A 53,004-nucleotide genomic window follows, 5' to 3' on the forward strand; every position below is an offset into this window, starting at 1 on the left:
CGTAGCCCACCAGCCGGTCCCCCGCCCACGCGCCGATGGAGCCGGACGGCAGGTCGATGTTCGGCGCGTCGAGTTCCTCGCGCAGGTCTTCGGCGCTGTAGTGCTCGCCGGTGCGGTCGACGTCCTGGGCCGCGGCGAACAGTCCCGCGAGCTGCTCGGAGTCGTCAAGCGTCAGCGGGCGCCAGGTGAGGTCCATGCCGGGCAGCGTAAGCCGGGGGAAGCGGCCGCCGCACCCGGATTGCGCCGCGGTTACGCTGCCTTTCGTGCTGGTGCTGCTTCCCCCTTCCGAGACCAAGGCCGACGGCGGTGACGGGCCGCCGCTCGATCACGGCGCGCTGTCCTTCCCCGAGCTGAACCCCGTGCGGGCCAAGCTCGCCGACGCGCTCGTCGAGCTGGCCCGGGACGTTCCGGCGAGCCTCGCCACCCTCGGCATCTCCGAACGCCAGCGCGACGAGGTCACGCGCAACGCACAGCTGTGGACTTCCCCGACGCTGCCCGCGCTGCGCCGCTACACCGGCGTGCTCTACGACGCGCTCGACATGAAGAGCTTCACCCGCGCGGGCCTGGAAAAGGCGCACCGCCGCCTGGCCGTGACGTCGGCGCTGTTCGGCGTGGTCTCCGCGACCGACCCGATTCCCGCGTACCGGCTTTCGGGCGGCAACTCCGTGCCTGCGCTGGGCACCGTGCGCGGGCTGTGGAAACCCGTGCTGGAGCCGGTGCTGCAGGGCATCGACGGCCTGGTGGTGGACCTGCGCTCTGGCACGTACGCGGCGTTCGCGCGGCTGCGCCCGGACGCGGTGACCGTCCGCGTCGTGACCGAGGACGCCGACGGCAACCGCACCACGGTCAGCCACTTCAACAAGGCCTATAAGGGCCGGCTGGCCGCGGTGCTGGCCACCACCCGCGCCGAACCGTCCACTGTGGACCAGCTGGTGAAGGTGATCGCCAAGGCGGGCCTGACCGTCGAGCGCACCGGCGACCACAGCCTGGAACTGCTCACCGGCTGACGGCCGGGCTCAGCCGAAGCGGGCGGGCGAGCACGGTGCGAGCAGGTCCGCCGGGACGTCGCCGCCGAGCACCAGGTCCGCCATCAGCTTCCCGGCGTACGGCGCGAGGGTGAGCCCCGCCGGGCCGAAGCCGGTCGCGAGCCACAGGCCGGGGTTCCCGTCGACGGCGCCGAGCAGGGGCAGCGTGTCGGGTGTCGCGGGGCGGAAGCCGATGCGGGTCTCCGCGAGGGTGCTGTCGGCGAGGCCCGGCGCGACGGCGAGGGCGTGGTCGAGCACTTCACGCTGCCCGGCCGCCGTCACCCGGTGGTCGAAGCCGGAGCCGGTTTCGCGGGTGGCCCCGGCGACGACGTGGCCGCCCGGGAACGCCAGCAGGTAGTGGCTCGACCGCGGCAGCACGACCGGCCACGCGGCCGTGTCGGTGCCCGGCAGCTCGAAGTGGGTGATCTGCCCCCGCTGCGGCGCCACCGGGACGACCAGCCCCAGCCGCTCGGCCACCGCGGCCGACCAGGCGCCCGCCGAGAGCACCACGGCGTCGGCGGCCAGTTCCTCGCCGCCGGCGGTGACGCGCCATCGGCCGTTGGCGGTGGTGAGCGGAGCACCCGAGCCCGGGCCGCCGATCGGTCCGGCCGCGCTCGTTCCCTTGGTGGCGGGCACGTTCGGCCGCACCGACGCCGTCGCCCGCGCGAACCGGGCGCCGCGCTGTTTCGCGGCGGCGATCAGGGCCCGGCGGATCCGGCGGCCGTCCACGCGGCCCGCGCCGGAGAGGTGGACGGCGCCGAGGCCCGGGGCGAGCGGCGGGAACAGCGAGCGCGCCTGGGCCGGGTCGAGGCGGCTGGCCGCACCCGCGCCGGGGGCGTCCGCGACGCGCGTGCGCACCAGCGCCTCCGCCTCGTCCAGCTCGTTCGCCGACTCCGACACCACCATGCCGCCGACGACCTCGTACGACGTGTGCTGCCCCTGCTCCGCCAATGCCGCGGCCAGCTCCGGGTAGTACGCCCCCGCGGCGGCCGCCAGCGGATAGATCCGATTGTCCCAGCGGGAGGTCCACGGGCTGACGATCCCGGCGCCCGCCTCGGTGGCGACGCCCGGCCGGGGCGCGTCCACCGACACGACTTCCGCTCCCCGCTCCGCAAGGTGGTACGCCGTCGCCGCTCCGCCGATCCCACTGCCGATCACGATCACGCGCATGTCTCCACATTGCCCGCTCCGCACCGCGCCGTCGACCTCTGCCCGATCCGGCCCGGCACCACCGGCCCGCGTTCAGCCGGCCAGCACCGCCATCGCCGCGTTGTGGCCGGGGATTCCGCTCACCCCGCCGCCCCGGACGGCGCCCGCGCCGCACAGCAGCACCCGCGGGTGCGCCGTCTCGACACCCCAGGTCCCGGCCGCCGAGTCGGAGAACGGCCACGACAGGTCCCGGTGGAAGATGTGCCCGCGCGGCAGCCCCAGTTCCGCCTCCAGGTCCAGCGGCGTCTTCGCCTCGACGCACGGGCGCCCGGCCGGGTCCCGCAGCAGGCAGCCCTCGATCGGCTCGGCCAGCACGCTGTTCAGCGACGCCAGCGTCGCGCGCAGTGCTTCGGCCCGCGCCGCGTCGTTGTCCGTCTCGAACAGCCGCGCCGGCATGTGCAGCCCGAAGAGCGTCAGCGTCTGGACGCCCGCCGCACGCTCCGCCGGGCCGAGGATCGACGGGTCCGTGAGCGAGTGGCAGTAGATCTCGCACGGCGGCAGCGCTGGGATCCGCCCCGCGGCCGCCTCGGCGTACGCGGTCTCCAGCTGCGAGAACGTCTCGTTGACGTGGAAGGTGCCGCCGAACGCGTCGCGCGGGTCGACACTCGCGTCACGCAGCCGGGGCAGCCGCGAAAGCACCATGTTGACCTTCAGCTGCGCGCCCTCCGGCGCCTCGCCCGGCTCCTCACCGAGCAGCCGCGCGAGGGTGCGCGGCGCGACGTTCGCTAGCACGTGCCCGGCGGAGACGACCCGTGAAGCGCCCTCCAGCGTGTAGCGCACCTCGCCGTCCGGCGTCACCGACTGCACCTCGGCGCCGGTGACGAGCGTGGCGCCGGCCCGTCGCGCCGCGTCCGCCAGCGCGCCGGTGACCGCGCCCATCCCGCCGACCGGCACGTCCCAGTCGCCCGTGCCGTTGCCGATCAGGTGGTACAGCAGGCAGCGGTTCTGCCGCAGGTCTCGGTCGGACGCCGGGGCGAAAGTCCCGATCAGCGCGTCGGTGAGCACGACGCCGCGCACGGTGTCGTCGCCGAAGAGCCCGGTGAGCGTCTCCCCGATCGGCCGCTCGAAGAACATCGACCACGCCTCGTCGTCGCCGATCCGCTCCCTCAACTCGTCTCGGCTGGGCAGCGGTGAGGTGAGCGTGTCGAACGTCCGCGCCGCGACCTTCCCCGCCAGCGCGTAGAAGCGGCGCCAGGCGTCATAGTCCTTTGTGGACCACGTGACGGCGCGGAAGGCCGCCGCCGTCCGCGCCTCGTCACCCGTGTCGACAAGGAGACCCGTGTCGCCGGCCGGTGTGTAGGACGACATCCGGCGCCGCCGCAGCTCGACGTCGAGCCCCAGGTCCTCGACGATCTTCCGCGGCAGCAGGCTGACCAGGTACGAATACCGGGACAGCCGCACGTCCACCCCTTCGAAGGCCCGGAACGACACCGCCGCGCCGCCCGTCTCGTCCCGCCGCTCCAGCACGAGGACCGAGCGGCCCGCCCGTGCCAGGTAAGCGGCCGCCACCAGGCCGTTGTGCCCACCGCCCACGATCACCGCGTCGTAATCCATGGCCCGAAGGCTAGGGCGGGGTAATTCGGTTGCGCGAGTCCCCCGCGGCCCGGCAGGCTGTTCGGGACCGGCCAGGGAGCCGGCGGAGCCGAAGGCGAGGAGGTGCGTCGTGGAGAACGTCCGGGCGCTGTCCTGCCCACTTCCGCCCGCCCCTCGCGGCTAGAGCTTCGCGCTCGCCCGGTGGGGCAAACCCTGATCTAGGAGAACCCACCAGTGCGTGAGCACGACTACGAAGACTATTCCGACTTCGAAGATTCCTTCGACGAAGAACCGGCCCGTCGCGTCCGCCAGGTCTACGAAGGGCCCGCCCCGGACCGCAGCGGCCGCCTCACCGAGGGCGAGCGCGTCCGCCTGGCCCGGCTGCGCGACGACGCCTACACCGAAACCGAGTTGCCCGACGGCGCCGATCGCTGGACCACCTGGGACAGCGCCGAGCCGGGCCCGCACCCGACGCCGGACTGGGTCGTCACCGACCTCGGCGCGGTCGACACCGAGCTCGGCGTGCTCAAAACCGGCAAGGAGGCGGACGTCCACCTGCTGCGCCGGGGCCTGCCCGGCACGGACGGCGTGCTGCTCGCCGCCAAGCGCTACCGCAGCGACGAGCACAAGCTGTTCCACCGTGACGCCGGGTACCTCGAGGGCAGGCGGATGCGCCGCTCCCGCGAGATGCGCGCGATGGCCAACCGCAGCTCGTTCGGCCGCAACCTGATCGCGGAGCAGTGGGCGGTGGCCGAGTTCGCCGCGTTGAGTCGCTTGTGGACGATCGGCGCACCGGTGCCGTATCCGGTGCAGCGCAACGGGACCGAGCTGCTGCTCGAGTTCCTCGGCGACGCCGACGGCGCGGCGGCGCCCCGGCTCGCGCAGCTCCGCCCGGAGCCGGACGAGCTGGCCGACCTCTGGGCCCAGGCGACCGCCGCGCTGGAGCTGCTGGCCGTCCAGGGCGTCGCACACGGTGACCTCTCGGCGTACAACCTGCTGGTGCACGAGGGCCACCTGATGGTGATCGACCTGCCCCAGGTGGTGGACCTCGTGGCGAACCCCGGCGGGCACGAGTTCCTGACCCGCGACGTGCGCAACCTCGCCGGCTGGTTCCATGCCCGTGGCCTGCCGGAACACGTCACGGCGGCCGACGATCTGGTCGAAGCGCTGACCTTCGCCGCGGGGCTCGGCTGACCTGGGGGCGGCGTCGCGGGGACTGTGGCGCACAACACCCCTGCGACGCCGCCCACAACCGTGGACCTGGGTGCGAAGTCGAAGCCCCGGCTCCGGTACAGTATGTACAGACCGCAACCGGCGGCGTGGATGAGTTGGTGTCCGTCGCCTCCAAAGCCCACCTACGGGTTCGCGGTGAATCCGAAGCACTTCCATCGGCGCTCGATGTCGGTCACGACATGGTGTGCCGGGTCCGTCCCTGTGAAAGCCCATCGCACACCATCTTGCCCTGCCTGCGTGCGGGCAGCCCGGGCCTCCCTTGCGACGTACCACGTCCGAGAGGCATTTGTGACAGTCACGTTCAACTCCGGTCACTCATCGACGTCCGCCCACGCGGGCCGTCCCGACCGCAAGCCGCGTCAGCGCCCGGCCACCGGTGGTGGCGGCGAGGGCATGCTGCGCGACGACGCCGTCGAGACAGTGGCCACCAAGACCTTCGCCCAGCTGGGGCTCCCCGAGGAGCTGCTGCGCGCGTTGGCCGAGGCGGGCATCAACTCGCCGTTCCCGATCCAGTCGGCCACCATCCCGGACGCGCTCGCGGGCCGCGACGTGCTGGGCCGCGCCCAGACCGGTTCGGGCAAGACGCTGGCGTTCGGCCTGGCCATGCTGGCCCGGCTCAACGGCGGCCGGGCCCGGCCCAAGCGCCCCCGCGCGCTGGTGCTGGTGCCCACCCGTGAGCTCGCCATGCAGGTGGCGGACTCGCTGACCCCGCTGGCCAAGTCGCTCGGCCTGTGGTGCCGCACGGCCGTCGGCGGCATGGCCTTCACCCGCCAGGCCGACGCGCTTTCCCGCGGCGTCGACCTGCTCATCGCGACCCCGGGCCGCCTTTCGGACCACGTCCGGCAAGGCACCGCTTCGCTGGGCGACTGCAACTTCATCGCCCTCGACGAGGCCGACCAGATGGCGGACATGGGCTTCATGCCGCAGGTCCGGGAGATCCTCGACCTCACCCCGCCGGGCGGGCAGCGGCTGCTGTTCTCGGCGACGCTCGACGGTGACGTCAACCGGCTGGTCAAGCAGTACCTGACCGACCCGGTCACGCACTCGGTGGCGCCGTCCACCGCGAGCGTCGACACCATGGACCACCACGTGCTCCAGGTTTCGCACCAGGACAAGCAGGACATCATCACGCAGATCGGCGCCCGCGAGGGCCGCACGATCATGTTCGTGCGCACCAAGCACCACGTCGACCGCCTCACCGAGCGGCTGCGCGAGCAGGGTGTGCACGCGGCGGCGCTGCACGGCGGCAAGACGCAGGGTCAGCGCAACCGGGTGCTCGCGGACTTCAAGGAAGGCCACACCCCGGTGCTGGTCGCCACCGACGTCGCCGCGCGCGGTATCCACGTGGACAACATCTCGCTGGTGCTGCACGTCGACCCGGCCGCCGACCACAAGGACTACCTGCACCGCGCGGGCCGCACCGCGCGCGCCGGGGCGTCCGGTGTCGTGGTCACGCTGGTGACGCACGACCAGCGGCGCACCGTCCGCCGGATGACCGATCGGGCCGGCGTGCGCGCCGAGACCACGATGGTCCGCCCGGGCGACGACGAGCTGTCGCGCATCACCGGCGCCCAGGCGCCGAGCGGCGAGCCGGTCATCGAGCGTCGTCGTGAGTCGCCGCGCCGCAGCGGCGGCAGCGGCCGCGGTTACGGCGGCGGTCGGGAGCGTGGCGACCGCAGCTACGGCGAAAGCCGCGGCGGCGGTTACGGCCAGGGTTCGCGCGAAGGCGGCCGTCCCGGTTACGCCGGGCGCAGCCGCAACGGCGCGGGCGCGGGTCGTCCGCAGCGTCCGGCGGGCCGCGGCCCGCGTCGCAGCTACGACAGCTGAGTCCGAGCAGTCAGGAGAAGCCCCGTCCGGCACCCGCCGGACGGGGCTTCTCCCGTGACGGGGTGCACATCCGCGGCGCGGGCCAGGGTGGGAGACTGCGGGACGTGACCGAATCCCCCCAGCTGCCACCCGAAAACGTCTTCGACTGGCTCGACGCCGAGGCGGAGAAGCGGGCGGCCGCGGGGCTCGTGCGGCGGCTGCGGCCCCGGCCGGCGCAGCCGGAAGAACTCGACCTGGCGGGCAACGACTACCTCGGCCTGGCCCGGGACAAGCGGGTCGCCGGCGCCGCGGCGGCGGCCGCGCTGCGCTGGGGCTCGGGGTCCACCGGCTCCCGGCTCGTCACCGGTTCGCTGGAGCTGCACACCGAGCTGGAGCTGGAACTCGCGCGGTTCTGCGGCGCGCAGGCGGCGCTGGTGTTCTCCTCGGGCTTCGCCGCCAACCTCGGCGCGGTGACGGCCCTGTCCGGCACGGAATCCGCGATCGTCACGGACAAGTACATCCACGCGTCGCTGATCGAAGGCTGCCGGCTCTCGCGGGCCGACGTCGCGGCCGTCGCGCACAGCACGCCGTCGGCGATCCAGCACGCGCTGTCCACACGCCGCAAGCCCCGCGCGCTGGTGATCACGGACTCGGTCTTCTCGGTGGACGGCGACCTCGCCCCGCTCGGTGAACTCGCCGGGATCTGCCGCGAGAACGGCGCGGCCCTGCTGGTGGACGACGCGCACGGCTTCGGCGTCCTCGGTGAAGGCGGCCGCGGCGCGGTGCACGCGGCCGGGCTGTCCAGCGCCCCGGACGTCGTGACGACGGTGACACTCTCGAAGTCCCTCGGCGCCCAGGGCGGCGCCGTCATCGGCCCCCGGCGGGTGATCAAGCACCTCGTGGACACCGCGCGCAGCTTCATCTTCGACACCGCCCTCGCCCCGGCCAGCGCCGCCGCCGCGCTGTCCGCGCTGGGCGTGCTGAAGTCGGAGCCGGACCTGCCGGGCAAGGTCGTGGAGAACGCCGGGAACCTCGCGATGCAGCTCAAGGCCGCGGGCCTGCGGGCGAGCCTGCCGGACGCCGCCGTGATCTCGGTGCAGGCACCCTCGGCCGAAGCCGCCGTCGCCTGGGCGGAATCCTGTGCGGAGCACGGAATCCGCGTCGGCTGCTTCCGGCCGCCGTCGGTGCCGGACGGCATCTCGCGGCTGCGCCTGACCGCCCGCGCCGACCTCACCGAGGCCGACCTGGACCGCGCGGTGAAGGTGATCACGGCTTCCGCCCCGCGCGGCGCCACGGCCTGATTTTCCCGCCACCGCACGGAAATCCGGCGTGCTACCCGGCGATCGCGGGCCGGCGCATGGTGATGTGCGGGATGCCGTCGTCGAGGAATTCCCCGCCCTCGGCCACGAAGCCGTAGCGGGCGTACAGGCCTTGGGCGTACGTCTGGGCGTCCAGCACGAACTCGCCGGGAGCGCCGTCGAGCGCGGCGGCCATCAGCTCCCCCGCCAGGCCACGGCCGCGGGCGGACTTCGCCGTGACCACCCGCCCGATCCGGCCGACACCGCCGGGCTCGGCGAGGACCCGCAGGTACGCGTCCACGCCCTCTTCGCTGCCGATCCACAGGTGCCGGGTGCCCGGCAGCAGGTCGCGGCCGTCCACCTCGGGGTACGCGCATTCCTGCTCGACCACGAACACGTCGCAGCGCAGGCGGAGGACGGCGTACAACTGGGCGGCGGTGAGGTCGGGACCGGCCGCGGTAAACAGGGTGCTCACGGTCCCTGCATACCAGCGACCGGATCTCAGCCGAGGATGCGGCCCTGGGACTGCTGCGCGATGTCGTCCGAGAACGCCGAAACCCGCGTGTACACGCCCGGCTTGCCCGCCTTCGCGCAGCCGTCGCCGAAGGAGACGACGCCGATCAGCGTGTCGCCGACCACCAGCGGGCCGCCGGAGTCGCCCTGGCAGGCGTCCTTGCCGCCGTCCGGGTAGCCCGCGCAGACCATGCTCGCCGGGTCGTAGGTGTCGTAGGCCGTCTTGCACGCGGAATCGCTGACCACCGGGACGACCACGCTGCGCAGGGTGTCGGAGCGGGCGCCGCCGTCGGACAGCCGGCCCCAGCCGAGCACCGTGGCCTGCGTGCCGGTGTCGTAGGAGGAGCGGTCGCTCGCGTCCGCGACCTTCGCCGGGCGGTACGGCAGCTGGCCGCGCACGGTCAGCACCGCGATGTCGTCGCCCTTGGTCGGATCGGTGAAGTCCGGGTCGATCCACACCTTCGACACCGCGAGCACGATGCCGTCGTCGGTGCGCTTGTCCTGCCTTCCGGCGACCACGCGGGTGTCGGAAGCCGCGATGGCCTTCGCGCAGTGCGCCGCCGTCGCGACCGCCGAGGAGCTGACGATCACCGCGCCGCAGTACTGGTTGCCGCCGGAGTCGGTGAGGTACACCGCGTACGGGTGATCCGACAGCGAAGCCTCGTCGCCGCCGACGATCCGCGGCTGCGCGCCCGAAGCGGGGCCGCTGGGCTCGTCCTGCGCCGAGGCCGAGCCGACCGCGATCGGCACCACTGCCGCGGTCACGAGCAGCGCTCCCGCCACGAGCAGCAGGGGACGGCGATACTTGGCGGGCATGGGGTTCCCCTTCACGATCGGACAAGCGGCGCGGTGCGGTCCGCGCGCCCGGGAGCCAACCGGCTGAGACTGTTCGACTCCGGCGCGTGAACGGACGACCGTCGTTACCCTAAACGGAGCAGGCCCGAAATGGTGTCACTGGAACGGGTGGACTGCGTGCTCACCGAGCGCGTTTGTTTAGCTGAGCGCATGCGACGGACAGCGATGGCGGCGGCAGGCGCGCTGATGGCGTTCCTGCTGGTCGGTTGTACGACCCACACCCCGGCCACGCAGTCGGCGAGCCCGGTTCCGCCGTCACGAGGCGTGACAACCCCGGCATCTCCGACAACTCCGGCGCCGTCGAGCGCCCCCGCCGTCACCTGGCAGGTGGGTGCCCGGCCGCTCCCCCGGCGAGCGGACGGCTTCGGCGAGATCGAACCGACCCCACCCGAACTGGTGAACCGGTCCCTGCCGACCCACGATTTCCTGCCGCCGCCGGCCGGCACCGCGTTCGCGGCCCAGGTCGGCGCCGTACCCGCGGACGTCCTCGCCCGCAGCACCTGGCAGCCCGCCTGCCCGGTGCAGGCGTCCGACCTCCGCTACGTGACGGTGTCCTTCTGGGGCTTCGACAACCGCGCGCACACCGGCGAGCTGCTGGTGAACCGCACCGGCGCGCAGGCGATGACGCAGGTCTTCGGGCAGCTTTTCGCCGCCCGCTTCCCGATCGAGGAGATGCGGGTGACCGCGCCGGCCGAGCTGGACGCCCCGCCCACCGGCGACGGCAACGACACCAGCGCGTTCGTCTGCCGGCCGGTGCGCGGCCAGACGAACTGGTCCTCGCACGCGTACGGGCTGGCCATGGACGTGAACCCGTTCTGCAATCCGTACACCAAGGGCGACCTGGTACTGCCGGAGCTGGCGTCGGCGTACGTCGACCGTTCGCGGGTGCGACCGGGCATGGCGCTCGCGGGCAGCGAGGTGGTGCGCGACTTCGCCGCGGTGGGCTGGAGCTGGGGCGGCGCCTGGACCTCGCCGACGGACCGGATGCACTTCACCGCCACCGGGCAGTGACGGGCGTCGCCGCGGGAACACCCGGTCGGGCGAACCGGTTGGCTAGGGTGGGGAACACCCGTCTGACCGGCTTTCGGAGGAAGACTGTGCCGCACTACGACCTGGTGATCGTCGGGACCGGATCGGGGAACTCGATCCTCGGCCCGCAGTTCGCCGACTGGAAGACGGCGATCGTGGAGAAGGGCACCTTCGGCGGCACCTGCCTGAACGTCGGCTGCATCCCGACCAAGATGTTCGTCTACGCCGCCGACGTCGCCACGACGCCTTCGCACAGCTCGCGCTACGGCGTCGACGAAGAGCTGAAGGCCGTGCGCTGGCCGGAAATCCGGGACCGCATCTTCGGCCGGATCGACCCCATCGCCGCGGGCGGCGCCGAGTACCGGAAGCACCACGAGGACAACAAGAACGTCGACGTCTACACCGGCGAAGGCCGCTTCACCGGCATGAAGGAGCTGCGCGTCAGCTTCTCCGACGGGCGGCCCGACGAGGTGCTGACCGCCGACCGTTTCGTGCTCGCCGCCGGCGGGCGCCCGGTGATCCCGGACGTCCCGGGCCTCGAGGAGACCGGCTACCACACCTCAGACACCGTGATGCGGCTCGACGAGCTGCCGCGGCGCATCGTGATCATCGGCGGCGGCTACATCGCGGCCGAGTTCGCGCACGTCTTCGCGTCTTTCGGGGTCGAGGTGACGGTCGTCGGCCGGTCCGGCGCCCTGCTGCGCTCGGAGGACGAGGAGGTCAGCGCGCGGTTCACCGAGCTGGCCGCGGAACGCTACGACGTGCGGCTGGACCGCAAGACCACGCGGGCGCGCAAGACCGCCTCGGGCGTCGCGCTGGACCTCGAAGGCCCGCAGGGCGCGGAAACCGTCGAGGCCGACCTGATCCTGGTCGCCACCGGCCGCACGCCGAACTCCGACCGGCTCGACGTCGCCGCCACCGGAGTGACCACAATGGACAGTGGGCACGTGGTGGTGGACGGCTACCAGCAGACCGTGGTGGACGGCATCTACGCGCTCGGCGACCTGTCCTCGCCACACGAGCTGAAGCACGTCGCCAACCACGAGTCCCGGGTGGTCCAGCACAACCTGCTGCACCCGGACGAGCGGATCGAGGCCGACCACCGGTTCGTCCCGCACGCGGTGTTCACCGCGCCGCAGGTGGCTTCGGTGGGGCTGACCGAGCAGAAGGCGCGTGCCAAGGGTGTGTCCTATGTGGTCTCCAAGCAGGACTACGCGGGCATCGCGTACGGCTGGGCGATGGAGGACACCACCGGCTTCGCCAAGCTGCTCGCGGACCCGGCCACCGGGCAGCTGCTCGGCGCGCACATCATCGGCCCGCAGGCGTCTTCGGTGATCCAGCCGCTGATCCAGGCGATGAGCTTCGGCCTCGACGCGCGCTCCATGGCGCGCGGCCAGTACTGGATCCACCCGGCGATGCCGGAGCTGATCGAGAACGCGCTGCTGAACCTGCCGCTCGACTGACCCCGTTCGGGAGTCAGACGAAGCGGCGGCGTCCGGCCAGCACGCCGAAGGCCATCTGCGCGCACATCACCACGATCAGCACGATCAGCGACACCGTCCAGCCTCCGGTCGCGTCGTGCAGCAGCCCGAACACGAACGGTCCCACCGCCGCCAGCAGATAGCCGAACCCCTGCGCCATGCCCGAAAGCCGCGCGGTGTCGGCGCCGGTGCGCGCACGCAGCGCGATTACCGTCAATGCCAAGGAGAACACGCTCATCCCGATGCCGATCAGGATGCTCCACAGCAGCGGCGACGCGCCGGGCGCGAAGAGCAGGCCGAGCATCCCGGCGAAACCGCACACGCCCATGCCGAGGATCCACAGGCTCTGACTGCCCTGGCGCGCGGCGATCGGCGGGATCACCAGGCTGATCGGCACGGCGATCACGGACATCAGGCCGAGCAGCAGCCCGGCGTCGCCCTTGGACACCCCGGCGTCGATGAAGACCTGCGGCAGCCAGCCCATCACCACGTACGCGATGAATGCCTGCAGCCCGAAGAAGATCGTGACGATCCAGGCCAGCCGGTTGCGCATCAGCGAACGCCCGCCTTCGCCCCCGGTCGTCGTGCGGGCGGTCCGTCCGGTGCCGCGCGCGGCGAGCAGCCAGGCCACCAGCGCGATGGCGGCCAGCACGGCCCACCCGCCCAGCGCCGGGCGCCAACCGCCGAGCACCCCCTCGATCGGCGGGCTGACCGACGAGCCGAGCGCGCCGCCGCCTTGCAGCGCCGCGGTGTAGACCCCGGTCATCATGCCGACGCGGGCCGGGAAGGAGTCCCTGATGACCACCGGGATGAGGACGTTGACCAGTGCGATGCCGGCCGTCGCGACGAGCGTGCCGCCGAGCACCACCAGCGGGCCGTCGACCACGCGCAGCACGAGGCCCACGGTCAGCACCGCGAGCGCGAACGAGATGGCCGCGCCGATGCCGAACCGGCGCGAGAGCAGCGGCGCGGCGAGGCCGGCGCCCGCGAAGCACAGGCCGGGCAACGTGGTCAGCAGGCTCGCCCACAGCGCGGACGCGCCGAGGTCGGCCCGCATCTCCGCGAGCAGCGGGCCGACGCTGGTGATGGCGGGGCGCAGGTTCATCGCCGTGAGCACCACGGCGATGGCGAGCAGGACGCCGCCGGCGATCACCCCGGGACGACGGCCGCCGCCGGCCTCCTCTTCCAGGCTGCCCTCGAGTTCGAGCTCGAGACGGTCGGCGTACGAGGCGGCGGGGCGCGGGGTGGGATCCCAGGAATCGACGGACACGTCGGCTACTATGACATACGTAGGATGATTGGATGAAGGGATAAACCTGTGCCTTTGGCCACCACACGCCGCACCGGCCTGGTCGATCAGGTCATCGACCAGATCCGCGACGCGGTCACCCGCGGTGAATGGCCGCTCGGGCAGCGCATCCCGACCGAGGCGGCGCTGACCGCGGAGCTCGGCGTGGGCCGCAACACGGTGCGGGAGGCCGTGCGGGCGCTCGCGCACACCGGCATCCTCGAGGTCCGCCAGGGCGACGGCACGTACGTGCGCGCGACGAGCGAGGTCTCCGGCGCGATCCGGCGACTGTGCGGGACCGAGCTGCGCGAGGTGCTCCAGGTCCGCCGCACCCTGGAGGTCGAGGGCGCGCGCCTGGCCGCCACCGCCCGCACCGACGAGGAACTCGCGAACCTGCGAGACCTCCTCGAACGCCGCGACGCCGACCAAGACGAAGGCCGGCTCGAGGATTTCGTCCACATCGACGCGGAATTCCACCTCGAGGTTGTCCGATGTGGACACAACAGCCTGCTGTTCGAGCTGTACCGCGGCCTGATGGAGGCCATCACCGCAAGCGTCGCCTCGACCTCCTCCGACGACCCCGAACACGCGGAGGCCATCAAACACCACGGCCTAGTCGACGCCATCGAAGCCCGCGACGCCACCCGCGCAGCCGCCGAGGCCGCAGGCTTCCTCGACGAACTACTGGCCCGGACGGACGAGCCCACAGCCGACTGATCTCGCCGACCGATCTGCTTCCTGCTTGTGCCTACGGACTCTTGCCGACCGATTTGCTGTCCGCTCTTGCCGACGGATTTGCTGTCTGCTTGTGCCGACAGCTTTACCGACTGCCGGACCAATCGCCCCCACCCGGCCCGGCTCGTCCGCCGACCACCGACCAGCCCGAGCTCGCCCGCTGAACGCCAGCCACCAGCCCACCTCGCCCCGCCCGACACACCTCACTCCGCCGACCGCGGGCCCGACACAGCTCACCCACCGACCCCCGGCCCGACAACTCACCCGGCCGAGCAGCGACCAGCCCGAGCTCACCCACCACCCGCCGGCCACCCCACCCCGCCGACTGCGGGGCCGACGCAGCCCACCTACCGACCCCGCCAGCTCACCGACCACCGGCCAGCCCGAGCTCGTCGCTGACCACTGGCGCAGCCCACTCCCCTCGCCGTCCACGGACCCCAGCCCGGGCCTACCTGCCGACCACGGACCCCACAGCCCGGGCCCACCTGCCGACCACCGACCCCGTCAGCTCACCCACCGGCCACCAGCCAGCCCGGGCCCACCTGCCGACACGGCCCAGGCACACCCGCCGAGCGGCGATCGGCCAACCTGACCGGCCCACCTGCCGACCCCGGCCGACCGGCGCACGGCAGGAACTCCACCAAGGCCGCCCCCCAGCCCGGAATCCGCGTAATCCAGGCCCAGCCCGTCCGGAATCCTCACGAAGGCGACCTTCCTCGTCACCCGCGTGCAGGACACTTGAACGTGAAAGACTCTCACATTCAGCATGGATCGTGCGAGAGTGCGGGGATCAGCCGTCCTGAGGGAGAGACCGTGCGCCGTTCACCACTCGCTGTCCTGCTCGTGCTCGTGGGCCTGGTCGCCGGGGCGACCAGCGCGTCCGCGGCGCCGGCGTTCCACAAGTACGTCGCGCTCGGCGACTCCTACACCGCCGGCCCGCTCATCCCCTGGCAGCAGGCGAGCTGGTGCTTCCGCTCCAACAACAACTACCCGTCCTGGCTGGCCACGCGGCTCGGGCTCTACGACACCGCCGGCGCGTTCACCGACGCCAGCTGCTCCTCGGCCGACACCACGAACATGGCCCATTCACAGGTCACGCCGTCGCCGAGCGTCCCGCTTTCCACGCAGCCCGCGCAGTTCGATTCGCTGTCGCTGGACACGGACCTGGTGACCGTCGGGATCGGGGGCAACGACTACAGCGTCTTCGGCAGCCTCGTCGGCACCTGCCCGACGGTGCGCGCGAGCGACCCGACCGGCTCACCGTGCCGCGACCACTTCACCGTCAACGGCGTCGACACCATGGCCGCCGCGCTGAAGAACACCGAGAAGAACCTGGAGGGCGTCGTCCGCGGCGTGCGGGAGCACTCCCCCGCCGCGACGATCGTGATGGTCGGCTACCCCCGGCTGGCGCCGCCGAGCGGCTACTGCCCCAGCGTGCTCCCCTTCGCCGACGGCGACTATCGCTGGGCTGACAGCGTCGAGCGGCAGCTGAACGACGCCATCGCCACCGCCGCGCGGAAACAGGGCGCGCGTTACGTCGACACGTACGGCCCCAGCCTCGGCCACGACGCCTGCGCCGGTGACGCGGCCTGGATCAACGGGCAGTCCACCAACCTGCTTGTCGCGGCCGCCTACCACCCGCTGCGCGCGGGCATGGAGGCCGAGGCGTCGCTGATCGCGAAGGCGCTGGGCGTGGGCTCGAGCGCCGGCCACGCACCCGCCGCCCGCGACGCCGCGAGCAACGGCCAGGTCCGCGACATGGCCCGCACCGCCGGAATCCGCTGAAAGACTCGTGAGTGTTCATGCCGGTCATAAACACTCGCGAAGGGCTACGGGAGGGTGAGGATTTCCGCGCCGTCCGCCGTCACCACGAGGGTGTGCTCGAACTGGGCGGTCCACTTCTTGTCCTTCGTGGTGACGGTCCAGTTGTCGGACCACATGTCGTAGTCGATGGTGCCGAGGGTGATCATCGGCTCGATCGTGAAGGTCATGCCCTCCTCGATCATCGTGTGCACCGAGGGCTCCTCGTAGTGCAGCACCGTCGGTGCGGTGTGGAAAGCCGGACCGACGCCGTGGCCGGTGAAGTCGCGGACCACGCCGTAGCCGAAGCGCTTCGCGTACGCCTCGATCACGCGGCCGATCACGTTCAGCTGACGCCCGGGCCGCACCGCCTTGATCGCGCGCGCCGTCGCCTCGCGCGTGCGCTCGACCAGCAGCCGCGCCTCCTCGGACACGTCGCCCGCGAGGAAGGTCGCGTTGGTGTCGCCGTGCACGCCGCCGATGAAGGCCGTGACGTCGATGTTGCAGATGTCGCCGTCCTCGATCAGGGTCGAGTCCGGGATGCCGTGGCAGATGACCTCGTTCAGCGAGGTGCAGCACGACTTCGGGAACGAGCGGTAGCCGAGCGTCGACGGGTAGGCGTGGTGGTCGAGCAGGAACTCGTGCACCACCTTGTCGATGTCTTCGGTGGTGGCGCCGGGCTTGACGGCCTTGCCGCCCTCCTCGAGCGCCTGCGCGGCGATCTTCGACGCGACGCGCATGGCCTCGATGACCTCGGGCGTGCGGACCCCGTTGCCGGTGTCCCGTTTCGGCGCCGGCCGGTCCACGTACTCGGGGCGGGCGATGTCGGCGGGGACGGCGCGGCGCGGCGTCTGGACGCCGGGCTTCAAGGGGGCACGAACGGACATGCGACCAGCCTACGACGTCACTTCCCGGCGACGTCGGCGAGGAACCGGTCCGCGGCCTCCACCGCCGGTTTCGAGGAGCCCGCGTCGGTGAGCAGCACGGCGAACGCCAGGTCGCCCTGGTAGCCGACGAACCAGCCGTGCGAGTGGGTCCCGTCGCCGAACTGCGCGGTGCCGGTCTTGCCGCGGACGTCGGGCAGGCCGCGCAGCCCGGTGGCAGTGCCCTCGGTGACCACGTCGCGCATCATCGAGCGCAACGCGTCCAGCACGTCCGGCCGCAGCGGCGGCCCGACGTCGGTGGCCTTCGACGGCTGGCCGCGCACCAGCGTCGGCACGGGCGCCTTCCCGGCTTGGACGGCCGCCGCGGCCAGCGCCATCCCGAACGGGCTGGTGACCACCGTGCCCTGGCCGAAGCCGTTCTCCGCGCGCTGCACCACCGAATCGGCCTTCGGGACCGAGCCGGTCACCGTGGTCAGGCCGGGCACGGTGTAGTCGGCGCCGACGCCCAGCGAGCGCCCCGCGTCGGTCAGCGCCGTCGGCGGGAGATCGGCCGAAAGCCGCGCGAACGTGGTGTTGCAGGAGCGCGCGAACGCCGTGGAGAGCGGCACGGTGCCGAGGTCGAAGCGGCCCTCGTTCGGCACCACGCGGCCGGAGAACGTCACGGTGCCGGGGCAGGCGACGGGCGAGGCGGCGGTGACCTTCCCGGCCGACAGCGCGGCCGCGGCGGTGATGATCTTGAACGTCGACCCGGGCGGGAACCGGCCGGTGAGCGCGAGCGGCCCCTGCTCGTCCGCGGCCTCGTTCTGCGCGACGGCGAGCAGCTCCCCCGTCGACGGCTGGAGGGCGACCAGCGCGGCGGCGGTCGGCACCGGCGCCAGCGCCTTCTCCGCCGCAGCCTGGACGTGGGTGCTGAGCGTGCTCGTCACCGCGGGCGCGTCCTTGGGCTGGACCGCGTACAGCTCGCTCGCCTCGCTGCCGGTCACGTCGAGCGTCACGATCCGCCAGCCCGCCGCGCCCGCCGCCTGCTGCTCCACCAGCGAGCGCAGCGCGGGCAGCACCTGGCGGCCGGTGTCGCGATCGGGCGGCAGCAGCCGCTCCTGGTTGGTGAACCGGACCCCGGGCAGATCGTGGATCACGGGCTTGACCTGCTGGTAGTCGGCCGCGCGCAGGGACAGCACGGAGTACGCGCCGCCGGGCTTGGTGGCCTTGATGCCGTCGAGCACCGAGGTCCCGGTCACCGTCGGCTCGAACCGGTGCAGCGCCTTGCCCAGCGTGCGCGCGACCGTGGTGGCGTCCCCGGTGCGGGCCGGGTCGACGACCACGCCGACCACCGTCTGCGGGGTCAGCAGCGGGAGGCCGTCGCGGTCGAACACCGGCGCGGGCTGGGCGGGGGCGGTCACCACCGCGATGCTCTGCTGCTCGGCCAGCTGCGGGTGCACGACGGTCGGCTGCCAGTGCACCTGCCAGCCGTCCTCGGCCGAGCGCAGCTGCGCGTCCGCGGTGTAGGACCAGGTGCGCCCGCGCGGCAGGTGCCAGGTGAGCCGGTAGCCGCCGGTGGCGGTGTCGCCGGACTGCTTCACGTTCTCGTCGAGCGCCTCGACGGAATCCGGGTGCAGCGCCGTGCGGACCTGCGTGAGCAGGGTCTTCGCGGCGGCCGGCGAGTCCGTGCGGGCGGCCGCGCCGGCGACGTCGCCCGAGGCGACCGCGGTCAGGAACGCGCCGAGCGCTTCCTGCGGCCCGTCCGAGCCGAACAGGCCGCAGCCGGCCAGAGGGAGCACGGTCACCAGCACGGCGGCCAGAGCCGCAGAACGTCGACCAGGAGCCATGTCACCGATCGAACCAGCCGGACGCGGCGGCCCAGCGGTCGCAACGCCGACCCGGAAGAGTGGCCGGCGCTCGTCAGAAGAGCACGGTCGCGTACTGCCCGACCTGCTGGAACCCGACCCGGCGGTAGGCCGCGAGGGCGGGCGTGTTGTAGCCGTTCACGTACAGGCTCGCGGTGCGGCCCAGCCCGTGGACCAGGCGGTTGACGACCGCGGCGGTGCCGGCCGTGCCGAGCCCTTCGCCGCGGCGGTCCGGGTGCACCCAGACGCCCTGGATCTGGCCGACGCTCGCGGACATGGCGCCGATCTCGGCCTTGAACACGACCTCGCCGTCCTCGAACCGGGCGAACGCGCGGCCAGTGGAGATCAGCTCGCTGACCCGGGCGCGGTAGCTGGCGCCGCCGTCACCGCTGCGGGGATCGACGCCGACCTCCTCGATGAACATCGCGACGGCCGCGGGCAGGTACCGGTCGAGCTCGTCGGGGCGCACCGCGCGGACCCTGGGGTCGGCGGGCACCAGCGGGTGGCCGTCCAGCGCCATCAACGGCTGGTCGCCGCGGACCTCGCGGGCCGGGCCCCACTCGTCGGACAGCTCGTCCCACAGCCCGAGCACCTGCTCGGACGGGCCGACGAGCGAGGAGCAGGTGCGCTGGCGCCGCAGCGCGCGGTCGGCGAACGACCGCAGCGCGGACGCGTTGCCGCGCAACGGAATCAGGTTCGGACCGGCGAAGCACAGCCCTTGGAGCCGCCCGGTCCGCGCCGGGCGGTTGTCGGCGGCCCAGAGTTCGCCACCGAGGCGCCACGGGTCGAGACCGGAAGCCTCGACCCGGGCGCTGACCATGCAGCTGCCCACCGGGTCGGCGGCGAGCGCAGCGCGCACCGCGGGGTAATCCCGATCATCGAGCAGCCGTGCACCTGCAAGCCGCAACACAGCGTCCAGAGTGCCAGATGAACCGGGTGAACGGAACGCGAGCCCGCCGACACGCTCAGATGAACGAGCGGCAGCGGGCACAATCGAGACCATGCAGCGCTACACGTACAAGGTCGTGGAAGTCCGCGAGAAGATGATCGGCGGCAAAATGTCCGGCGACAAGCTCGAAAAGCTCCTGAACGAGCACGCCGCGCAGGGCTGGCAGCTCAAGCAGATCACCTCGGCGGAAGTGAGGGGCCGAGTCGGCCCCGGCGGGGTCGACGGGCTGCTGGTGACGTTCGAGCAGCCGGTGCAGTAGGGGCGGCACCGCTGCGTCTGGGCGGTCTGCCGGGCAGGTGGCAGTGGCGTTGCCGCGCGCGGCGCCGGGTGGTCTGCCGGGCAGGTGCGGCAGTGGCGCTGGGCGGCCTCGTCCGGGCCGACCTGCTCCTGCCAGACAGGGGCAGGAGCAGGTCGGTCGCGGCGTTCGAGCGGCCCGCCCGGCAACGCCGTGAGCGCGGTCCGGCCGAGCCGATCGGCACCATCACAATCACCGGCACGACGACGACGTCCGAGCGGCGCCCGCAGCAGCACCAGCACTGGCCCGGCGGCGTCCGAGTGGCGTCCTCAGCGACACCGTCAATGTGTCCGGAAAGCCCGGCGGTAAGCGGCCGGCGTCGTGCCGAGGGCGTCGCGGAAGCGGCGGCGCAGGTTTACTGCCGAGGTGAGGCCGACTCGGGCCGCGATGGCCTCCACTGGGAGGTCCGTCTCCTCGAGCAGGGTGCGGGCGGCGGTGACCCGGCGGGCCAGCAGCCACTGGCCGGGGCTGGTGCCGAAGCGGCCGGCGAACCGGCGGGCCAGGGTGCGCGGCGAGACGCTGAGGAAGCCGGCCAGATCGTCGACGGTCAGTGGCGAGCCGAGCCGGGCGGTGGCCCAGTCGAGGAGGCCGTCGAGGGTGTCGCCGGGGGGCGGCGCCGGCGCGTATTGCGTCTGGCCGCCCTCCCGGCTCGGCGGCATCACCATGTGGCGCGCGAGAAGCGTCGCATGGGCGTCGCCGTGGTCGCGGCGCACCAGGTGCAGGCAGAGGTCGATGCCCGCGCCCGCACCGGCGCTCGTGGCGACGTCGCCGTGGTCCACGTACAGCACGTCCGGCTCGACGCGCACCCGCGGGAAATCCCGCTGCAGCTTGGCGGTGCGCGCCCAGTGCGTGGTGGCCGTGCGTCCGTCGAGCAAGCCGGTGCGCGCCAGCGCGAACACACCGGAGCAGATCGTGACCAGCCGCGCGCCGCGGCGGTGGGCGCGGATCAGCGCGCGCGACACCCGGGGCGAGAGCGGTTCGTCCACGGGCTGCCAGCCGGGGATCAGCACGGTGTCCGCCGAGGCCAGCAACGAGAGCCCGTCGGTGACGGCCATCGAGTAGCCCGCCGTGGTCGGCACCGGCCCCGGCGTCTCCGTGCAGACGAGGAACTCGTAGTGCTGCGGCACCCCGGCGCGTTCGGTGCCGAAGACCTCCGCGGCGCAGCCGAGCTCGAACGTCGACTGCACCGGGTTGACCAGTCCCACCACTCGGTGCATGGCAAGAAAGTACCCGATGACGTCTTTCCTGACACTGTCACCGCGGCCGCCGGCCCGGCACCGTCGAAGGCGTGAACCCCGCGATCCTCGCCCAGGAGGGCTACGAGTCCGCCGCCACCGCGGACTCCCCGGCGCACGAGCTGTTCCCGGGCATCCGCCTCCGTCCACTGTGGAGCGGAGAGTCCGGCGCGACCGCCAACGTGCTCGAGATGGACCCCGGCACCTCCTGGCCGCGCGACGACGTGCACGAGCCCGGTCCCGAAGAGGTGTTCGTCGTCTCCGGGACCTTCAACGACGGCGCCCGCGACTACCCGGCCGGCTCGTTCCTGCACGCCCCGGCCGGTTCCTGGCACGTCCCGCAGACCACCACCGGCTGCACGCTGTTCGTCTTCTACCCCGAGGGCTAAGCCCCGCGATAGGTGCCGATGCTCCAGGAGTTGCCCTCCGGGTCGCGCAGGCTGAAGCCGTGGGAGCCGTAGTCGGTGTCGGTCAGGTCCTCGGTGATCTCGGCGCCGGAGTCCTTCACCCGCGCGTAGATCTCGTCGACGTGGTCGGACACGATGTACGCGGTGCCGACACCGGGGCGCATGGCGTCGTGCACCGGGTCGACGGGGCCGCCGGTGCTGCCGAGCATCACGCCGCCGCCTTCGGGCCAGGTCAGTTCCGCGTGCGCGATCTCGCGCTCCGGGGTGCCGGGCACCACGAGCGTCTCCTGGAAGCCGAGGACGTCGACGAGGAAGCGGATCGCCGCCGGGGCGTCGTCGTAGCGGAGGGCGGGCCAGACTGTCGGTTGAGGTGTCATGCGCCGAGTCTCGCCCGGCCACCCCGCTTCCGTCTTGGAAGAACGGGAGGTCAGTCCGCGGGCCACTCGTACGAGAGCTCGTAACGGTCGGCCGCGAGCACCATCTCGTTCAGCTCCAACGGCGTCCCGTCGGCGCCGTAGGCCACGCGGGTCACGGTGATGACGGGGACGCCGTCGGCGAGCTGCAGCAGCGACGCTTCGTCCGGCGCGGGCATCCGGGCGCCGACGTGCTCGGCGAACGAACCGAGCCGGTGGTCCCGCTCCTCCAGCCGGGCGTACGTGCCGCCCGGGCCGGTGTCGACGTCCTCGATCGCGGTGCCGCGCGTCAACGCCCGCGGGAGGCGTGACACCGCGAGCTGGACCACCAGCCCGTCGGCCCGCATCACCCGGTCCCGCACGGTGATCTCGGTGCCCTCGTCGATCGCGAGGTGCAGCGCGGCGCGGGCGTCGGCCTGCTCGAAGCGGATCTCCGTGGACGTCGACGGGGTGAAGCCGCGGGCCTCGGCGTCGGCGAGGAACGCGCCGCGGTCCCGCTCGCGCGCCTCGCGGGACAGCCGGGATCGGGCGATGCGCTGCACGCTCGCCGCAGGGCGCACGAAGACACCGCGACCGTGCTCGGCCGTGACAAGTCCTTCAGTGCGAAGCATTTCCACCGCGGCTCGGACGGTGGGCCGCGAAGCGTCGTACGCCTCGACGAGTTCCCGCTCGCTCGGCAACCGGTCGCCCGGCGCGTAGTGCCCGCCGGCGATCTTCGCGCGCAGGGCAGCCGCGACCTGCCTGAACGCGGGCATCCCGCTCGTGCGATCCACCATCCGGTCAGTATCCACTGGTCAGCTTGTCTTGACCAGTTGAGCGGAACGTGCCACGGTTGGCGGTCAAGAAATCATGATGGGTGATCGGCGAGGCATGACGGGATGGGTCACGGGCGAACTGCCCCCGGCCGAGGTCGAGCACGCGCTGTACGCCATCCACTTCTGGGCGCGCGACACCCGCAACCACCGGTACCGCCGCGAGCAGCTGGCCGACCCGGACAGCGGCCTGCTCGAGCCCGAGTGCTCGCAGGCGAGGTCCATGATCCCGGCCCGGTGCGCCTTCCGCGACGAGCTGTCGGACGAGCTCGGCGAAGCCCGCGACCGCGCACAGGACTGCCGAAGCTGCTTCTCCCGCGCGACACCGCCTTCGCCGCGTCGGCCGCTTCAGTAAGCGGGCTCTTCCGTCAGCTCCAGGAACGGCAACTCCTCGGCGATCCACGTCCGCGGTGAGCAGCCGGCCAGCGCGCGCCATTCGTTGGAAAGGTGCGCCTGGTCGTAGAAACCCGCTTCGACGGCGACCTCGGCCAGGTCCCGGAGGCCGCCGCGCAGCAGGTGCCCGGCGCGTTCGAACCGCAGCACGCGAGACGCCTGCTTCGGCGCCAGCCCGATCTCCGCGCGGAACCGCTCCCCGAAATGCCTGCGGCTCCAGCCGACCTCGCCGGCCAAGTCGGCGACGCGCGCCCGGCCGCCGCTGTGCCGCATCAACCGCCAGGCCTCCCCCAGCTCCGGCGGGGGCGAAGCGGGCTCCACCGCACGCGCGACGAGTACGTCGTCGAGGATCGCGAAGCACGACTGCCAGTCCGACGCCTCCGCCAGCCGCGCGGGCAGCGAAGCGAGGTCACCGCCGAAGTCGGCGAGGTCGACGATGTGGCCGCTCAGCTCGGCGGCCGTGACGCCCAGCAGCGTCCGCACGCCGAACGGGTCCAGCTCCAGGTGCAGGCCGCGCTGCACCCGGTCCTGGGTGATCAGCGCGGGCGCGGTGTGCAGGCCGCCGACGAGCCCCTGCAGCGCGCCCTCCCCCGGCTCACCGGTGAACCGGACGGGCTGCTCGAGGCTGATGATGAGCGTCACGTGCCGCGAGGGCAGTCCACGGTGGACGGCGAGGGTCACGTTCTCCTGCGCGTAGCCGATGTAGCGCGTGACCAACGGCCGCACCAGAGGATGCGGCGCGCGCGACGCCCAGCTGTGACTCACCTGACCAGCGTAGGCCGCGCGGGCGGGGTTTCTGCTACCACGGAGGCGGGGTCCCCACCCGAAGACGAAGCGGAGTTCGTGATGACCATCCAGGAGCAGGCGCAGCAGCTCGAGCAGCTCGCCGACCAGGTGCCCACCGGCATCGCCCTCGCGACGAAGAGCGAGCTCGCGGACCTGCAGTCACAGGTGCTCGGCCTGCTCGGCGAGACCTCGACGGCCACCGCCATCCAGGGCTCGATCCAGCTGGCGTCGCAGCAGATCGACGACGTGGCCGCGGCGCTGGAGAACGTCCGGATCCAGATCAAGGACGCCGCGCAGCACCACCTGCAGGGCTGACTCGTGAGCGGCCAGGACGGTGAGCACCGTCCTGGCCACTCACGAGCAGTTCAGCCGACGGTGACGCTGGGGGCGCCTTCGCCGACGCCTTCGCCCGCCGCTTCGGCGATGCGCATGGCCTCTTCGATCAGCGTCTCCACGATCGCGTGCTCGGGCACGGTCTTGATGACCTCGCCCTTGACGAAGATCTGCCCCTTGCCGTTGCCGGAGGCGACGCCGAGGTCGGCCTCGCGGGCCTCGCCCGGACCGTTCACGACGCAGCCCATCACGGCGACGCGCAGCGGGACCTCCATGCCCTCGAGCCCGGCGGTGACCTGCTCGGCGAGGGTGTAGACGTCCACCTGCGCCCGCCCGCACGACGGGCAGGAGACGATCTCGAGCTTGCGCTCCTTGAGGTTCAGCGACTGCAGGATCTGGATGCCGACCTTGACCTCTTCGACCGGCGGGGCGGACAGCGACACGCGGATGGTGTCGCCGATGCCCTGGCGCAGCAGCGCGCCGAACGCCACGGCGGACTTGATCGTGCCCTGGAACGCGGGCCCGGCCTCGGTGACGCCCAGGTGCAGCGGGTAGTCGCACTGCTCGGCCAGCAGCTCGTACGCGCGCACCATGACCACCGGGTCGTTGTGCTTGACCGAGATCTTGATGTCGTGGAAGTCGTGCTCGGCGAACAGCGAGGCCTCCCACAGCGCCGACTCGGCCAGCGCCTCGGGCGTCGCCTTGCCGTACTTCTCCAGGAGCCGCTTGTCGAGCGAGCCGGCGTTGACGCCGATCCGGATCGGCGTGCCGTGGTCCTTCGCGGCCTGCGCGATCTCCTTGACCTGGTCGTCGAACTTGCGGATGTTGCCCGGGTTCACGCGCACCGCGGCGCAGCCGGCCTCGATCGCGGCGAACACGTACTTGGGCTGGAAGTGGATGTCGGCGATCACCGGGATCTGCGACTTCTTCGCGATCGCGGGCAGGGCCTCGGCGTCGTCGGCCGAGGGGCACGCGACCCGGACGATGTCGCAGCCGGCCGCGGTCAGCTCGGCGATCTGCTGGAGGGTGGCGTTGACGTCGGAGGTCAGCGTCGTCGTCATCGACTGCACGGAGATGGGGGACTCACTGCCGACACCGACCGAACCCACCTTGAGCTGGCGGGTCTTGCGGCGCTCGGCGAGGACGGGGGGCGGCAGAGCGGGCATACCTAGCGCGACGGTCACCACCCCAGCGTACCTACACCGACCGGACGACATTCAACGAAGTCAACCGTCACGGTGAGCAGTATTACGCCCTGTCCGGGCGGCACCGGCCGGGTCGTGCCCCGGCCGGTACGCCCGGCTACTGCAAGCGGATCGGGTTGACGATGTCCGCGGTCACCGTCAGTAGCGTGATGCCACCGCCGATCACGACGATCACCATCGTGACCGCGGAGAGCTTCGTGTAGTCGACCGGGCCGCCCGCCGCCTTGCCGCGCAGCCCGCGGATCCAGTCGCGCACCCGCTCGTACCAGACGATGGCGATGTGCCCGCCGTCCATCGGCAGCAGCGGCAGCAGGTTGAACACACCGATGAAGAAGTTCAGGCTGGCCAGCAGGAAGAAGAACAGCTGCCACAGGCCCTGCTGCACGGCCTCGCCGCCGATCCGGCTCGCGCCGACCACGCTGACCGGGGTGTTCGGGTCGCGCTCGCCGCCGAAGATGGCGCTGACCACGGCCGGAATCCGCTCCGGGAACTGGACCAGCCGCTGCGCGGTCTGGGCGAACATGGTCCCGGTGAAGGAGAACGTGGCGCCGACCGCGGTGAGGCCGTTGTAGTGCAGGTTTGCGGGCGGGACCACGGTCTTGGCGCCCATCATGCCGACCTCGCGCACCGTGCCGTCGCTGGTGAGCCGCTTCACCCGCGGGATGTCGATGACCAGGTTCTTCGTCGCGTTCCCCCGCTGCACCACGACCGGCGTCGGGCCGCCGGCGTCCTGCACGACCTTCAGCACGTCGGTCCACGCCGGGGTCGGCTTGCCGTTGACCGACAGGATCTTGTCGCCGTGCATCAGCCCCGCGGCCTTGGCCGGCTGGGGCGAGCCCGGCGGGCAGGACTCGTCGTTGAGCTGTGCGGTGGTGGTCGCCGCGCGGGCGCACGAGGTGGCGTCGATGACCGGGGGGATCGGCTCGGACGCGGCGGCGATGTTCGGCAGGCCCATGGTGACCGCCATCAGGTAGAGCACCACGAAGCCGAGCAGGAAGTGGGTGATCGAGCCCGCGGACATGACCACGGTGCGCTTCCAGGTCTTGAACCGCCACATCGCGCGCGGCGCCTCTTCCGGCGTGACCTCGTCCAGCGCCGTCATGCCGGCGATGTCACAGAACCCGCCGAGCGGGATCCACTTCAGGCCGTACTCCGTCTCGCCGCGGCGCCAGGAGAAGACCGTGGGCCCGAAGCCCACGAAGTAGCGCCGGACCTTCATGCCGAACGCCTTGGCGGTCAGCATGTGACCGGCCTCGTGCAGCGCGACGGAGATGCAGATCCCCAGCGCGAACAGCACCACCCCGATGATGTAGGCGAGCACGCGCTACTTCCCCTTACCCAGCATTGTCCCAGCACGCGCGCGAGCCCAGCGCTCGGCGGCGAGTACATCTTCGACGTCGCGAGGCACGCGACGCCACTCGTCGGCGGCTTCCACCACCTGCGAAACAGTGTCCACAATCGAGGTGAAACCGGCGTTCTGCGCCAGGAAGGCCGCCACCGCCTCCTCGTTCGCGGCGTTGTAGACGGCCGGCAGGCAGCCGCCCTCGGCGCCCACGTGGCGGGCCAGCTCGACAGCCGGGAACGCCTCGTTGTCGAGCGGCTCGAACGTCCAGCTCGCCGCCGTGTCCCAGGTGCAGGCGGCCGCGGCGCCCGGCACGCGCTCGGGCCAGTGCAGCGCGAGCGCGATGGGCAGCCGCATGTCGGGCGGGCTCGCCTGGGCGATCGTCGAGCCGTCGGTGAAGGTCACCATCGAGTGGACGATCGACTGCGGGTGCACGGTGACGTCGATGCGCGCGGGCTCGATGCCGAACAGCAATGCGGCCTCGATCAGCTCCAGGCCCTTGTTGACCAGGGTCGCGGAGTTGATGGTGATCAGCGGGCCCATCGACCATGTCGGGTGCGCCATCGCCTGCTCGACGGTGACGTCGGCCAGGCCGGCCCGCTTCCGCCCGCGGAACGGCCCGCCGGACGCGGTGAGCACGAGCCGCGCCACCTCGTTGTCCCGGCCCGCGCGCAGCGCCTGCGCGATGGCGGAGTGCTCGGAGTCGACGGGCACGAGCTGGCCCGGCTTCGCGGCGGCGAGCACGAGCGGCCCGCCCGCGATCAGCGACTCCTTGTTGGCCAGCGCGAGCGTGGAGCCGGTGGCCAGTGCCTTCAGCGTCGGCTCGAGGCCCTGGGACCCGGGCAGGGCGTTGAGGACGACGTCGACGTTCACCGCGTCGATGAGTTCCGTCACGGCGTCGGCGCCGGCGAAGATGCGCGGGATGCGGAACTCGCCCTTCGAGTAGCCGCGGCGCTGGGCCTCGGCGTACAGCGCGAGCTGCAGGTCCTCCACCGCTGTGGGCCTGCTGACGGCGACGGCGGCCACCCCGTGGGCCAGCGCCTGGGCGGCCAGCGCCTGCGGGTCGGACCCGCCGGCGGCGATCCCGGCCACGGTGAACAGGTGCGGGTTACGGGCGGCGACGTCGAGGGCCTGTGCCCCGACGGACCCGGTCGAGCCGAGCACGAGGACGCTTCGCGAGGTAGTCATCGCCGTTCATTATCGCCCGCGGTGGCGCGGGCCGTGTCCGCGGAGCACCCGGCGGTGTGGGATCATTGCGGCGTACGAGGTTCAGCGGGTCAGGAGGAGTGATCGTGGCAGGCAAGGCGATCGAGAAGCGGCCCGAAGTGGACCCCCGCGACGAGCCCTCGGCCGAGTGGGGCTGGCACGGCTCGTTCCCGAAGGCCACCCGCGTCGCCGGCTGGATCAGCGTCGTCGTGCTGCTGCTCATGCTGAAGGGCAACCACGAGAACAACACGGAGAACGTCTGGCTCGTCGGCCTGGCGATCTTCCTGGCGTTCCTGCTGGTGCTCGACATCCGCAAGCGCCGCACGGCCTGGCGCAAGTAGTTCCCCGTTCGCTACCTTGCGGGCTTATGAAGTCGCGCTGGGTTGCTCTCGTTCTTTCGGTCGTGGCCGGTGTGGCGCTGTTCGCCGCCCCGGCCACCGCTGCTCCCGCACCGCCGGTGGTCCGGTGCTCCTTCACGCCGACGCCCGACAACCCAGCCGCACGCCCGGTGGTCCGGCCGCTGCCGTTCGCCCTCACCCGCGGGACCATCGACGTCACCTTCCGCTTCAACTACGGCCCGGTGACGATGCGCCTGAACAGCGGCGGCGCGGCCCCGTGCGCGGTGGCGAACATGGCGAGCCTGGTCCTGCAGCACTTCTACGACCGTTCGCAGTGCTGGCGCCTGTCGAACTCGGCGCGGCTGGGCGTGCTCCAGTGCGGTGACATCTACGAAGTGGAGAAGGGCGGCCCCGGCTACAAGTTCCCGGACGAGGTCACCGGCGCGGAAACGTACCCGCGCGGCACCGTCGCCATGGGCAACCAGGGTCCGGGAACCAACGGCTCGGAGTTCTTCATCGTGCACTCCTTCGCGCACATCCCGGCGCAGTATTCGGTGCTGGGGACCGTGGTGAGCGGCATGTCGGCGCTGGACCGGATGGTGGCGGACGGCATCATCCCGACCGACCCGAACGGGCCGCTGGACGGGGCGCCCAAGCACCCGGTGAAAATCGAGCGGGCTTCGTTCGGCTGGTAGAGCTACTCCCCGACGAAGGTGACCGTCTCGCCGAGCGGCGCCCGGCCGGTGCGGGCGGAATCGGCTGCGACGTCCTCGGTGCCGATCGACATACCGCAGAAGAGGATCAACTCGCCCGGCGGTGAAAGCACCTCCGCGACGGTCCGGTGAAACTTCGCCCACGCCATCTGAGGGCAACTGTGCAGCCCTTCGGCGCGCAGCAGCAGCATGACCGTCTGCAGATACATGCCGACGTCGGACCATTGGGGCGAGCCGAGGTCGCGGTCGAGGTAGCAGAACAGCGCGGCGGGTGCGCCGAAGCAGTCCCAGTTCGCCGAAGCGGCCCGCTGGCGCGCCTCGATGTCCTCGCGCGGAATGCCGAGTGCGCCGTAGCGCTGCTCACCGAAAGCGGATCGGCGCTCGCGGTACGGGGACTTCAGCCCGGACGGGTACTGCTCGTACTCCGGCTCGTCCCAGGAATCCCCCATGGCCAAGCGCTCGGCGGCGCGCTTCTTGATCTCGGCCAGCGGCCCGCCGGTCACCGCGTAGACGTGCCATGGCTGGAGGTTCGATCCGGACGGCGACCAGGCCGCGGCGGACAGGACCCGCTCCAGCGTCTCCTTCGGGACGGGCCGGTCGAGGAATCCGCGCACCGCCCGCCGGCTCGTGACCGCCTCATAGACGTCCAAGGTCGCCTGCCTCCGCCCGACGTGCTCATCTCCGTTTCACTCAAGATAGTATCACTCGATACCATATTGATCGACACTATCTCTGCAACAGGAGCGCGCCTACGCCCCGCTGTCCGCGGGGTAGGCGATCCGGGTCAGCAGATCCGTCAACTGCTCCAGCTCGCCCGGCCGCAGCTCGGCGGCCAGGGGTCCGGCCAGTGGCTCTGCCGTCACATGAACCGCGTCGAACAGCTCAACGCCCTCGGGCGTGATCTCCACGGCCCGCGCCCGCCGGTCCCCCGGAACGGTCTTGCGCACGGCCAGCCCCCGGCGCTCCAGGTCGTCCACGACCCGCATGATTCCCGCCTTGTCCGAGCCCGTCGCCGCCGCCAGGTCCCGCTGCACCGTGGGCCCGCGATCGACGAGCACGATCAGCGCGGCGAAATGCCGCAACTCGATGCCGTGCGGCCGGAGCGCCTCCGTCATGAGCGCGGCCGCACGCCAATGCGCCCGGCGGAGCAACAATCCGAGAGCGAAGGGCGATTCATCCCCGGGACGGTCCGTCGCGCGGGAAGCGGCGGTTCCACGAGGAGTCGAGGCGGGCATGAGAACACGTTAGCGGCAGAATCACCTGCGGGAATCCCGGTGCGACGGGAAAGGGCCGGACCCCGCCCGCAGGCGACGCCCGGCCCTCGGCCGAAAGAAGGCCCTACCGTTCGCTGGAAGGAGCCACCAGCTCGCTGGGCCCGCCGCCCGACTCGCCGGCCACCGCGGCCAGTTCTTCGCCCACCGATTCCGACGCGACCGCCTTCTTGCTCTTCGTGAGCAGCGAAGCCACCGCGCCGATCAGGCACACCACGATCGCGAAGCCGAACGCCACCGCGAGGCCGTCCTGGAACGGGCCGGAGATCAGGTTCGGGAAGAAGCTGCGGCCGGTCAGGAACGAGGCCTGGTCCGGTGGCAGGGTGGCGAGCTGACCGCCCAGCAGCTGCTGGATCGGGTTGTAGCCGAGGAACGCCGCGAAGAGCACGGCGACCGCGGGCAGGTGCGCGATCTGGTCGGCCGGGCCGGGCTGGACGCCGTGGGCGGTCAGGCCCGCGCTCATCGCCGCCGGCAGGTTGTTCGACAGGCCCGCGATGATCAGGCTGAAGAAGAAGCCGATCGACAGCACCATGGCCGCGTTCTGGAACGTGGTCATCATGCCCGCGCCCGAACCGCGGGCGTCGGCCGGCAGACTGTTCATCACCTCGGCGCGGTTGGGCGAGGAGAACATGCCCATGCCGATGCCGTTGATCAGCAGGATCGCCGCGAACGCCCAGTAGTTGAAGTTCACCGGCAGGAGGATCAGCAGCAGGAAGGTGATCGCCGTCAGCACCAGGCCGGTCGAGGCCAGCATCCGGCTGCCGATCCGGTCGGAGAGGATGCCCGAGGTCGGCGCGGCGACCAGGAAGCCGACCGTCATGGGCAGCATGTAGATGCCGGCCCAGAGCGGCGTCTGCTCGAAGGTGTAGCCGTGCTGCGGCAGCCAGATGCCCTGCAGCCAGATGATCAGGATGAACTGCAGCCCGCCGCGCCCGAGCGAAGCGGTCAGGTTCGCCAGGTTGCCCCAGCTGAACGCCCGGATCCGGAACAGCGAGAGCCGGAACAGCGGGTTGTCCACCTTGGTCTCGATCACGATGAACGCGATCAGCACCGCGATGCCGCCGATCAGGCAGGACAGCACCATCGGGCTGCCCCAGCCGGTGGGCGAGGAGCCGTAGGGCTGGATGCCGTAGGTGATGCCCACCAGCACCGCGATCAGGCCGACGGCGAAGGTGATGTTGCCCCACCAGTCCATCCGCGCGTGCTTCCGGATGCCGGTGTCGTGCAGCTTCAGGTACGCCCAGACCGTGCCGATGACCCCGATCGGGACCGACACGAGGAAGATCAGGTTCCAGTCGATCGGCGCCAGCACCCCGCCGATGACCAGGCCGAGGAACGAGCCGGCGATCGCCGCGACACCGTTCATGCCCAGCGCCAGGCCGCGCTGGTTGGACGGGAAGGCGTCGGCCAGGATCGCCGACGAGTTGGCCATCAGGAAGGCGCCGCCGACGCCCTGCACGATCCGCCAGCCGATCAGCCACAGCGCGGCCGCGTCACCGTCGAACCAGGTGATGGCCAGCATGATCGACGAGAACGTGAAGACCGCGAAGCCCAGGTTGTACATCCTGGCCCGCCCGTACATGTCGCCGAGCCGCCCGAAGCTCACCACCAGCACCGCGGTGACCACGAGGAATCCCATGATCATCCACAGCAGGTAGCTGGTGTTGGACGGCTCCAGCGGGTTGATCCCGATGCCCTTGAAGATGTCGGGCAAGGCGATCAGCACGATCGACGAGTTGATGGTCGCGATCAGCATGCCCAGCGTCGTGTTGGACAGCGCGATCCACTTGTACCGCGGCCCCAGCTCCGCGACCGAATAAGTCCTGCGCTCCGCCACAGTCGAAGACCTCTCTCGCTCAGTTCCCTTAGCTAGGCTAAGCAACTTGCTTGCGTAAGGCAACCAAGTTTCGGAATCGTTTGCGAGAGACCGGTCACAATCACTTGAACGTCCTTTATGGACTGTTTACTTTCACTCGTCCGAGTGAGGGCCGAGCACCTTCCCCGGGTTGAGGATTCCGTGTGGGTCGAGGGCCTTCTTCACGGCGTGGTGCAACTCCAGGACACCCGGTCCGAGTTCCTGGACAAGGCCGGTCCGCTTGAGCAGGCCGACCCCGTGTTCGCCGGTCACGGTGCCGCCGAGCGCCAGGGCGTCGGCCACGATGTCGTCGAACGCCGCCTGCGCGCGCCGCCGCGCGTCCTCGTCCCCGGTGGGGGTGATGAGCAGCGGGTGCAGGTTGCCGTCGCCGATGTGCGCGATGTTGGCGACCTGCGTGTCGTGCCGCTTCGCCGCGAGGTCGATGCGCGCGAGCATCTCCGGGACCAGGTGCGTCGGCACGCAGACGTCCTCGGTGAGCACCGGGCCGAGCCGCTCCAGGGCCGGGTACGCGAGCCGCCGGGCGGCGAACAGCGCGTCGGCCTCCTCCTGGTCGGACGACTGCGCCGCCCAGGTCGCGCCGGCCTTCTCGAAGCACTCCAGCATCACGGTGGCCTCGCGGTCCCCCGCCTCGCCCGGCGCGTCGCTGCGGCCCAGCAGCACCACCTCGGCGTCGGCGGAAAGGCCCATGTTCTTCCACGCGTCGACGGCGGCCAGGCAGTGCCGGTCCACCAGTTCCAGCGCCGAGGGCACCACGCCGGCGGCGGCGATCGCGGCGGCGGCTTCCCCCGCGGCGACGGTGGAATCGAAGTAACCCGCGACGGTCCGCTCGGGCGCACGCTGGGCCCGCAGCCGCACGGTGACCTCGGTGACCACGCCGAGCGTGCCCTCGGAGCCGACCATCAGGCCCGCGAGGTCGTAGCCCGCCACGCCCTTCGCGGTGCGCCGGCCGAGCCGCACCAGCTCGCCGGTGCCGGTGACGACCTGCAGGCCCAGCACGTAATCGCGGGTCACGCCGTACTTCACGCAGCAGACGCCGCCCGCGTTGGTCGCGACGTTTCCGCCGATCGTCGACCACGGTGAGCTGGCCGGGTCCGGCGGGTACCAGAGGCCCTGGGCGGCGCAGGCCGCGCGCAGATCGTCGTTCACCACCCCGGGTTCGACGACCGCGAGCCGTTCGACCGGGTCGATCTCGCGGATCGCGGTCATCCGGTCCAGCACCAGCACCACGCAGCCTTCGACGGCGTTCGCACCGCCGGACAGCCCGGTGCCCGCGCCGCGCGTGACCAGCGGCGTCGCGTGCTCGATGCATTGCCGCACGGTCGCCTGCACCTCGTCGGCCGTGCGCGGCCGCACGACCACGGCGGGCTGCGCGTACGGCGCCCACTCCGCTTCGTCGTGCGCGAAGCTGCGCAGCACGTCGGGATCCCGCACGATCCGGTCCCCCGGGAGCACGGCTTGGAGGTCGTCGATCAGCATCGGGCGGATCCCTTCGTCGCAGGCTTTCCCGTCAGATTAGGTCCGGGTTCCGAATGACTGTCGAAACGGCGGCCGCTCCTTCGACGCATGGGCAAGACCACCGAGCGGAGCCGCCAAGGAGGCAGCCATGGAAACCACCATCAGCCGACGCGCGATCGCGATGCTCCGGGCCGTCGCCGCCGGGCGCGGCGAGATCGGCTACGGGGCCGAGCCGGACCTGTTCGTCGACGGGCTCCCCTGCTGCGACCAGTACGCCGCACACGCGTTGGCCCACGGCGGTTTCGTCCGCTCCGAGCGCCCGGGCCGGCCCGGGCTGCGGATGCCGGCAGTGCTCACGGCGGCGGGGCTGGCGCTGGTCGCCAGCTAAGGGAAAGAGGCCCTGGCGGCCGCAGGGGAGGGCGGACGCCAGGGCCCCTTTCGCGGGGCTACGGCTCAGGTGTCGAGCGAGCCGTAGACGATGATGTTGTCGAGATAGCTGTGCGCCGAGGCGTCGAACGCGCCGCCGCAGGTGATCAGCCGGATCTCCGGCGCGGTGGTGTTCCCGTACACGGCTTCGGTGGGGAACGACTGCTTCGCGACCTGGTCCACCTTGCTCACGGTGAAGGTGGCCTTCGAGCCGTCCTGGCGGCCGACCACGATCCGGTCGCCCTTCTTCACCTCGTGCAGCCGCCAGAAGATGCCCTTCTGGTGGTTGCCGTCGATGTGCCCGAGCACCACCGCGGGGCCGACCTGGCCGGGCGTCGGGCCGTAGGAGTACCAGCCCGCCTGCAGCGGCTGGTCGACCGGCGGCACCTGCACCGTCTTGTCGGCGTTGAGGCCGAGCGGCACCAGCGAGGAGTGCGCGCCGATGCTCGGCACGTCGACCGACACCGGGACCGAGCGCGGCAGCCCGGCGGCCGGGGCGGCGGCCGCGGCGGGCGCGGGCTTCGCCGGTTCCGGGGAGGAGCCGCAGCCGATCAGCGCGAAGTTCGAGACGAGGGCGAGCAGCAGGGCGAAGAGCCCGAACCGGGAACGGGTCACTGCTCGGTCACCGCGGCCAGGGTGCCGTCACCGGTCTCCGGCGCGCCCGCGGGCACGACCGTGACCTGGCCCGGGCCCTGGACCGGCGGCTTGGCGGGCGCGGTCGGCGTGGTGACCACGGCCGGCGCGACCTTGCCGCATGTGGACGACGCGAGCACGATGTCGCCGCTGCCCAGCGCGCCGAGCGTCTTGCCGCCCAGGAGCTTCACGTGCAGCGCGTTGACGGTGAGGCTGCCGTCGGCGTGCTTGATCTGCTCGTTCACGATCACCTGCACCACGCCCGGCACGCCGATCTTCTGGTTCGGGGCCGTGCCCACCGGCAGCTTGCCGATCCGGCCGAGGTCGAGGTTCGCGAGGTCGGACGACGCGGTGATGCCGTCGGCCGTCGACTTGCACTCGGAGCTGATCACGCTGGCCTTGGGCGTGCTGCCCGCGAGCGCCGCCAGCACCGGCAGGGTGGCGTCGACGACGGCGGCCTTGGCCTGCACCGGCCCGTCGCCGTCCTGCTTCGCGGAGCTGGTGACGGCCTTGGCCGTGATCAGGCCCTTCAGCGGCACGTCCACGACCGAGGCCGAGGTGGGCCCGTCGGTGCTGGACGGCGCGATCTTGCCCGTCTCCACGGAAATCCCCTTGTCCCCCAGCACTCCGGCAAGCAGGGAGACCGAGGCGGACGCCCCGTAGGCCGACCCGGCAGGCGAATCGGCGGCGACGGCCGAGGGGGCCGCAGTGGCCGCGGTGGCGAGCAGGGCCAGTGCCGGAGCAGCGACCACGAAGGTCCGTCCGCGCAGCAGGGCAGAGCGCATGAATTGTCCTTCCGAACATCAAGAATGGATCCCGCCGTCGGATCCCCGAATCCGCGCGTGACCGGACGTAACTGTCGATCACCAGCGAGACTGCGACGCTAGCAAGGGCCCCGGGAATAACAAAACAAGATCGTCAACGCGAGGCGCCGGATCAGCCGCCACAGTGACGACGTTTTCCGCAATTTCACCACTAAAGAGTGATGTAACGCGGCGGCGTCGGCCGGATTTCCCTACTCAGAGCCACTGAAACCTTGCACTTTTCCAGGGATTGCCGCGCCGACCACTCCGAGGGGTGATCCTGCAATGCGTGACATCTGCACACTCACCGTGATGTGACCGCTACCGTCGCCCGCTTCGGCAGACACGGTGGAATCCGCGGAGAAAACGCGTCTTCGGTGATCACCCGCAGATAACCGGCGCATCACGGAAATTGTCCACTATGGAGCGTTGGCGGCCGTTCGGGCCGGTCGTCACCGCTATTACCACATAGCCACTCGACCGGAACCGCGGGATGACATAACCCAGGCGGTTACTCGCCGACCGCCAAGTCCCAGCGATCGGCAAGCAGCCGCCACCATCACTCCGAACGAAAGGCCGACGCCGAGACGTCACCGTCGTCCGAGCCCTGAGTCGAATCTGGGTCGCCGGGTGGTTCGAACAACCCGGCTTCCGCATCCGCGATTGCGGGTGCCGATACAGCCGACGGGACATCGCCCTCGGCCGACGAGGACGCCGCGACGTCGTCGTCGATGGTCGGGTCCAAGGTGTTGAAGCGGGCGCGAAGGTCAGCAGCGGCCTCGGTTTGGCCAGCTGCTTGAAAGCTTTGGGCAAGCCGTTCCACGAACAGCTCCCCTTCGGCTGCGTCCGGGGACAGCCCTACCTCCTCCATCATCATCTGCACGAAGTCACCGGGGGTAGCGCGAGGGGTCGCTTCCGCCCTCTCGACGGCGGGATCGACGATCTCACCGTCGACGACGGGGAACCGAACGTAGCCGGAGTCGCGGTCGCCGTCGCCGGACATGTGACCGCCGAGCAGCGTCGAGCCCGGAACATTGTTGGCCGCGGCCGTGAGCCGAGCGAGGGTCTCGATGTCGGCCACCACGTTCTTCACATCGTGTTGCTGGCGCACGAGCCACCAAACCACCGCACTGCCTGTGTCACTGAGGACGTCTTCACCGAGATAGCGACGTTTGTCCTGCTCACGTCGCCTTTCGTACTCCCAGACCGCGGCATCCTTGCGGGTCCTCGCGAACATCTCCAGCCGTTCACGATCAGCAGGATCCAGATCCAGCTGCACCTCGCCCGCGGAGATCTCGATCATCCCGGACTTGTCCGTCACCACCTGGCCCAGCAGGTTGTTCAGCCGGTGCCTGATCTCCGTGACCTCATACGGCGACACGCGGACGGTGGCCTCCTTGGCCCGGTCGACCACCCTGTCGATCGCCACAGCTCCCATGTTGGCGTGCAATGGAACGTTCGCGCCGAGACGTGGCCGCCACCAGACCTTGGCCGCGAACACGAACCGGTAGTCACTCCAGGAACTCGCCAGCTCGGTGGGCATGACCATCGTCTCCTCAAACCTGCGGGGCTCCGGTTGCGGCGGCTCGACGATCGGCTCCGAGGCGCGGCGCGCAGCCATCCGAGCTTCCAGATCTTGCTCCCATATGAGCCGTTCCTTGATCTTGGCGCGGATCGCGACCGGGATGATCAGCAGCGGCAACGCCAGCAGCAGCCAGATCGGCCAGCCCAGGGCGAAGCCAAGCACCAGTGGCACCCCGGCACAGGCTGCAATCGCGGTGGAAAGGATCGTCCGATCCGAAGAAGTCATCGCTGTTCCTCTCGATACCGAAGCTCCGAAGGGCCCGCACCCACGCCTTGCGCCTTGTCGATCAATTGACTGAACCGAAGGGCGAGGCCCGTCCTGGTTCCCCGGTCAGGACCGGTGCTCGCCCAATTTCGTGCGACGACGTAGATTTCGGCGAGCTTCACACCGTCACTGCCGGCAGCCTCGACAATCACGCGCAGAGCCGACGTCGCCTGCGCCTCCGGCATCGACGAGCAGAGGGTCAGGTAGTTCCCGACTTCCCCCGGCCAATCAGGTCCCCGCTCGGTGAACAACACGTCGGACCAGCCATCTACAACGCTGCGCCGAACCGCCCGATCGGAGAGGTAGGGATGGCCCTGGTTGTCCACTTGCAGCAATCTGGCCGGCTCGACCAGCATGAGGAAGATCTTGAGATCGGCCGGCCGTGGGTAGTGAGCTTCCCGGGGACACAAGCGTTCAAGCAGTCGACGGAAAAGTCGCAAATCGCCGCAGGCGAGTCTCAGCAGAGCCGCCACCGCCTGCTCGTCAAGTTCGCCAGGCAGTCGCTTCGAGAGATGGCGGAGACGGGTCAGCGCCTCCTCAGGGTAGGACCGCGCCATCTCCACCGAGCACAGGTCCACCAGAACAGCAGCGAAGTTCTTCGGCTGTTTGCTGTCCTTCGCCCAGTCGTAGATCCGGCGGCGGAAGACTCGCCCATGCGCCAGATTGGCCAGCCCGGCGCTCAGGAGGTTCCTGATGACCGGGGTGAGGTCTTCGGAATCCCCGGCAGCCAAACTCCCGGAAAGCTCCGCCAGAAGGTTCGGGTTATCCGTTCGGAGACATTGACCGGCCACCCGCTCGGCCAGGGCCACCTTCTCCGGCCTGCTGAGCCAGCAGGTCCTGACCAGCTCGTCGACCCAGTCCCGGAAGGCACCAACAAGGTCGAGGTGGTTGTCCCAGAAGTAGGAGACGACCGCTTCCCCATACCCGATTTCGCGGAAACCGACCTGCCTGGTATCCGTGACCTCGGCTTTGACGTCATGGAGCCGAGCCAGGAAAGATTGACGCTCCAATGAAGGAACTTCTTCCTCCGGATGGCCGACTTTGGACAAGAGCAGCCGGACCGATTCGAAAACCGCATTGAGGTGCACGCCTTCGAGCATGGCGACGGTGAAGAGGAGAGCGCGTGACATACCGTCCGTGCGGTTTGCAAGGTCGCCCTTGACCTCGGCACTTCGGTCCACCAGAGCAGTGAGTGCCAGCTTGAGGGCTGCCGCGAGGTCACTGTCCTTGCCGGCCCGGCCGAAGAGCAGGTGCGTCAGTTCGGCGAACCAGGCCAGCTTGGTCATACTCGACTTGCTCAACACCGTCTGCAGCCCGGCGGCCTGTGGCAGCGCAGAACTGACCGGAACTCGCTCGCCGGCGAGATGCCGCTGTACGACCCGTTCGGGGTCCGGCTTGCCGATTCTCACGCGGTACTGCTGTGTCTCGTCACGCTCTGCCCACATCTCCAACTGCGGATTCAGAATGACGACCAGTCTGGCGTCCCGCTGACGAGCATCTGCGCGAAGCCCGGCAAGTGCTGATCGAAGCACGAGGTACTCGGCTGCTTCCACAGTCGACAGATCAAGAAGGAGCAGATCTCCCCGTTCGACGTTCGAGACGTCGATACTGCCGCCATCGAGGTCAGCCGGAAGGGTACAGAACCGATGTTCGGCGTCCAGATGAAGCCGCAGGAGCATTTTCGCTGCCGCTCGACGACCGCTGCCGGCCGCGCCTTCGAGCAAGACGACGCCGTGTCGCTCCAGCTTGTCCTGTGCTTCACCGAAGCCTTCGGGCGGCTCGAACCTGCGGTACAGCCAGGTAAGATCCGCATCATCGACCTGACTCAGCGCACGACGGCGTGTCGAGTCGATGGCCGCGAACATCAGATACTGGATGTTCTGCTGGATGTGCGGTTGAGCGGCCTGCGAAGAGTCGGAGGGCGACCGTTCCTCCGTGATCACCGGATCTCCTCTTCCCCGGAATCGTGCGAAGCTCGCGGCGTTTCGAGGTTGGCGTTGTCCACCGGTGAAACCGTCCGGTGATCATTCGTGGTGATGTGATCGGCGTTGTTGAAGGTGCCGGGTCCGGTGTTGGCGGGCCCGTTGAACTTGGACCCGCCGAACACGTCGCCGTGGTACTGGTTTCCCGGACCGGCGACGATCGGGCCGCTGCTCCAGATACCGCCGATGCCGTTGCCCTGTACACGCGTTTCGACTCCGGATAAGTTCGCCGGTCGCGCAGCCGATTCCCGACGGTCGACCAGACCGGGGACGATGTCCAGGATGTCGTGCGCGATGCGGTCCAACACGGAGTCCGACTCACGATGCCGGTAAGTCCGATACTGGCAGCTCGCCAGTTTGGCGATCCTTTTCGGCAGCTCCTCGACCCGGAGCGGTGTCTCGGCCCGTTCGTCGATGACGGGGATGACGTGCACACCGTTCTCGAACGCGAGGTGCAGCTCGTGGTGGATCCAGTCCTTCGGGTCGTCGATCTTGCGGTGTCCCTCCGCATCGGCTGCGGTGAGCCAGGTCGGCCCGATCACGCAAAGGAGCACCTTGCTCCCCCAGACGCCGCTGGTCAGCATGTTCTCGAACTTGACGCCCGCGGGAATCGAGCGGTGGTCCATGAAGACGTGCTCGCCACCAAAGCGGTCGCGAAGGTCGCGATCGATAATCGTCGCGAGGTCTTGTCCATCGCCAGTTCGGTAGTTCACGAAGATTTCGGGCATGACAAGTAGTCCCTCCTCAGGGATTCGTGGAAACAGTGGTCGTCAGCCGACGGCGCTGAGCTCCGCCGTGAGGCGCGGGTAGAGGTCTCTGACCGAGCTGTGCCGGTGGAAACGCGACAGGACTTGCTTGAACCGCCGCAGGTCTTTGGCGACCGTCGCCGAGCCGACGATCGACATCGGTTCGATGAGGTCGCCGGCTATTTCGCAGGCGCGCTCGATCTCGCCGAGCAAGGCATAGGCAAGGGCTTGGCGCATGCCGTAGCGGGCTCTTGTGCGAAGGGCGTGCTCCGGAACCAGTCCGACCTGGTGATCGAGGATTGCCACCGCATCACGCGGGCGTCCGAGATCGATGAGGCACCAGCCGTTGGTCATCGCCGCCGGGTCAGTGAGATTGGTGGTACCGAGGACTGGCGCGGAGAGACCGGGCGCCTCGTTTACGCTGCTCTGCAGCAAAGGCCGGGCCCGGTCGAGAAGGCGCATGCACGAGTCATAGTCTCCCGCGAGCGCGAAGCCTTGTGCTTCGCGTTGCGCGGCCAGACCTCGAATTCTTGGTGGCACGGTTCCTTCCTGGGCTTGCCGGGCAAGAGCTATCGTCTGATCCGCGTCGTCGCGGTAGAAGGCCACCAAGGCGCGCCGGACGAGCGCGTACTCCGCCAGATCCTGATCACCCGCCGACTTTGCCATCGCCACAGCCCGGTCAGTCCACCAGAGGGCTCCGCGTTCGTCCCCGGCTTCCTGAGTCATCCATCCGGCGTATTCGGCGCACCGGGCGGCTAGCTGGAGCAGCTCCGCGGCCTCCGCACCGCTCGCCTGCCCGGCAAGAACGCGCAACGAGTGGGTCTGCGCGATCACAGAAGGCAGGACGATGTCAGGACTCGCCGACTGGCCCAATATCCGCAGCTGATCGAACTGACGACGAAAGACACCGATCGCGGTCCGCTGCACACTCCTACCGCGAGTGGGCACTCCCATCCCGATACCGAATGCCGCTCCGGCGCCGAGCGCCAGTGCTTCGCGCCTGGCCATCGGCCGGAACAGCCCCTCACCGTCTGCCGCCAGGTTCATCATCCACACCTCTTCGTCGTCCGAAGGTTCGGCGAGATGCGTATGGCAAGGTGGCGCCACCAACAGCCGGGCCAGTACCCCGCCCGCGTGCAGCTCCGCATCACAGCGACGGGCGAGATCGAGGTGGGGCTGCTTGTGCCCGTTCTCGATCTTGCTCAGGTACCCCTTGCTGTAGTGCACCACCGAGGCCAACTGAGCCAGTGAAACACCAGCCTCTGCTCGCAGCCGCCGAAGCTCTGTGCCGAACAGTGCGCTGCCATCAGCCACGTGTCCCTCCCCGTTGCCCGTCGCCCGACCCGACGGCCGGAAGCGACCGTGGTCCAGGCCTGCGGAACAGACTACTGATCAGTGCAGCACGTGAGGTGCCCTCATGGACACCCAAAAACGTCGATTTACAACTAATGGAGCCATGAAACGAAAATCAGCCCCGCGTTGAGCACGAAAAGGCACGACCCGGCGCTCTCACGCGCGGCCAGTCGACAACCGGGCGGTTGACTCCGACGCCCACTTCGTCACTCGCCGCTCCAGCGTTCCGGCATCCTGCTGGAATCCTCAGCGCGCCCCTGTGCGCGAACATCGCAGCACCTCATCATTCGTCATCCGAAGAACCGAGATTGCTTTGACGGGATTCTGGCTGCCGGACGCCGGCGAAGGCGAGCGCAAAGAGACGGTTTCCCGTTGCCTGTTCAACAGGAAACGGGAAACCCCCTCGTCCTGGGGCCGACCCTTCACGAATCGCGGATGCGGGCGGCTCGCGCGGGAGCCGCCGGCTATGCCGAAGCCTGAGGAAAAGATTGCGGTAATGGCAACTTCCCTTGCGCCCCGGACCCGATCAGTCCGACGCTGGAACCCGCACCCCCTCCCCGGAAGCACCACGATGGCCACCGAAAGCACGCAGTTCTGGGAGAACCGTTACCGGCAAACGGATCCGGGCTGGGGGACGCGGCCCAACGCGGTCTTCGCCGACGTGGTTCCCGTGTTGTGCCCTGAGCCGGGCACGGCGCTGGACCTGGGGTGTGGTCACGGGGGCGATGCGCGGTGGCTCGCGGCGCGCGGTTGGCGCGTCACGGCGGTCGACGTGTCGGAGACGGCGCTGGCGCGGATCGCCGGAACGGCTGAGGCCGACGGGGTGGCCGACCGGATCACCCTGGCCTGTCACGATCTTTCGCGCAGTTTCCCCGAAGGCGCGTTCGACCTCGTGTCCGCCAGTTACTTCCACAGCCCGGTGGAGTTCCCGCGCGAGCGGGTGCTGCGCCGGGCGGCCGAGGCGGTGGTCCCCGGCGGGCTGCTGCTCGTGGTCGACCACGGTTCGGCCGCGCCGTGGTCCTGGAACCAGGATCAGGTCTTTCCCACGCCGCAGGAGACCTTCGACGAACTCGGGCTCGGGCCGGGCTGGCGCGTCGAGCGGCTCGACGCGCCCCGTCGCACCGCCACCGGCCCGGGCGGTCAGGTCGCCGAGGTGACCGACAACGTCATCGCCCTGCGGCGGAAGCCGTGAGCAGTCAGCAGGTCAGCGCGACCGGCTCGCGCAGGAAAACGGCCGTGCCCTCCGCGAGCACGTCCGCGCGCGTGACGAGCACGTCGATCTCCGCCCAGCGGCGGGCTTCCCGCTCGTGGTCGGGAACCAGCGACCGGCCGACGAGGGCCAGCAGCGTGTCGATCTCGTAGGCGAGGTCGGCCAGCCGCAGGAACGGCACGTAGTCGGCCTCGGTGCCGGGACCGTGCCGGCCGGCCCAGTCGCAGGCCCCGTGCCCGGCCGAGCGGCAGACGTCGCGGAGGTTCTCGCGGATCCGCTCCTGACGATCGACCACGCTGTTCGGCGCGTCGCGGGAGAAGCTGCTCCGGATGTTCCAGGCCACCGAGAGCAGGCAGCGGCCGGCATCGTCCATCGACGTGTTCATCACCGCGAAGAGTGTGTCGGTCCCGGCGCCGCCCGCCGGGCCGGACACGCGGGAGGACACCCCAACGAGCGACGTCAGCGGCCTTCGAGACGCAGCGCGAGACCGTCCAGGAGGGAGCACAGGCCGAGTTCGAACACCTTGTCCAGCACGAGGTCGTACCCCTCGGCGGACAGCGTGGTCAGCATCCGGGCGAACACCGGGTGCCGGCCGGAGCCGACGATCGCCGCGAGCGCCGGCTCCTGGTTGGCCATCCAGTCGTCCTCGGACAGCCCGGAGCTGCCGAGCGCCTGCTGTTCGCGTTCGAGGTGGACCGCGATGCCCTGCACGAAGCTGAAGAACAGCACGTGCAGATCGCACAGCTCCGCCGCGTCGAGGCCGAATTCGTCCAATGCGGACAGTGCCCATTCCGCGTGCACGGCCAGGTTCGGCAGCGGCAACGGCCGGTTCACCGGCCCGAGCTGGGCGAGCCACGGGTGCCGCCGGTACAGCGACCACAGCGTCCGCCCGCCCAGTTCCAGCCGCGACCGCCAGCCGGACGGGGGCTGGGCCGGGTAACCGCGCTCGCCGTACACCGCGTCGGCCATCAGGACGACCAGCTCGTCTTTGCTCGCGACGTGGCGGTACGGCGACATGGGCGCCACGCCGAGCCGGGCCGCGACGCCGCGCATCGACAGCACCGCCAGCCCTTCGTGGTCGGCGATCTCGAGCGCCGCCCGGACGATCCGGCCACGCGTCAGCTCCTCCGAACGGCCGCGCGGCGCGGGCTTCCGTTTGACGCCGGGCCCGCCGGCGACCACCGTGCCCGAGCGCGGTTCGGCGTGGAGCACGCCCTCCTGGACGAGCACCCCCAGCGCCTTCGCCGCGGTCGCCGTCGCGACGCCGTGCTCGGCGGCGAGCCCACGGGTCGAGGGGGCCTTCGCGCCCGGGACCAGCTCGCCGGCGGAGATCCGGCGCCGGAGTTCGGCGGCGATGGCCAGGTATCGCGGCTCGGTCACACCCGTCTCCTGTCCTGGTACAGAGCGCCCACTGTACTAGGTCAGTTTTGGCACTCTGAGCAGCTTGATGCCACTGTGTCGATTGTACGCAGACAGCGTCCGAAACAGGAGGAACACCATGCGCGACGTGCTGATCTCCGGAGCCGGTATCGCCGGCCCGGCCCTGGCCCACGGCCTGCGGCAGAAGGGCTTCAGAGTGACCGTGGTGGAGCGGACGGCCGTCCCACGCGAAGGCGGGCAGGCCGTCGACATCCGCGGCGCCGCGCTCGAGGCGGTGGACCGGATGGGCCTCGGCGGGCCGGTGCGGGCCGCGCGCACCCGGATGCGCGGAATGTCCATGGTGGACGGTGCGGGCGCCGAGCTGTTCCGGTCCGAGGAATACGCTCCGACCAGCGGCCGGCTCGACAGCGAAGACGTCGAGCTGCTGCGTGACGACCTGATCGCGATACTGCACGAGGCCACGAAGGACAGCGTCGAGTACGTGTTCGACGACTCGATTACCGCGCTGCACCAGGAAGAACACAGCGTGCGCGTGGAATTCGAGCACGGCGGCTTCCGCACGTTCGACCTCGTCATCGGCGCGGACGGCGTGCACTCGGCCGTGCGGCGCCTCGCTTTCGGGCCGGAGGCGGAGTTCACCACCCACCTGGGCCAGTACCTGGCGATCTTCCCGGCGCCCAACCTGCTGGGCCTGGACAACTGGCAGGTGTGGTTCCGTGACGAAGCCGCCCAGGCCGGCGGCGTCGCCTACCCGGTGCGCGACAACAGCGAGCTGCGGGTCACGCTCGGCTTCATGGCCGAGACGCTGACCTACGATTACCGGAACACCCTGCAGCAGAAGGAAATCGTCGCCGAACGGCTGGCCGGCGCCGGCTGGGAGGTCCCGAAGCTGCTCGCCGCGATGGCCGACGCCCCGAACTTCTACTTCGACGCCATGGCCCAGATCCGGCTGGACCGCTGGACCACCGGCCGCGTCGCGCTGGTCGGCGACGCGGGTTACTGCGCGTCCGCGCTTTCGGGCCAGGGCACCAGTCTCGCGCTCGTCGGCGCCTACGTGCTGGCCGAAGAACTCGGCCGCTCCGGCGTCGACCACACCGCGGCCTTCGCCGCCTACGAGCGCCGCCTGCGCCCGTTCGTCGAGCTGAACCAGGCGCTGGCGACGGAGAACCCGGGCGGCGGGCCGGCCGAGGAGTCGGTGGAACGGGCGAAGAACGGCATCACCCTCTGAGCCGGCCGTACGCCGGGATGATGTTCTCCCTGGCCGAACCCCCGCTGTTCACCCGCCTGAGATCCGCGTCGTCGGTGCTCGTCGCCGGGGCGGGCGGTGGATTCGACGTCTACGCCGGGCTGCCGCTGGCGTTGTCCGTGCCACCGTCCACCAGCACGATCGCGTCCACGCCGAGGTGCGGGGAAACGCGTGCACAGTCGGGGCCGGCCCTGCTCGTCCAGCCACCGCGACAGCGTGCGTTCGGGGAAGTAGCCCACGCTGTCGGGACATCCTGATGCGCGGCGACGAGGCCGGCCTCGGCACTCCCGAGGAGGCATGACCAGCCTCGCCGCGGTGTCCGGGCTGGCGGAGGTGGACCGGCTCGTGGTCTGCCTGGGCTTCGGCATCGACGCCTACCACGGCGTCTGCCACGCGCACGTCCTGGAGAACCTGGCCTCGCTCGACCGGGCCGGCGGGTACCTCGGCGCGCTGTCGATCCCGTCGGCCTCGCCCGAAGCGCGGGCGTACGTCGACGCCGTCGCCCACGCGCAGGCCGATGCGGCCGAGCATCGTGAACGGCCAGATCGCGGCGGCGCTGCGCGGCGAGTTCGGGAACGTGGCCTTCACGACGCGCACCGAGGGGAGCGAGCTGTTCGTGAACCCGTTGATGGGCCTGTACTTCGCCGTCGACCTGCCCGCGTCCGTCGGCTACCTGGATCAGCTCACGGACACCGAAACGATGATCGACGTGATGCTGGCCATCGAAGCCCACCGCGACACCGGCACCCACCGGCCGCGGCGGGCGTTTCCGCACTGAGCTTCACGATCGGCGCCCGGCCGGATCCCGCAACCGCCGGGCGACGTCCCGGACCAGTTCGTAGGAGTGCCGCCGGTCGGCGTGGTGGTGAACCGGGGTCGTCACCATCAGCTCGTCGGCACCGGTTTCGTCGAGCACGGTTTGCAGCCGGTCCCACCAGGAAGCGGCCGTCGAGCTCGGTGCCAGGACGGGAAGCGGCTTCGTCCGGGCTCGGCAGGAGAATCCGAGCCAGGCCCAGGAAACCGGCGAGTCGAGCGCTGACCGTGCTCGACCCGAGCAGCCAGAACTCCGGCGTGCTCCCGATCGCGGGAATCGCCTTCACCGGCCGATGCCGAGGTCGATCCGCAATGCCTGCCGCGCCGTCGAACCCGCCACGATCGGCGCGGTGTCCAGCACCGAAACCGCCAGCTCGCGGGTGCCCTCGTCGGCCCAGGGGTACGCAGACGCTGCCGGTAGCGCAGCGGCGAAAGCCCGACGTCGCGTTTGAACGCGCGCTCCGAGGTACAGCCCAGTTCCGACGCCAGGGTCGCGACCCGGGCGTCACCGTCGCGCAGTGGCCGTTGCACGAGCAGCATCCGCCAGCGCCCGAGGTACGTCAGGGGCGGGACGCCCGCCACGGTCCGGAAACGATCGGCGAACGACGTGCGTGACATGGCGGCGGCGCGGGCCAAAACGCCCAGGCTCCCGGGCTTTCCGGGATCGGCGTGCATGAGCCCGATCGCCGGGCGCAGCCGCTCGTCGGTCAGCACCCGGAGCCTGGCCGGCGTAGGCGCGCACCAGCTCCAGAACCAAGAGCTGGAGGTACTGCCGGATCGCGAAATCCGAGCCGATCTCACCTCGTCGAACAGCCGGTGGATCGTGCCGCGCAGGTCGGCCGATCCCCGGATGTGCGCAACCGGCGGGAGCGCGCCCGCCATGGCGTTCAACAAGTCGGTGAGCGAGGCGGCGCAGCGGGCCATGGGCCTGATCGACGACGCCGGCGAGCCGATCATCGACCCCGGCCGCGGCCGGAAGACACCGGAGCAGGGCGCCGCGACCATCGCGTTCGCGGCCACCAGTCCCCTGCTCGCCGGGCACTCGGGCTGACCGTCCTCTTCGGATGGTCGCCCTGCCAGGGCGTGGCTGCCGGCGGCGAAGCTTTTTACGGTTGGGTCATGACCAGTGAACAACATCCGATCGGCAGCGGATTCGGCCCGGCCTCCACCGTCGGCGAGGTCCTTGACGGCGCCGATCTGACCGGCAAGCTCGCCATCGTCACCGGAGGATATTCGGGCGTCGGGATCGAAGACGTACGCGGGCTCAGCGCGGCCGGCGCGACCGTTGTCGTCCCGGCCCGGCGGGTCGACGAGGCGAAAAAGGCGCTCGACGGCGTCGAACGGGTCGAGATCGGCGAACTCGACCTGGCCGATCTCGTTTCGGTGCGGGCCTTCACCGACCGGTTCCTCGACGGCGGCCGCGAGATCGACATCCTGATCAACTGCGCCGGTGTGATGGCCGCCCCGGAGAGCCGGGTCGGGCCGGGCTGGGAATTCCAGTTCGCGGTCAATCATCTCGGCCACTTCGCGTTGACGAACCGGCTCTGGCCCGCCCTGTCCGCCGGCGATGGCGCCCGCGTGATCGCGTTTTCCTCCCGCGGGCACAAGTTCTCCGACATCCGGTGGGACGATCTCGGCTTCGCCGGCGGGTACGACAAATGGCAGGCCTACGCCTTTTCGCTCAACCCGGGCGGAATCCGGACCAACCTGCAGCGTCACGTGTCCCATGAGGACCAGGTCCAGCTCGGCTGGATCGACCGGGACGGGAACCACCTCATCGAGTGGAAGTCACCGGAGGCGGGTGCGGCGACCGCCGCCTGGGCTGCGACCTCGGGGCACCTGCGTGGCATGGGCGGTGTCTACCTCGAGGACAACGAGGTCGCCGAGATCGTCGACCCCGGCGCCCCGGACGCGATGAAGTCCGGCCTCCACCCGTACGCGGCGGACCCGGCGTCGGCCGCCCGGCTGTGGGACATTTCGGCCGAACTCACCGGCGTCAACGCCTTCGAGTGAGTGCCTCACCTGGGGCGGCGCGGAGTTAGCGACTGCGCCGAGCCCGGTTCCGCGGAGAAGATGTACAGGATCTGCCCGACCGCCCCGGTCACCGACAATGCCTGGTAATTCACCACGACTTCGCCGACCAGCGGATTGTTGAACCGCTTGATCCCGGCGGTGCGCTCCTCCACGTCGTGCCGGGCCCACATCGCCCGGAATTTCCCGCTTTTCAGGGAAAGCTCGCCGATCAGCTCGGTGAGGCGGGGATCGTCCAGTTCGGAGCCCACAGTGGACCGGACCCCGGCGACGGCCCCGTGCGCGATGGCGGTCCAATCGAGGTAAACGTCGCGGGCGGCCGGATCGAGGAACACGTCACGCAGGAGGTTGCGCCCGGGGGTGAATCCCGGGTTCAACGCGGCGGCGAGGTCGTTGGCGGCGAGCACGTCGCGATGCCGGCCGATGACCACGGCGGGCTGCTCCGTCCAGGTTCCGATGAGTTCCGCGAGCCCGGCACGCACCTTCTCGCCGACGGTGTCCCGCAGTCGGCGCCGGGGCGGGGGCGCGGCCAGCTGACGCAGGTGGGCGAGCGCGTCCTCGTCCAGCCGCAGGGCCTTCGCGATCGCTTCGAGCACCACCGCGGACGGGTTGCGGTCCCGGCCCTGCTCCAGCCGGGCGTAGTAATGCGGGCTGACTCCGGCCAGCTGCGCGAGCTCTTCCCGGCGCAGACCCGGAACCCGCCGGCGGCCGTAATCGGGCAGGCCCAGCTCAGCCGGGTCCAGCAGCTCACGCCGGGCCCGGAGGAACGCGCCCAGGGGCTTCCCGGTGTCGGCGTGCTCAGGCATACCCCGACGATAGGCCGCTCGGGTCGTGGCTGACCTGCGCGGGCGGGGTCCCGGCCGACCAGGCCCGGGCCTGCACCGAAGCCGCGTTCGACGCCGGCATCACCTTCTTCGACACCGCGAACGTCTACGGCCGCGGTGCCGCCGAGTCGGTCTGGGGCCGGATGTCGGACACCGGCTGCGCACCGACTACCTCGACCTGTACCAGGCGCACCGATTCGACCTCGGTGTGCCGATCGAAGAGATCGTCGAAGCTCGCCGTGTTCGCCACCGAAGGCGTCACCCACCGCTGACGATCAGCAGGGAGAGGATGGCGCCCAGACCGTTGTTGACCGCGTGCACGATGACGCCCGGCCACACCGATTTGGTGCGCACCAGCAGAATGCCGTTGATCCCGCCGACGACGATCGCGGGAATGAGGGCCAGGTTGATGCCGTGGGCCAGCGCGAAGAAGACGGTGCTGCCGATGACGCTCACCCATGAGCCGTACTTCGTGAGCGCGGTGGCGAGCACACCGCGGAACAAGAACTCCTCGCCGAGCGGCGTCAGGACGGCGATGCCGAGCAGATACAACAGGAAGGCCGGCCCGCCCGCGTGGGTCGCGGACTGGTAGTCGCCCTGGACGTTGGTGCCCGAGCCGCCGCTGATCAGCCCGTAAACGATGGTGACGACCTGGTTCAGGATGAGCGCGAGCAGGCCGAAGCCGAACGCGATGAAGATCCAGCGGACCGGGATGGCGCGGACGCTGAACGCGGGCCAGGCCCGGAGGCGGATGGCGAAAGCGGCGAAAAAGCCGAGCAGGCCCATGATCCCGGAAAGCACGGCGAGGCCGATCCCGCTCGAGACCGGCGAGTCATGGGTGATGGCGCTGACGATCGGCGGTCCGAGGTAGTAGGACAGGATGTAGACGACCGCGCCGACGATGATCTCGGGCCACCCGGCTCGCCGCTTTTCCACGGCGGCCTCGATGGTCTTGGCATCCAGCTCCACTTTGCGGTTCCTCTCGTATCGGTCGGATTGAGGGCTTTGCGTGAGTTCAGGCGAGGGCGCTGATGCCGAGCCCGGCGACGACGGCGACGATCGTGCCCCAGAGCACGATGGAGATCAGCTCCCAGATGATCACCTTGGTGCGGGGCGCGCCGAGCGCGATGAGCGCGGCGGTCGAGATCTGGGTCGGGTGCCCGAGCAGGGCCACGCCGGGGACGCCGAAGCGGTCGAACAGCTTCTTGACGCGGGCCTTGCCGGGGGTGGTGGTGCGCTCCTTGCCGCGCGTGGCGCGTCGGCGCACGGAGTCGGTGATGAACGCGATGGCGAGCATGACGGCGACGTTGCCGAGCACGGCGCAGATCGCCGCCACGACCGGGTGAACCCCGATCACGATGCCGATCACGCTGCCGATGTAGCTCTCGACGAAGGGGATGGTCGCGATCAGCGCGATCCCGATCCACTGGAGGGCGCCCGGCCACGAGCCGACGAAGTGCTGCAGGTTCTCGATCATGGTTTTCTTCCTCTTCCGGTTCGGCCGGGCCGTGCCCCGCACGCTGTGCGGCACACCGTACCGCACACTGTGCAGGTACGCTCGTCGGCATGGCCACGCGGGAGAAGATCATCGAGGCCGCGCTCCGTCTGGCCGCGGCCCAAGGGCTCAGTTCGCTGAGTGTGCGATCCGTCGCGGCCGCGGCGGGCGTCGGTGCGACGACGCTTCGCCACTACTTTCCGACCCAGGCCGAGCTGCACCTGGTGGTCGCGACGGAGCTGGCCCGCCGTCCGGTCGGCGACCTCTCGATCGCCGACGACCGGCGCGACCCCTCGGATCGGCTGTTCGAGTGCCTGGCTCAGCTGTTGCCGCCGAACGGGCGGCGGGCGGCCGTCGAGGGCTGGTTCGAGCTGCATCGGATGTCCGCCTCGGTCCCCGAGGCTCGCTCTATCGTGGAAGGCGCCCAGCGGTCACTGGCCGAGCGCGTACGCCGGTGGCTTGCCATCCTCGCCGTCCGGGGCCACCTTCGCCCCGAGGACGTCGACGGTTATGCGTCATCGGCGCTGGCGCTCGTCAACGGGCTGTACGTGCGGGCGCTGTTCCAGCCTGGGCAAGCCGATCCGGACGCCGCGAAGAACACGATCAGGTGGTTCGCCGAGCGGGTGGTCGACCGTCGTCCCGCCCCGTGACGGCGCGCTCTTAGGCCAGTGCCTGTGCCACAAACCAGCGAACCGTGTCGTCCGCCCGGCCGAGCGCGGCTTCGTCCTGGTCGAGCAGGAGGTGGAGCTGCAGCCCGTCCACGATGGTCTCGAACCGGTCCGCCAGCACCTCCGGGGACTCTCGCAACGCGCACCCGTCGTCGGCCAGCTGCTTGAACCACCGGGTCGTGATCGAGACCGATTCGGCCTGCCCGGAGTTCACCAGCTCGAGCACCTCGGCGTTGGCATCGGGCCCGACCGCGAGGGTGATCAGCTCGAACCAGACGGTGAGGGCGTACTGCCGGTATTCGGAGCTGGGGAGGAACTGCCGCAAGCTCGTGTACAACCGTTCCGCCGGGCCGAGCGAGGAATCCCGGATCCGGTCATCGCTGAGCGCAACGGAAACCAGCCGCTCGGCGACGGCGCGATAGAGCAACGCCTGCGAGGGAAAGTAGGTCCGCAGCGTCGTCGCCCCCACCCCCGCCGCCGCGGCGACAGACCGCACACTCAGGCCCCGGAGCCCGTCCGTGCGCGCCAGGCGCGTCGCCACGTCCAGGATGTGCTGTCGCTTATCGGCATTCCCAACCACAGCATGATCCTATAGCGCGGCTCGTTGCCTGGTCGGCGACACGGAGCGCAGCCGCATGCAGTCGATCGGCGACCGACCGGTGCGAGGCGCACTCAGCGCGAAGGACGATGCCGACCGGTCACCAACCAGACAAACAACCGGCGGCGCGAGTTCGCGTCGCAAGCATCCTTCGCGCTTGGCGTTAGCGGACTTTGATCAGCTCGTGAAACATCTTCGACCGCTTCTGGCGGGGGCAGCGGCCTGGCCATCGTGCGCCACCTGGTCGAGGCCCACGCATCGGCGAGGTCGGCGTGCTCAGGGGCGCACGCGGATGACGGTCTTGCCCTTGCGTCGTTCGGTCGGGTTGAGCGCGGGGATGGCGTCGTCGAGGGTCACGATGGTGCCGATGTGGGTGCGGAGGCGGCCATCCCGGACCCGGTCGACGATCTCGGTCAGCTGACTCGGCACGGACTCGACAACGAAGTCGATCGCGAGGCCGTCGGCCGGGCGGGCCTCCACCGGGCCGACCACCGACACCAGCGTCCCGCCGGGCCGGACGATGTTCGCCGACCGCCGTTGAACCTCACCACCGATGACGTCGAAGACCAGATCGACCCCGCCGACCTCGCCGAGGTCGTCGTGGCCGAGGTCGAGGAACTCGTTCGCGCCGAACTCGAGCGCCGCCTGCCGGTCCGCCGCCCGCCCGGTACCGATGACATAGGCGCCGAACTCCCGGGCCAGCTGCGTCACCACGGACCCGACCGCACCGGCGGCGCCGTGCGCGAGGACACTCTGCCCCGCCCGAACACGACCATGCTGAAACAGGCCCTGCCACGCGGTCAACCCGGAGATCGGCAGGCTCGCACCCACCGTGAAGTCGACGTTGCCCGGCAGCGGCGCCAGACTGCGCGCCTCCACACCCGCGTACTCGGCCAGGGTTCCGTCACGGTGCCAGTCCGTGATCCCGAAAACCCGCTGCCCCACCGAAAAACCGGTCGTGCCGTAGCCGAGAGAAGCGACCACCCCGGCGAACTCGTGCCCGATGACCGCCTGCGTCCGCTCACGACCGGAACGATCAACCCACGTCGACGCCCACTCCCACTCGGCCGGAACGAAACCCGACGCACGGACCTCGACCACAACGTCATTGATCCCCGGCGCCGGCCCAGGCCGCTCGGCGAGCGTGATGCCGGCAGCTTCCGCGGCCTGGTCCGTCACGACGATTGCCTTCATGGCATGCCTCCGTAGCTCTCCGATTTTGGGCTTGCCAGCCCACTAACGGCAGTGAACACGACCCGATACTGGGCTGTCAAGCCCACTCTGGGGTAGTGTGGACGCCATGGCAGCCACCACGGAAGCCCAGAAACTCACCGGCAAAGGACAGGCGACCCGGGCCCGCATCCTCGAACACGCCGCAGAACTCA

At 70.6% G+C, this 53,004-nt stretch carries 56 protein-coding genes and 1 pseudogene (1 of these 57 cut by a window edge); 22 read left to right on the forward strand and 35 right to left on the reverse strand.

From position 1 onward, the window contains the following. Positions 1–196 carry the beginning of a GNAT family N-acetyltransferase gene (locus BMY97_RS40090; protein ID WP_091628148.1) on the reverse strand. The gene continues 764 nt to the left of window position 1, outside the view, so the window shows 196 of its 960 coding nt (coding positions 1–196); the start codon lies at positions 194–196; its stop codon lies off the left edge, out of view. A 67-nt stretch (positions 197–263) separates the two neighbouring features. Between BMY97_RS40090 and yaaA the strand changes: the two genes are divergently transcribed. Beyond that, positions 264–1,007, forward strand: a complete 744-nt coding sequence (gene yaaA / locus BMY97_RS40095) for a peroxide stress protein YaaA (protein WP_091628150.1) — start codon at positions 264–266, stop codon at positions 1,005–1,007. A gap of 9 nt (positions 1,008–1,016) precedes the next feature. Here yaaA and BMY97_RS40100 read toward each other — a convergent pair whose 3' ends face one another. Further along, positions 1,017–2,195 carry an NAD(P)/FAD-dependent oxidoreductase gene (locus BMY97_RS40100; RefSeq protein WP_091628152.1) on the reverse strand — a complete coding sequence of 393 codons (1,179 nt, stop codon included), beginning with the start codon at positions 2,193–2,195 and terminating at the stop codon, positions 1,017–1,019. Positions 2,196–2,267: 72 nt separating this feature from the next. Beyond that, entirely contained in the window at positions 2,268–3,788 is a 1,521-nt protein-coding gene (locus BMY97_RS40105) for a phytoene desaturase family protein (protein ID WP_091628154.1), read from the reverse strand. A gap of 213 nt (positions 3,789–4,001) precedes the next feature. Between BMY97_RS40105 and BMY97_RS40110 the strand changes: the two genes are divergently transcribed. The 3 genes from BMY97_RS40110 to BMY97_RS40120 all read left to right on the forward strand — a co-directional run bounded on the left by BMY97_RS40110 (position 4,002) and on the right by BMY97_RS40120 (position 8,107). Further along, the gene (locus BMY97_RS40110; RefSeq protein ID WP_091628156.1) at positions 4,002–4,961 is read left to right on the forward strand and encodes a serine protein kinase RIO; all 960 of its coding nucleotides are present in this window, start codon (positions 4,002–4,004) and stop codon (positions 4,959–4,961) included. A gap of 327 nt (positions 4,962–5,288) precedes the next feature. After that, a complete protein-coding gene (locus BMY97_RS40115; protein WP_091628158.1) occupies positions 5,289–6,827 on the forward strand; it encodes a DEAD/DEAH box helicase in 1,539 nt (512 codons plus the stop codon). A 104-nt stretch (positions 6,828–6,931) separates the two neighbouring features. Continuing rightward, positions 6,932–8,107, forward strand: a complete 1,176-nt coding sequence (locus BMY97_RS40120) for an 8-amino-7-oxononanoate synthase (protein WP_091628159.1) — start codon at positions 6,932–6,934, stop codon at positions 8,105–8,107. Positions 8,108–8,138: 31 nt separating this feature from the next. On the opposite strand, the gene BMY97_RS40125 is transcribed toward BMY97_RS40120, so the two are convergent. Together BMY97_RS40125 and BMY97_RS40130 are read right to left on the reverse strand one after the other, a co-directional pair. Next, complete coding sequence (locus BMY97_RS40125; RefSeq protein WP_091628161.1) at positions 8,139–8,579, reverse strand: GNAT family N-acetyltransferase; 441 nt, start codon at positions 8,577–8,579, stop codon at positions 8,139–8,141. 26 nt (positions 8,580–8,605) lie between these two features. Next, a complete protein-coding gene (locus tag BMY97_RS40130) occupies positions 8,606–9,433 on the reverse strand; it encodes a S1 family peptidase (RefSeq protein ID WP_091628162.1) in 828 nt (275 codons plus the stop codon). A gap of 189 nt (positions 9,434–9,622) precedes the next feature. Between BMY97_RS40130 and BMY97_RS40135 the strand changes: the two genes are divergently transcribed. Further along, positions 9,623–10,483: a M15 family metallopeptidase gene (locus BMY97_RS40135; RefSeq protein WP_177231771.1), complete on the forward strand. Its 861-nt coding sequence runs from the start codon at positions 9,623–9,625 to the stop codon at positions 10,481–10,483. An 86-nt stretch (positions 10,484–10,569) separates the two neighbouring features. After that, complete coding sequence (locus tag BMY97_RS40140) at positions 10,570–11,964, forward strand: mycothione reductase (RefSeq protein ID WP_091628166.1); 1,395 nt, start codon at positions 10,570–10,572, stop codon at positions 11,962–11,964. Between the two features lie 13 nt (positions 11,965–11,977). On the opposite strand, the gene BMY97_RS40145 is transcribed toward BMY97_RS40140, so the two are convergent. Continuing rightward, a complete protein-coding gene (locus BMY97_RS40145; protein WP_245787755.1) occupies positions 11,978–13,171 on the reverse strand; it encodes a CynX/NimT family MFS transporter in 1,194 nt (397 codons plus the stop codon). Between the two features lie 129 nt (positions 13,172–13,300). Between BMY97_RS40145 and BMY97_RS40150 the strand changes: the two genes are divergently transcribed. Then, positions 13,301–13,987: a FadR/GntR family transcriptional regulator gene (locus BMY97_RS40150; RefSeq protein WP_091628168.1), complete on the forward strand. Its 687-nt coding sequence runs from the start codon at positions 13,301–13,303 to the stop codon at positions 13,985–13,987. A gap of 831 nt (positions 13,988–14,818) precedes the next feature. After that, complete coding sequence (locus BMY97_RS40155; protein WP_091628170.1) at positions 14,819–15,790, forward strand: SGNH/GDSL hydrolase family protein; 972 nt, start codon at positions 14,819–14,821, stop codon at positions 15,788–15,790. A gap of 44 nt (positions 15,791–15,834) precedes the next feature. Here BMY97_RS40155 and map read toward each other — a convergent pair whose 3' ends face one another. From map to BMY97_RS40170, 3 genes are all read right to left on the reverse strand, one after another. Beyond that, positions 15,835–16,692, reverse strand: a complete 858-nt coding sequence (map, locus tag BMY97_RS40160) for a type I methionyl aminopeptidase (protein WP_091628172.1) — start codon at positions 16,690–16,692, stop codon at positions 15,835–15,837. A 17-nt stretch (positions 16,693–16,709) separates the two neighbouring features. After that, positions 16,710–18,515: a penicillin-binding transpeptidase domain-containing protein gene (locus tag BMY97_RS40165; protein WP_091628174.1), complete on the reverse strand. Its 1,806-nt coding sequence runs from the start codon at positions 18,513–18,515 to the stop codon at positions 16,710–16,712. Positions 18,516–18,588: 73 nt separating this feature from the next. After that, the gene (locus BMY97_RS40170; protein ID WP_091628175.1) at positions 18,589–19,443 is read right to left on the reverse strand and encodes a GNAT family N-acetyltransferase; all 855 of its coding nucleotides are present in this window, start codon (positions 19,441–19,443) and stop codon (positions 18,589–18,591) included. A gap of 91 nt (positions 19,444–19,534) precedes the next feature. On the opposite strand from BMY97_RS40170, the gene BMY97_RS40175 reads away from it, so the two are divergent. Continuing rightward, complete coding sequence (locus BMY97_RS40175; RefSeq protein WP_091628177.1) at positions 19,535–19,741, forward strand: DUF4177 domain-containing protein; 207 nt, start codon at positions 19,535–19,537, stop codon at positions 19,739–19,741. Positions 19,742–20,058: 317 nt separating this feature from the next. On the opposite strand, the gene BMY97_RS40180 is transcribed toward BMY97_RS40175, so the two are convergent. Then, the gene (locus tag BMY97_RS40180) at positions 20,059–20,994 is read right to left on the reverse strand and encodes a helix-turn-helix domain-containing protein (protein ID WP_091628178.1); all 936 of its coding nucleotides are present in this window, start codon (positions 20,992–20,994) and stop codon (positions 20,059–20,061) included. 71 nt (positions 20,995–21,065) lie between these two features. Between BMY97_RS40180 and BMY97_RS40185 the strand changes: the two genes are divergently transcribed. Continuing rightward, the gene (locus tag BMY97_RS40185; RefSeq protein WP_091628180.1) at positions 21,066–21,401 is read left to right on the forward strand and encodes a cupin domain-containing protein; all 336 of its coding nucleotides are present in this window, start codon (positions 21,066–21,068) and stop codon (positions 21,399–21,401) included. On the opposite strand, the gene BMY97_RS40190 is transcribed toward BMY97_RS40185, so the two are convergent. Both BMY97_RS40190 and BMY97_RS40195 read right to left on the reverse strand, forming a co-directional pair. Further along, positions 21,398–21,796 (reverse strand): VOC family protein, encoded by a 399-nt coding sequence (locus BMY97_RS40190; RefSeq protein WP_091628182.1) that lies wholly within the window; start codon positions 21,794–21,796, stop codon positions 21,398–21,400. The two genes, BMY97_RS40185 and BMY97_RS40190, sit on opposite strands and share 4 nt — an antisense overlap. 50 nt (positions 21,797–21,846) lie before the next feature. After that, positions 21,847–22,608 carry a GntR family transcriptional regulator gene (locus BMY97_RS40195; RefSeq protein WP_091628184.1) on the reverse strand — a complete coding sequence of 254 codons (762 nt, stop codon included), beginning with the start codon at positions 22,606–22,608 and terminating at the stop codon, positions 21,847–21,849. Positions 22,609–22,702: 94 nt separating this feature from the next. On the opposite strand from BMY97_RS40195, the gene BMY97_RS40200 reads away from it, so the two are divergent. After that, complete coding sequence (locus tag BMY97_RS40200) at positions 22,703–22,999, forward strand: hypothetical protein (protein ID WP_091628186.1); 297 nt, start codon at positions 22,703–22,705, stop codon at positions 22,997–22,999. Here the strand turns inward: BMY97_RS40200 and BMY97_RS40205 are convergent. Next, positions 22,993–23,802, reverse strand: a complete 810-nt coding sequence (locus BMY97_RS40205) for a helix-turn-helix domain-containing protein (protein ID WP_091628187.1) — start codon at positions 23,800–23,802, stop codon at positions 22,993–22,995. The genes BMY97_RS40200 and BMY97_RS40205 overlap by 7 nt on opposite strands. Before the next feature lie 81 nt (positions 23,803–23,883). Between BMY97_RS40205 and BMY97_RS40210 the strand changes: the two genes are divergently transcribed. After that, the gene (locus tag BMY97_RS40210; RefSeq protein ID WP_091628189.1) at positions 23,884–24,138 is read left to right on the forward strand and encodes a hypothetical protein; all 255 of its coding nucleotides are present in this window, start codon (positions 23,884–23,886) and stop codon (positions 24,136–24,138) included. A 50-nt stretch (positions 24,139–24,188) separates the two neighbouring features. Here the strand turns inward: BMY97_RS40210 and ispG are convergent, their stop codons facing one another. From ispG to dxr, 3 genes are all read right to left on the reverse strand, one after another. Continuing rightward, complete coding sequence (gene ispG, locus BMY97_RS40215) at positions 24,189–25,322, reverse strand: flavodoxin-dependent (E)-4-hydroxy-3-methylbut-2-enyl-diphosphate synthase (RefSeq protein ID WP_091628191.1); 1,134 nt, start codon at positions 25,320–25,322, stop codon at positions 24,189–24,191. A 136-nt stretch (positions 25,323–25,458) separates the two neighbouring features. Beyond that, positions 25,459–26,682: a M50 family metallopeptidase gene (locus BMY97_RS40220; protein WP_091628192.1), complete on the reverse strand. Its 1,224-nt coding sequence runs from the start codon at positions 26,680–26,682 to the stop codon at positions 25,459–25,461. A gap of 3 nt (positions 26,683–26,685) precedes the next feature. Continuing rightward, positions 26,686–27,891: a 1-deoxy-D-xylulose-5-phosphate reductoisomerase gene (gene dxr / locus BMY97_RS40225; RefSeq protein WP_091628194.1), complete on the reverse strand. Its 1,206-nt coding sequence runs from the start codon at positions 27,889–27,891 to the stop codon at positions 26,686–26,688. A gap of 104 nt (positions 27,892–27,995) precedes the next feature. On the opposite strand from dxr, the gene BMY97_RS40230 reads away from it, so the two are divergent. Together BMY97_RS40230 and BMY97_RS40235 are read left to right on the forward strand one after the other, a co-directional pair. Further along, positions 27,996–28,250, forward strand: coding sequence for a DUF2631 domain-containing protein (locus BMY97_RS40230; protein WP_091628242.1), 255 nt, complete (start codon positions 27,996–27,998; stop codon positions 28,248–28,250). Positions 28,251–28,276: 26 nt separating this feature from the next. Beyond that, the gene (locus BMY97_RS40235) at positions 28,277–28,942 is read left to right on the forward strand and encodes a peptidylprolyl isomerase (RefSeq protein WP_091628196.1); all 666 of its coding nucleotides are present in this window, start codon (positions 28,277–28,279) and stop codon (positions 28,940–28,942) included. 2 nt (positions 28,943–28,944) lie between these two features. Here BMY97_RS40235 and BMY97_RS40240 read toward each other — a convergent pair whose 3' ends face one another. The 4 genes from BMY97_RS40240 to BMY97_RS40255 all read right to left on the reverse strand — a co-directional run bounded on the left by BMY97_RS40240 (position 28,945) and on the right by BMY97_RS40255 (position 33,583). Further along, positions 28,945–29,610 carry a nitroreductase gene (locus BMY97_RS40240; RefSeq protein ID WP_091628198.1) on the reverse strand — a complete coding sequence of 222 codons (666 nt, stop codon included), beginning with the start codon at positions 29,608–29,610 and terminating at the stop codon, positions 28,945–28,947. 99 nt (positions 29,611–29,709) lie between these two features. Further along, on the reverse strand, positions 29,710–30,075 hold the full coding sequence (locus BMY97_RS40245) for a MarR family winged helix-turn-helix transcriptional regulator (RefSeq protein WP_245787751.1): 366 nt from the start codon (positions 30,073–30,075) through the stop codon (positions 29,710–29,712). Between the two features lie 223 nt (positions 30,076–30,298). Then, positions 30,299–32,068, reverse strand: coding sequence for an MFS transporter (locus tag BMY97_RS40250; protein WP_091628202.1), 1,770 nt, complete (start codon positions 32,066–32,068; stop codon positions 30,299–30,301). Positions 32,069–32,200: 132 nt separating this feature from the next. Next, positions 32,201–33,583 (reverse strand): FAD-binding oxidoreductase, encoded by a 1,383-nt coding sequence (locus tag BMY97_RS40255; protein ID WP_091628203.1) that lies wholly within the window; start codon positions 33,581–33,583, stop codon positions 32,201–32,203. Positions 33,584–33,710: 127 nt separating this feature from the next. Between BMY97_RS40255 and BMY97_RS40260 the strand changes: the two genes are divergently transcribed. Then, complete coding sequence (locus BMY97_RS40260; protein WP_177231773.1) at positions 33,711–33,950, forward strand: hypothetical protein; 240 nt, start codon at positions 33,711–33,713, stop codon at positions 33,948–33,950. 65 nt (positions 33,951–34,015) lie between these two features. Here BMY97_RS40260 and BMY97_RS40265 read toward each other — a convergent pair whose 3' ends face one another. From BMY97_RS40265 to BMY97_RS40290, 6 genes are all read right to left on the reverse strand, one after another. Beyond that, a complete protein-coding gene (locus BMY97_RS40265) occupies positions 34,016–34,603 on the reverse strand; it encodes a class F sortase (protein ID WP_091628205.1) in 588 nt (195 codons plus the stop codon). Continuing rightward, on the reverse strand, positions 34,600–35,406 hold the full coding sequence (locus BMY97_RS40270; RefSeq protein ID WP_091628206.1) for a choice-of-anchor P family protein: 807 nt from the start codon (positions 35,404–35,406) through the stop codon (positions 34,600–34,602). Before BMY97_RS40270 ends, BMY97_RS40265 begins: the two co-directional genes overlap by 4 nt. Positions 35,407–35,983: 577 nt before the next feature. Further along, entirely contained in the window at positions 35,984–37,234 is a 1,251-nt protein-coding gene (locus BMY97_RS40275; RefSeq protein WP_091628208.1) for a hypothetical protein, read from the reverse strand. After that, positions 37,231–39,216, reverse strand: coding sequence for a hypothetical protein (locus tag BMY97_RS40280; protein WP_091628209.1), 1,986 nt, complete (start codon positions 39,214–39,216; stop codon positions 37,231–37,233). The genes BMY97_RS40275 and BMY97_RS40280 overlap by 4 nt, the downstream gene beginning before the upstream one ends. After that, positions 39,213–39,983 (reverse strand): toll/interleukin-1 receptor domain-containing protein, encoded by a 771-nt coding sequence (locus tag BMY97_RS40285; protein WP_091628211.1) that lies wholly within the window; start codon positions 39,981–39,983, stop codon positions 39,213–39,215. Before BMY97_RS40285 ends, BMY97_RS40280 begins: the two co-directional genes overlap by 4 nt. Before the next feature lie 42 nt (positions 39,984–40,025). After that, complete coding sequence (locus tag BMY97_RS40290) at positions 40,026–41,315, reverse strand: helix-turn-helix domain-containing protein (protein WP_091628213.1); 1,290 nt, start codon at positions 41,313–41,315, stop codon at positions 40,026–40,028. Positions 41,316–41,925: 610 nt separating this feature from the next. On the opposite strand from BMY97_RS40290, the gene BMY97_RS40295 reads away from it, so the two are divergent. After that, a complete protein-coding gene (locus tag BMY97_RS40295) occupies positions 41,926–42,546 on the forward strand; it encodes an SAM-dependent methyltransferase (protein WP_218156990.1) in 621 nt (206 codons plus the stop codon). Between the two features lie 4 nt (positions 42,547–42,550). Here BMY97_RS40295 and BMY97_RS40300 read toward each other — a convergent pair whose 3' ends face one another. Continuing rightward, complete coding sequence (locus BMY97_RS40300; RefSeq protein WP_091628246.1) at positions 42,551–42,949, reverse strand: hypothetical protein; 399 nt, start codon at positions 42,947–42,949, stop codon at positions 42,551–42,553. A gap of 74 nt (positions 42,950–43,023) precedes the next feature. Further along, positions 43,024–43,944: a TetR/AcrR family transcriptional regulator C-terminal domain-containing protein gene (locus tag BMY97_RS40305; protein ID WP_091628217.1), complete on the reverse strand. Its 921-nt coding sequence runs from the start codon at positions 43,942–43,944 to the stop codon at positions 43,024–43,026. A gap of 118 nt (positions 43,945–44,062) precedes the next feature. On the opposite strand from BMY97_RS40305, the gene BMY97_RS40310 reads away from it, so the two are divergent. Together BMY97_RS40310 and BMY97_RS48875 are read left to right on the forward strand one after the other, a co-directional pair. Continuing rightward, entirely contained in the window at positions 44,063–45,172 is a 1,110-nt protein-coding gene (locus BMY97_RS40310; protein ID WP_091628218.1) for an FAD-dependent monooxygenase, read from the forward strand. 535 nt (positions 45,173–45,707) lie between these two features. Further along, a complete protein-coding gene (locus BMY97_RS48875; RefSeq protein ID WP_245787752.1) occupies positions 45,708–45,968 on the forward strand; it encodes a hypothetical protein in 261 nt (86 codons plus the stop codon). A gap of 3 nt (positions 45,969–45,971) precedes the next feature. Here the strand turns inward: BMY97_RS48875 and BMY97_RS49255 are convergent, their stop codons facing one another. Together BMY97_RS49255 and BMY97_RS49720 are read right to left on the reverse strand one after the other, a co-directional pair. Next, positions 45,972–46,106, reverse strand: coding sequence for a hypothetical protein (locus tag BMY97_RS49255; protein WP_281246961.1), 135 nt, complete (start codon positions 46,104–46,106; stop codon positions 45,972–45,974). After that, on the reverse strand, positions 46,076–46,678 hold the full coding sequence (locus tag BMY97_RS49720) for a helix-turn-helix domain-containing protein (protein WP_425425401.1): 603 nt from the start codon (positions 46,676–46,678) through the stop codon (positions 46,076–46,078). Before BMY97_RS49720 ends, BMY97_RS49255 begins: the two co-directional genes overlap by 31 nt. On the opposite strand from BMY97_RS49720, the gene BMY97_RS47940 reads away from it, so the two are divergent. Continuing rightward, entirely contained in the window at positions 46,677–47,054 is a 378-nt protein-coding gene (locus tag BMY97_RS47940) for a hypothetical protein (RefSeq protein ID WP_218156994.1), read from the forward strand. The two genes, BMY97_RS49720 and BMY97_RS47940, sit on opposite strands and share 2 nt — an antisense overlap. A gap of 68 nt (positions 47,055–47,122) precedes the next feature. Further along, positions 47,123–48,016, forward strand: a complete 894-nt coding sequence (locus tag BMY97_RS40325) for an SDR family NAD(P)-dependent oxidoreductase (protein WP_091628220.1) — start codon at positions 47,123–47,125, stop codon at positions 48,014–48,016. A gap of 5 nt (positions 48,017–48,021) precedes the next feature. Here BMY97_RS40325 and BMY97_RS40330 read toward each other — a convergent pair whose 3' ends face one another. Beyond that, positions 48,022–48,840 carry a helix-turn-helix domain-containing protein gene (locus BMY97_RS40330; RefSeq protein ID WP_091628222.1) on the reverse strand — a complete coding sequence of 273 codons (819 nt, stop codon included), beginning with the start codon at positions 48,838–48,840 and terminating at the stop codon, positions 48,022–48,024. A 20-nt stretch (positions 48,841–48,860) separates the two neighbouring features. Between BMY97_RS40330 and BMY97_RS40335 the strand changes: the two are divergent. Next, positions 48,861–49,093: pseudogene (locus BMY97_RS40335) on the forward strand (aldo/keto reductase); the annotation flags it as partial. 23 nt (positions 49,094–49,116) lie between these two features. Here BMY97_RS40335 and BMY97_RS40340 read toward each other — a convergent pair. Both BMY97_RS40340 and BMY97_RS40345 read right to left on the reverse strand, forming a co-directional pair. Then, positions 49,117–49,827 carry a CPBP family intramembrane glutamic endopeptidase gene (locus BMY97_RS40340; protein WP_091628223.1) on the reverse strand — a complete coding sequence of 237 codons (711 nt, stop codon included), beginning with the start codon at positions 49,825–49,827 and terminating at the stop codon, positions 49,117–49,119. Between the two features lie 46 nt (positions 49,828–49,873). Continuing rightward, the gene (locus BMY97_RS40345; RefSeq protein ID WP_091628225.1) at positions 49,874–50,335 is read right to left on the reverse strand and encodes a small multi-drug export protein; all 462 of its coding nucleotides are present in this window, start codon (positions 50,333–50,335) and stop codon (positions 49,874–49,876) included. A gap of 89 nt (positions 50,336–50,424) precedes the next feature. Here BMY97_RS40345 and BMY97_RS40350 point away from each other — a divergent pair, with 89 nt between their 5' ends. Continuing rightward, on the forward strand, positions 50,425–51,003 hold the full coding sequence (locus BMY97_RS40350; RefSeq protein WP_091628226.1) for a TetR family transcriptional regulator C-terminal domain-containing protein: 579 nt from the start codon (positions 50,425–50,427) through the stop codon (positions 51,001–51,003). 10 nt (positions 51,004–51,013) lie between these two features. Here BMY97_RS40350 and BMY97_RS40355 read toward each other — a convergent pair whose 3' ends face one another. Together BMY97_RS40355 and BMY97_RS40360 are read right to left on the reverse strand one after the other, a co-directional pair. Continuing rightward, positions 51,014–51,562: a TetR family transcriptional regulator C-terminal domain-containing protein gene (locus BMY97_RS40355; protein WP_177231774.1), complete on the reverse strand. Its 549-nt coding sequence runs from the start codon at positions 51,560–51,562 to the stop codon at positions 51,014–51,016. 333 nt (positions 51,563–51,895) lie between these two features. Continuing rightward, complete coding sequence (locus tag BMY97_RS40360) at positions 51,896–52,813, reverse strand: NADP-dependent oxidoreductase (RefSeq protein ID WP_091627864.1); 918 nt, start codon at positions 52,811–52,813, stop codon at positions 51,896–51,898. Positions 52,814–53,004 lie beyond the last annotated feature (191 nt).

It is taken from the genome of Amycolatopsis saalfeldensis (assembly GCF_900110575.1).
Lineage (GTDB): Bacteria > Actinomycetota > Actinomycetes > Mycobacteriales > Pseudonocardiaceae > Amycolatopsis > Amycolatopsis saalfeldensis.

Coding starts and splice junctions, on each gene's coding strand:
- BMY97_RS40100 (WP_091628152.1), bottom strand. CDS start 2,195: ATGCGCGTGATCGTGATCGGCAGTGGGATCGGCGGAGCGGCGACGGCG.
- BMY97_RS40105 (WP_091628154.1), bottom strand. CDS start 3,788: ATGGATTACGACGCGGTGATCGTGGGCGGTGGGCACAACGGCCTGGTG.
- BMY97_RS40130 (WP_091628162.1), bottom strand. CDS start 9,433: ATGCCCGCCAAGTATCGCCGTCCCCTGCTGCTCGTGGCGGGAGCGCTG.
- BMY97_RS40135 (WP_177231771.1), top strand. CDS start 9,623: ATGCGACGGACAGCGATGGCGGCGGCAGGCGCGCTGATGGCGTTCCTG.
- map (WP_091628172.1), bottom strand. CDS start 16,692: ATGTCCGTTCGTGCCCCCTTGAAGCCCGGCGTCCAGACGCCGCGCCGC.
- BMY97_RS40165 (WP_091628174.1), bottom strand. CDS start 18,515: ATGGCTCCTGGTCGACGTTCTGCGGCTCTGGCCGCCGTGCTGGTGACC.
- BMY97_RS40175 (WP_091628177.1), top strand. CDS start 19,535: ATGCAGCGCTACACGTACAAGGTCGTGGAAGTCCGCGAGAAGATGATC.
- BMY97_RS40180 (WP_091628178.1), bottom strand. CDS start 20,994: ATGCACCGAGTGGTGGGACTGGTCAACCCGGTGCAGTCGACGTTCGAG.
- BMY97_RS40190 (WP_091628182.1), bottom strand. CDS start 21,796: ATGACACCTCAACCGACAGTCTGGCCCGCCCTCCGCTACGACGACGCC.
- BMY97_RS40195 (WP_091628184.1), bottom strand. CDS start 22,608: ATGGTGGATCGCACGAGCGGGATGCCCGCGTTCAGGCAGGTCGCGGCT.
- BMY97_RS40200 (WP_091628186.1), top strand. CDS start 22,703: ATGACGGGATGGGTCACGGGCGAACTGCCCCCGGCCGAGGTCGAGCAC.
- BMY97_RS40210 (WP_091628189.1), top strand. CDS start 23,884: ATGACCATCCAGGAGCAGGCGCAGCAGCTCGAGCAGCTCGCCGACCAG.
- ispG (WP_091628191.1), bottom strand. CDS start 25,322: ATGCCCGCTCTGCCGCCCCCCGTCCTCGCCGAGCGCCGCAAGACCCGC.
- dxr (WP_091628194.1), bottom strand. CDS start 27,891: ATGACTACCTCGCGAAGCGTCCTCGTGCTCGGCTCGACCGGGTCCGTC.
- BMY97_RS40235 (WP_091628196.1), top strand. CDS start 28,277: ATGAAGTCGCGCTGGGTTGCTCTCGTTCTTTCGGTCGTGGCCGGTGTG.
- BMY97_RS40245 (WP_245787751.1), bottom strand. CDS start 30,075: ATGACGGAGGCGCTCCGGCCGCACGGCATCGAGTTGCGGCATTTCGCC.
- BMY97_RS40255 (WP_091628203.1), bottom strand. CDS start 33,583: ATGCTGATCGACGACCTCCAAGCCGTGCTCCCGGGGGACCGGATCGTG.
- BMY97_RS40260 (WP_177231773.1), top strand. CDS start 33,711: ATGGAAACCACCATCAGCCGACGCGCGATCGCGATGCTCCGGGCCGTC.
- BMY97_RS40270 (WP_091628206.1), bottom strand. CDS start 35,406: ATGCGCTCTGCCCTGCTGCGCGGACGGACCTTCGTGGTCGCTGCTCCG.
- BMY97_RS40275 (WP_091628208.1), bottom strand. CDS start 37,234: ATGACTTCTTCGGATCGGACGATCCTTTCCACCGCGATTGCAGCCTGT.
- BMY97_RS40285 (WP_091628211.1), bottom strand. CDS start 39,983: ATGCCCGAAATCTTCGTGAACTACCGAACTGGCGATGGACAAGACCTC.
- BMY97_RS40295 (WP_218156990.1), top strand. CDS start 41,926: ATGGCCACCGAAAGCACGCAGTTCTGGGAGAACCGTTACCGGCAAACG.
- BMY97_RS40300 (WP_091628246.1), bottom strand. CDS start 42,949: ATGAACACGTCGATGGACGATGCCGGCCGCTGCCTGCTCTCGGTGGCC.
- BMY97_RS40310 (WP_091628218.1), top strand. CDS start 44,063: ATGCGCGACGTGCTGATCTCCGGAGCCGGTATCGCCGGCCCGGCCCTG.
- BMY97_RS48875 (WP_245787752.1), top strand. CDS start 45,708: ATGCGGCCGAGCATCGTGAACGGCCAGATCGCGGCGGCGCTGCGCGGC.
- BMY97_RS47940 (WP_218156994.1), top strand. CDS start 46,677: ATGAGCCCGATCGCCGGGCGCAGCCGCTCGTCGGTCAGCACCCGGAGC.
- BMY97_RS49720 (WP_425425401.1), bottom strand. CDS start 46,678: ATGCACGCCGATCCCGGAAAGCCCGGGAGCCTGGGCGTTTTGGCCCGC.
- BMY97_RS40325 (WP_091628220.1), top strand. CDS start 47,123: ATGACCAGTGAACAACATCCGATCGGCAGCGGATTCGGCCCGGCCTCC.
- BMY97_RS40330 (WP_091628222.1), bottom strand. CDS start 48,840: ATGCCTGAGCACGCCGACACCGGGAAGCCCCTGGGCGCGTTCCTCCGG.
- BMY97_RS40345 (WP_091628225.1), bottom strand. CDS start 50,335: ATGATCGAGAACCTGCAGCACTTCGTCGGCTCGTGGCCGGGCGCCCTC.
- BMY97_RS40350 (WP_091628226.1), top strand. CDS start 50,425: ATGGCCACGCGGGAGAAGATCATCGAGGCCGCGCTCCGTCTGGCCGCG.
- BMY97_RS40360 (WP_091627864.1), bottom strand. CDS start 52,813: ATGAAGGCAATCGTCGTGACGGACCAGGCCGCGGAAGCTGCCGGCATC.